Genomic DNA, 56,621 nt, shown 5'->3' with positions numbered 1-56,621 from the left:
GCCCCTGTACGGCCTGCGCTAGCGAACGGCCCCGAGCGAGCCGAGGCAAGCGCCGGAACGGCGGAGAGCGCGGGGTGCGGCGGAGAGCCGGGGAACGCCGGATGCGGCGGAGGAAGCCGGGCAACGCCGGAGAGCGCCGGGGAACGCCTGAGCGGGCCTGGGAGGACCTGGGAACGGCGGAGAGAGCCGGAGAGAACCGCCGGGGAACGGCGGAGGGACGGCGGGACCGGGTCCCACCGCCCCTCACGGTGTCACAGCGCCGGACGACCGCCCGGACTACCGGGACTGCTGCGCCGGAACGCCCCGGGAGATCGGCTCGTCGTCGGTCGACGTGCCGGCCGCGGCCACCGCGGCGCCGGTCAGCGTGGCGAGCATCTCGCGGACGTTCGTCAGCTGGGCGTTGATGCTGTCGCGGCGGTTGGTGAGCGCCGCCAGCTCCCGCTCGGATTCCGAGCGGATCCGGTCGGCCTTGGCGTTGGCGTCGGCCACGATGTCCTCGGCCTGGCGCTGGGCGGTCTCCACCGTCTGGCGGGCCCGGCGCTCGGCGTCGGTGCGCAGCTTCTCCGCCTCCAGGCGCAGCTGCTCGGCCCGGTGCTCGATCTCCGCGAGCCGCTTCTCGGCCTTCTGCTGACGCGAGGCCAGGTCGCGCTCGGACTGCTCGCGGCGCTTGGCCAGGTTGGTCTCGAAGTCGGCGGCGGCCTGCGCGGCCTTGGCGCGGGTCTCCTCGAAGAGGGCGTCCGCCTCCTCGCGCTTGGACTGCGCGTCCTTCTGCGCCTCGGCACGCAGCTGGGAGGCGTCGGACTTGGCCTTCTCGACGATCCGGACGCCCTCGTCCTCGGCCTTGGCCTTGCGTTCGGCCGCGTACGACTCGGCGTCGTTGCGGACCTGCTGGGCCGCCGACTCCGCGAGGTCACGGTGCTGCTCGGCCGCCCGCCGGGCCTCCTCACGCAGCTCCTTGGCCTCTTCCTCGGCCAGGCGCAGGATCTTCTCGACCCGAGCGCCGAGACCCGCGTACGACGGCTCGGCGTCCGTGATCTGAGCCTGGGCGTTCTGCGTTTCGAGGTGCAGCTCCTCGATGCGCTTCTCCAGGGCGGTGATGCGTGCGAGAGCGCTGTCACGGTCGGAGACGAGCTTGGAGATACGTTCGTCCACCTGAGCGCGGTCGTACCCACGCCGCACAAGCTCGAAGCCGTAGGGGGAAGTGTCGCTCATGGGGTTCCTGTCGAATGAGACCGGTGAGGTGATAGGGGAAATCCTAGGGGCCGAAGCGGTGTGTCATCGAGCGGATACGGTTTTGATCTGGAGAATGGCACCTCTTTTGGGTGGCTGACCGTCGGACGGCTTGCCAACGAGTCGGGCAAAGCCCCCAGAAGACACCGGAACGTACCCCGTCCGCTAGCTTTCTGACGACTTGCCACCCGATCGGGGGGCACCCACGGTCGCGCCCGCCTTGACTCCACCGTCCTTGCCGCCGGACGGCGCCTCGAAGGACTCCAACGCCTCCAGCACGTCCTGGACGCGCGAGATCTCGGCGTTGATGTCCTCGCGCCGGCGCACCAGGATCTCCAGCTCCCGCTTGCCCTCCTCGACCGTGCGCCGGGCCTCGCGGATCGCCTCCGCCTTCAGCTCCTCGGCCTCCTTGACGAGGCTGGCCTTCTTCTGCTCGGCCTCCTTGAGCAGCCCCTCCGCCTTCTTGACCGCGGCGATCCGCACCTTGCCCGCCTCGGAGTTCGCGTCCGAGACCAGCTCCTTGGCCTTCGCCTCCGCCTTCGCCAGCTGCTCCTCGGCGGCCTTGATGAGCGCGTCGCAGCGGTCGCCGGTGGACTTCATCGTCTCGGCCGCCTCGCGGCGGGCCCGCTCGTGCAGGTCCTCGATCTCGGTGGTGATGCGGTCGCGCAGCTCCTCCGCGCGCTCCCTTATCGCCGTGGCGTCCCGGCGCGCGCCGACCAGCAGCTCGTCCGCGTCCGTACGGGCCTTCTCCACCAGCGAGTTGCCCTCGATGGTCGACTCGGAGACGATCCGCTCCGCCTCGCTGCGGGCCGCGCCGACCATCGTGTCCGCCTGCGACTCGGCGTCCGCGGTGGTCTTCAGCGCCTGTGCCTGCGCCTCGGTGAGCAGCTTGTCGGCCTCGGCCGTGGTCTCCGTGATGAGCTTGTCGACCTGCTCGGCCGCCTCGGACCGCCGCTTGTTGGCGTCCTTGCGGGCCCCGTCCAGGGTCTGCTGGGCCTCCTCGCGGGCGGAGCTGACGAGCCGTTCGGCCTCGTTCTCCGCGTCCGTCCTGAGCCGCTCGGCCTCCGCCCGCAGCCGCTCGGCGTGCTGCTGGGCCGAGCCCACCGTCTCGGCGGCCTCGGCGCGCAGCCGCTCGGCGTCGCCGGTGGCCTCGCCGATGAGCTGCTCGGCGCCCGCCAGCGCCTCCGCACGGACCCGGTCCGCCTCGGTGAGCGCCTCGGTACGCACGCGCTCGGCCTCGGCGACGGTCTCCGCCTGCAGCCGCTCGGCCTCGGTGAGCGCCTCGGTGCGCACCCGGTCGGCCTCGGCGATGGTCTCCGTCTGGAGCCGCTCGGCCTCGTTGCGGGCCTCGGTGATGAGGGTGTCCGCCTGCGTCGCCGCGTCGGAGCGGATGCGGTTGGCGTCCTCGCGGGCGTCCGCCCGGGTACGGGCCGCCGCCTGATCCGCCTCGGCGAGCGCGTCCGACGCCTCGGTGCGCACCCGCTGGGCGTACTCGCCGGCGTCCGAGCGCAGCCGCTCGGCCTCCGCGATCGCCTCCGCCATCGTGCGCTCGGCCAGCGCCTTGGCGGCCTCCGACTCCTCGGTCGCCTCGCGCCGGACCCGGGAGGCGTCCTCGCTCGCCCGCTCCCGCTCGGCGTAGGCGTCGGCGCGGACCCGGTCCGCCTCCTCCTCGGCCTCGCGCCTCGTCCGGTCCGCCGCGTGCTCGGCGGCCGAGCGCAGCCCGGCGATCTCCTCCTGTGCCTGCTCGTGCAGCCCCGAGACGGAGTCCCGCACCTGCTGGGCGTGCTGCTCGGCGGCGGCGACCATCTCGGTGGCGCGCCGGTCGGCCTCCTCCACCAGCCGGGTCGCCTCGGCCTGCGCCTCCTCCACGCGCTTGCGGGCGGAGGCCAGCAGCTCCTCGCTCTGCTCGCGGGCCCGCTGCCGCTCCTGGTCGGCCTCCTCGCGGGCGGCACCGAGGAGTTCCTCGGCCTCGCGGCGGCGCCGGGCGGCCTCCTCCTGCGCGGCGGCCAGCGTCTCGGACGCCTCGGCACCCAGCCGCTCGGCGGCGGCCTGCGCCTCCGCGCGCACCCGGTCGGCGGTGTCCTGGGCCTCCGCCTTCAGCCGCTCGGCCTCGGCGGCGGCCTCGGAGCGCAGCCGTACGGCGACGGTCTCGGCCTCGGCCCGGGAGGCGGACGCGTCGGACGCGGCCTCGGTGCGCAGCCGGTCGGCCTCGGCCTCGGCCTGCTGCTGGAGCGTGCGGATCCGCTCGGCCGACTCGGCGCGCAGCCGCTCGGCCTCCTCGCCGGCCTCCCGGCGGATCCGGGCGGCCTCCGCACGGGCGTCGGTCAGCGCCTGCTCGGCCGACGCCAGCCGTTCCTGCGCGTCCGTCTGCAGCCGCGTCAGCTCCTCGGCGGCCTCGGCACGGCGGGCCTCGACGGCCTTCTCGGTCTCCTCGCGCAGTTCCCGCGCGGCCTTCTCGGCGTCCGCGCCGACCGTCTCGGCCTGCTCGGCGGCCTCGGCCCGCAGCCGCTCGGCCTCCTTGCGGCCGCGCTCCAGGGTCTCCTCGGCCTGCCGGCGCAGGCCGGTGGCCCGCTCGATCGCCTCGGTGCGGACCTTCTCGCTGTCGGCGGTCGCGCTCTGCCGCAGCTCGTCGGCGTCCGCCTTGGCCTTGGCCAGCAGCTCCTCGGCGGACCTGGCCGCCTCCTCGATCTGCGCGACGGCCTCGCGGCGGGCCTCGGCACGGATCGACTCGCCCTCGGCGACCGCGTCGGCGCGCAGCTGCTCGGCCTCGCCGCGCAGCCGGCGGGCCTCCTCCTGCAGCTCGACCGTCTTGGCGCGGTACTCCTTGGTGTCGTCCTTCGCCGCGCCCTTGAGCTGCTCGGCGATGTCGTGCGCCTCGGCGCGCAGCCGGTCCGCCTCGGCCTCCGCCTCCGTGCGGATCCGCTCGGCCTCCTCGGCGGCGGCCCTGGTGGTCTTCTGGGCGTCCTCGGACGCCTTGTTGAGCACGTCCTCGGCGGTCCTGGCCGCCTTGGACAGCTGGGTGGCGGTCTCCTCGGCGGTGATCGAGCGGGCCTTCTCGGCGGCCTCGGCGACGATCTTCTCCGCCTCGGCGCGGGCGTCCGCGACCAGCTGCTCGGCCTCGGACTTGGTGTTCTCGGCCTCCTTGGTGGCCTCCTCGACCAGCCGGGCGACCTGCTCCTTGGCGGTGCGCGTGCGCGTCTCGTTGGCGGCCTCGGCGCTCGCCAGGGCCTTGGCGGCGGACTCCTTCGCCTCCGTCTGCAGTTTCTCGGCCTCGGCCTGCGCCTTGCGCAGCGCCTCCTCGGCCGCCGCCATCCGCTCCTCGGCGGCCCGGCTCAGCTCGGCGGCCTGCCGGCGGGCGGTGTCCGACTCGGTGACCGTGGCCGTGCGCAGCTGCTCGGCGTGCTCGGTGGCCTCCTGCGCCTGCGTGGAGGCGGCGTTCAGCAGCCGCTCGGCGTCCGTGCGGGCCCGGCGCAGGAGCTGCTCGGCCTCCGCGCGGGCGGCCTCGGCGTCGCTCTGCAGCCGCTCCCGGGCCTCGCGGGTCAGCCGCTCGGCCTCCGCGCGGGCGGCGGCCATCGCCTGCTCGGCCTCCGCGCGGGACTCGTCCAGCAGCCTGCGGGCCTGCTGCTCGGTGCGCGCCCGCAGCTGCTCGGCCCAGGCCACGTTCTCGTTGACGTGAGACTCGACGGTGGCCCTGCGCTCGGCCAGCTCCTGATCGAGCTGCTGGCGCCGGTTCACCGCCTCCTGGTGCAGCTCCGCCTGGAGCCGGGCGGCCTGTTCGGCGTGCTCCTGGAGGATGCGCTGGGTCTGTGCGCGGGCCTGGCTCAGCTCCCGCTCGGCGTCCTGGCGCAGCTGCTCGGCCTGCATCTGGGCGTTACGGAGCAACTGCTCGGCCTGATAGCCGATGTCACCGCCGTCGTAGGCGGGCCGGGTCATCAGGGTGCGGCGCGCCTCGTGCAGCTTGGCGCGCAGCACCTCGACCTGGTAGCCGAGGTCCTCGGCGTGCTGGATCGCCTTTTCCCGCTCGGTCCTCAGCCGCTTCATCTCGGCCTCGAACCGAGAGAGGTGGTCGACGTCAGCCGCCGGCTCTCGCTCCTGGCTCTCGTAGCCCCGCACTGCGCGGTCCCATCCGTCCCCTGGTCAGCTTCTGCAACGAGCTCCGTCCATCCGCCGAACGGGGCCCCCGGGGAATGGTGTCAGATCAACGGCGGAGCACGGGCTGCTGCCCCGACGCTCGTCCCCCGAAACCCGGACCCCGGCATGCGGTCGCCCCGCGAAGAGGGACGACCGCCCCCAACCCTACCGGCCCTTATGTACGGGGGTCAGTGCTCAGGCGACTCAACAGGGGCCGAAGTGACCAGTTCTGTCAGAACGCCATGGCAGTCCTTGGGGTGCAGGAAGGTGATGCGCGACCCCATGGAGCCGATGCGTGGCTCCTGGTAGAGCACGCGTACGCCCTTGTCCCGGATCTCCTCGGAGTCGGCGTCCACGTCCGCCGTGCCGAAAGCGATGTGATGGACGCCCTCGCCGTTCTTCGCGAGCCACTTGCCGACCGCGGAGTCCTCGCGGGTCGGCTCCAGCAGCTGGAGGTAGGAGGCGCCGCCGTCCGAAGTCTCGTTGATCTTGAGCATGGCCTCGCGTACGCCCTGCTCCTCGTTGACCTCGGTGTGGAACACCTCGAAGCCGTACGTCGCCCGGTAGAACTCGACGGTCGCGTCGAGGTCCTGGCAGGCGATCCCGATGTGGTCGATTCGCGTCAGCATGGACTCAGTGCAGCGCTCCCGCGGTGGTTACGCAACGTGCGCGCGATCACACCGACAGGCCGATGACGGCGTGCTCCACCCGTCAGTACATTCGAAGTAAACCCTCGTTCACTCCTCGGCTGTGCGCAGCTGGAAGGGGATCGCACCTCATGTCTTCTGGAACGACCAGCTCGGTGATCGTCGCGGGCGCCCGGACGCCCATGGGGCGGCTGCTGGGCTCGCTGAAGTCCTTTTCGGGAGCCGACCTGGGCGGCTTCGCGATCAAGGCCGCCCTCGACCGTGCGGGGATCGGCGGCGACCAGGTGCAGTACGTGATCATGGGCCAGGTCCTGCAGGCCGGCGCGGGCCAGATCCCGGCCCGCCAGGCCGCCGTCAAGGCCGGCATCCCGATGAGCGTCCCGGCGCTCACCATCAACAAGGTGTGTCTGTCCGGCCTGGACGCCATCGCCCTCGCGGACCAGCTGATCCGCGCCGGCGAGTTCGACATCGTCGTGGCGGGCGGCCAGGAGTCCATGACCAACGCTCCGCACCTGCTGCCGAAGTCCCGCGAGGGCTTCAAGTACGGCGCGGTGCAGATGCTCGACGCGATGGCCCACGACGGCCTGACCGACGCCTTCGAGGGCATCGCCATGGGCGAGTCCACGGAGAAGCACAACACCCGCCTCGGCCTCGGCCGCGCCGAGCAGGACGAGATCGCCGCCCTGTCCCACCAGCGGGCCGCCGCCGCGCAGAAGAACGGCCTGTTCGAGGCCGAGATCACGCCGGTGGAGATCCCGCAGCGCAAGGGCGACCCGGTGCTGTTCAGCAAGGACGAGGGCATCCGCGGTGACACCACCGTGGAGTCCCTGGCCAAGCTGCGTCCGGCGTTCGCCAAGGACGGCACGATCACCGCCGGCTCCTCCTCGCAGATCTCCGACGGCGCCGCCGCGGTCGTCGTGATGAGCAAGGCCAAGGCCGAGGAGCTGGGCCTCACCTGGCTCGCCGAGATCGGCGCGCACGGCAATGTGGCGGGACCGGACAACAGCCTCCAGTCCCAGCCGTCCAACGCCATCGTGCACGCCCTGAAGAAGGAGGGCCTGGAGGTCTCCGACCTCGACCTCATCGAGATCAACGAGGCCTTCGCCGCGGTCGCCGCGCAGTCGATGAAGGACCTCGGCGTGTCCACCGAAAAGGTGAACGTGAACGGTGGTGCGATCGCCCTGGGTCACCCGATCGGCATGTCCGGTGCCCGGCTCGTGCTGCACTTGGCGCTGGAACTCAAGCGGCGGGGCGGCGGGGTCGGCGCGGCGGCGCTGTGCGGTGGCGGCGGTCAGGGTGACGCGCTGATCGTGCGGGTGCCGAAGCCCTGACTCCGCTGTACATAGCCCCAGTACGTTGCTGAAGTGAACGGAGCTGTTTGATGCAGGACGTCTCCTCTCTGGTGGCCCGGGCCAGGGAAGGCCGGCCGCGGGCCGTGGCTCGGCTGATCTCCCTTGTGGAGGGGGCGTCCCCGCAGCTCAGGGAGGTCATGGCGGCGCTGGCCCCGCTGACCGGCAATGCCTACGTGGTGGGCCTGACCGGCTCGCCCGGCGTCGGCAAGTCGACCTCCACCTCCGCGCTCGTCACTGCCTATCGCAAACAGGGAAAGCGGGTCGGCGTCCTGGCCGTCGACCCCTCGTCCCCGTTCTCGGGCGGCGCCCTGCTCGGCGACCGGGTCCGGATGTCGGACCACGCCTCCGATCCGGGCGTCTACATCCGCTCGATGGCCACCCGCGGCCACCTGGGCGGCCTGGCCTGGGCGGCCCCGCAGGCGATCCGGGTGCTGGACGCGGCGGGCTGCGACGTGGTCCTGGTCGAGACGGTGGGCGTGGGCCAGTCGGAAGTGGAGATCGCCTCCCAGGCGGACACCTCCGTCGTCCTGCTGGCCCCCGGTATGGGCGACGGCATCCAGGCGGCCAAGGCCGGCATCCTGGAGATCGGCGACGTCTACGTCGTCAACAAGGCCGACCGGGACGGTGCCGACGCCACCGCCCGCGAGCTGAACCACATGCTGAGCCTGGGCGAGGCCCGTGGTCCCGGCGACTGGCGCCCGCCGATCGTGAAGACGGTCGCGGCCCGCGCGGAGGGGGTCGACGAGGTCGTGGAGGCCCTGGAGAAGCACCGGGCCTGGATGGAGGAGCGGGGCGTCCTCGCGGAGCGCCGCAAGGCCCGCGCGGCCCGCGAGGTGGAGACCATCGCCGTCACCGCACTGCGGGAACGCATCGGCGACCTGCACGGCGACCGCCGCCTCAGTGCTCTCGCCGAGCGCATCGTCACCGGGGAGCTGGACCCTTACCGAGCGGCGGACGAACTGGTCGCGAGCCTGACGGCGTCCTGAGCACCACCACCGCCCCTTCGGCGGGACCGGTACCCCCGGCGCGGCCGGCCACGACCGTGCCGTGACCGCGCCCGGGGCCGCCTTGCTGACGGCTCCGCCGTACTGTCTCCGTGTCTTCCGCCGTCTCTTACGCCGTGCCTTCGCCGGCGCCCTGTCCGCCCATGCCCCGGCCCTGGGGCACGGCGTGCCCGGCGGCCGGCGTGGCGGCCCCGGGGGCGGCCGGGCCGGGCCGGGGCATGGGTGAACACGGCGGTTGTCGCGGAGGGGGCGGCGGGACGCCGCCGGTCAGGGACGGCCGCGCTGCCCCCGCAGATGCTCCGCGATCGGCTTGAGCGCCTTGTCCAGCTCCGTCAGGGCGTCCGGGGACAGCAGGTCGATGAAATGCCGACGCACCGACGCGACGTGGTGAGGAGCGACCTTTCTCATCGTCTCCATGCCGTGGTCCGTGAGCACGGCGTACAGCCCCCGCCGGTCCGTGTCACAGTTCTCGCGGCGCACCAGGTTGGCGTTCTCCATACGCGTGATCTGGTGCGAGAGCCGGCTCTTGGACTGCAGGGTGGCGGAGGCGAGGTCGCTCATCCGCATCCGCACGTCGTCCGACTCGGACAGGTTCACCAGGATCTCGTAGTCGTTCATCGTCAGGCCGAACGGCTGCAGATCTTTTTCGAGCTGATACGTCAACAGCCTGTTGACCTCCAGGTGGGTGCGCCAGGCGCACTGCTCCGCATCGGTCAGCCAGCGCGTGGCCGTCTCGGTCTCCATGAATGAAGTCTACCTAAGAAGTTGAATGGCGAACTACTTCGGGTGGTGTGACAGTGCGCACGCGTTCGACGTCACACTCCGCAGACTACCGCTCACAGCCCGAAGCGACGCTGGAGGTCTCCCAGCTGTCCGGGAAGGCGCGGTACGGCCGACGATTGCGGACCGTGTCCGCCCGGTGCCGTTCCGCCACCTCCGGGGACGCCCGGCTCGGGCGGAACCGCCCCCGTCGCCGGCTCCGTCATGAGCGTCTCCGTCGACTGCAGCAGGACCGTCCCGGCACCCGCGAACTCGAACTGGTGCTCCTCGCCGGAGACCCCGCCGAAGCCCGTCATCGCACGTAGACCGCCCAGTACGCCCGTGAGGTACCCGTGGTCGTAGTGATGACACGGGGACGGGCAGTCGGCCCACCCGACGAGCGCCTGGGGGTCGACCCGGATCGGAGGTTCCATGAACACCACCGGGCCGTTGGATGCGGCCACAAACGTGCCGGTTCCGATAAGGGTCAGAAAACCCGGCACGATCGATTGTTTCAACGCGAGACTTGGCTGAAAACCGAGCAGATTGCCCGCGCGAATGGTCAAGTTCCCGTCGTCCAGGTCGTAGGAGTTGACGTCGAAGGCCCGGTCGGCCAGCAGCATCTTGCCGGAGCCCTCCGCCACGACCCAGTCGCTCGCGTGCAGTGGCGAATGGAACGACGTGCGGACAAGTCGGTCGAGTCGGCCGTGCCCGATGCCGTTGAACTCGATCGCCCCGTAGTAGGCGATCATCTTCCCCTTCTGGAGGAACCACTGGCCGCTCTTGAGCTCGACGCAGAACGTGTACGCGTTCACGTTGTCGTCGACGGGCAGCGTCATCGGGTCGTACACCACGGGTCCGGCGCCCGGGGTTCCGTGGATGCTCACAGCTTCTCCTCCGAGGCCTGGACGTACACCGTGCCGTTGCCGCTCAGCTCCAGCTGGAAGGCCTCGCCGGAGCCGCGGCCCACCATGTCGCGCCAGCCGAGCGCGGTGGACAGCTTGTTGCGGACCTCGCCGTGATGGGCGACGTAGGCCTGGGGGTCGACGTGGACCGGGCGCTGCGGGGTGATCGGGATCTCGAAGACGCCGCCGTGCGCCATCACGGCCACCGCGCCCTGCCCCTGGAGGGTCGTCGTGAACAGGCCCTGTCCGCTGACCTGCCCCCGCACCATGCCCATGACCCCGCCCTGCGAGCCCATGAACATCGTGCCCTGCCGGAGCGTGCCCTCGAAGGCGAGCAGCCGGTCGGCCTCGACGTAGAGGGTGTCGCCGGAGAGGGAGATCACATGGACGTGGTGGCCGCCGTGCCCGAAGAAGACCGTGCCGCTGCCCTCCACGGTCATCAGCGGCGTCGCCTCGCCGGCCACCCGGCGCCCGAGCATGGACATGAGGCCGCCCTGGCCGCCCTGGACGCTGGGGGTGAAGGACACCTCTCCCTTGTAGGCGAGCATCGCCCCGCGCTGACTGAACAGCCGTTGCCCCGGCAGCACGGTCGCCTCGACCATCTTGGAGTTGATCTCTCGGAAGGTCATCTCACAGGTCCCCCGCGATCGTGTGCCGCTCGCTCGGCTGCACGTACACCAGCCCGTCACCCTCGAAGCGGATCTGGAAGGCCTCGCCGCCGCCCTCCCCGAGGAGCGTGCGGAACGTCACACCGGACTGGAAGGACTGCCGGACGTTGCCCTGGTGGGCGACGTAGGCGCCCGGGTCGACGATCAGCGGGTACTGCGGGCTGACGCGCAGGACGACCGCCGGGCCGTCGGAGACGATCGCCGCCTGCCCGTGTCCCTCCACGGTCGTCGTGAACAGGCCGTTGCCCTGCGAGGCCCCGCGCAGCCCCGTGAACGTCGTCCCCGTGCGCAGCGCCGCGTCGGTCGCCAGCAGGTTGCCCGCCTCGACGTACAGCTTGTCCCCCTGGAGCCCGACCAGGTTGATCTCGGCCGCCCGGTCCGCGAACCAGCAGGTCCCGTGCCCCTTCACCTCCATCACCGTCATCTGTTCGCCGGTGAGCCGCCGGGTGACCATCCCGCGCAGCCCCTCACCGCCACCGCTCAGCTTCTTGAAGGCCATCTGCCCGTCGTACGCGACCATCGAGCCGTTCTTCGCCTTCACGGCGTCCCCGGTCATGTCGACGGCGAGCACCTTGCTCCCTTGGAGTCGGAACATCGCCACGCAGCGAAAGTAGCGGCGCCCCGGGTGGGCGGAACAGGGCCCGTGGGTGGAAACCCACCCTGAGCGGACCCCTAGGGGCGCGGTTTGCCACAATGGGGGAACGCTTGTGCGTGCGTTCACAAACCGGCAGGCCGTTTCGGCAGGCCGCAACCGGCAGACCGTCGTCGAAACTCCCACCGAAGGTGACCTGTGGACATCAAGACCGCCACCGCCCTCCGCCGCCTCCGCCTGGTCTCGGCCCCGGAGGCCGTGTCCTTCCTGATCCTGCTCCTGTGCTCGGTACTGAAGCGGACCACCGACTTCGACGCGGTCCCCGTGATGGGCTCGATCCACGGCGTCCTGTTCGTCCTGTACGTGATCTTCTGGGCGGACGCCTGGAACCGCACCAAGTGGCCGCTGAAGACCGCCGCCCTCTACTTCGTCCTCTCGGTGCTGCCCACCGGAGGCTTCTTCGCCGAGCGCAAGCTGCGCCGCGAGGCCGAGGACGCGGTCATCGCCGCCCGTGCCCGCCGGGAAGGGGCCGTGAACGCATGATCGTCGCCTTCTCCGTGACGCCGCTCGGTGTCGGCGAGGACGTGGGGGAGTACGTCGCCGAGGCCGTCCGCGTGGTCCGCGCGTCGGGGCTGCCCCACCGCACCGACGCGATGTTCACCTCGATCGAGGGCGAGTGGGACGAGGTCATGGACGTCGTCAAGCGCGCCGTAGCCGTCGTGGAGGAGCGCGCCCCGCGTGTGTCGCTCGTCCTCAAGGCGGACATCCGGCCCGGCGTGACCGACGGCCTGACCAGCAAGGTGGAGACGGTCGAGCGTCACCTCGCCTCGTAGTCCCCGGCACTCGAGAACCCCGGTCCGTGCAGGGCCGGGGTTTTCCGTCGCCCCGTGATTGAGCGATCGCTCAAAACCAGGTACCTTCCCCTCCCAGAGAGTTTGAGCACTCGCTCAAAACATCAGGTGGGGGTTGAGGCGGCCATGGGGCTCTACATAGAGGCGCTCGTCCGCGCCGACCTCGACGAGCTGTGGGCACGCACCCAGGACCCGGCCCTGCACCAGCGCTGGGACCTGCGCTTCACCGAGATCGCCCACCTCCCGCGCGCGGACGGCGAGCCCCAGCGCTTCCGCTACGCCACGCGCGTGCTGCCGTTCCTCACGGTCGCGGGCACCGGGATCTCCGCGGGGGAGAGGGAGCGCCCCGACGGCACCCGCACCTCCGCCCTGCGCTTCGCCTCCCCGCACCCCCTCTCCCTGCTCGCCGAGGGCAGCGGCTACTGGCGTTACGTGCCGGTCGCCGACGGCGTCCGCTTCCTCACCGGTTACGACTACCGGCCCCGCTGGGGCGCCTTCGGCGCGCTCGCCGACCGGCTGCTGTTCCGCCCGTTGATGGGCTGGGCGACGGCCTGGTCCTTCGACCGGCTGCGGCTGTGGCTGGAGCGCGGGATCACCCCGGAGCGGGCGCTGCGCAACTGGCTGGCCGAGCTGGCGGTCCGCGGGCTCGTCCTCGCCCTGTGCCTGGCCGGGCTCGGCCGGGGCTCGCTCCCCGGACTGCCCGGTCCCTTCGCGGACGCCCTGGCCTATCTGTGCCCGCCGCTGCTGCTCGCCGGTGCCGCCCTCGCCCTGTGGAAGGCCCCGCTCGCCACCACCCCGGCCGCCCGCCGCTGCCTGCGCACCCCGCCCGGCCGGGCCCGCGCCCCCCGCATCCTGCAGACCCTGGAGAAGCAGTCATGACCTCGATGTTCCGCACCGTGCTGGGCTCCGACTTCGACCGTCTGCACCCGCAGCTCCAGCGCCGCTTCTCGGTGGGCCTGGCGAGCGGCGAGGGCTGCACCGGCCGGGGCGTGATGGAGCACGTCTGGCACGGGCCGGCGTTCGTGAAGCCGTTCCTGGCCCTCGGCACCACCCGCAACATCCTGGTGCCGCAGGCCGGCCGGAACATCCCCTTCGTGATCGAGAACGTGCCCTACGCCGACACCTACGGCCGTGAGACGGTGACCTTCGTGCGCACCTTCGACCTGCCCGGCCGGTCCCGCCGCTTCGACGCCCAGATGGTGCTCAGCCCCAAGGGCGACCGCATCCTCGACTACCTCGGCACCCACCAGCACCTCGCCAGCGAACTGCACTTCCACGCCGAGTCCGACGGCTCCCTGCTGATCCGCTCCGGCGAACACCGCTTCAGGGAGGGCCCGGTGGACGTCCGCGTCCCCGAACTCGTCGGCGCCACCGCCGAGGTGCGCGAGTCCTACGACGACACGGCCGGCTGCTTCCGGATCCGGGTCCGGGTGGTGAACCGTTACTTCGGCCCGCTCTTCGGCTACCAGGGCTCCTTCACGGCGTCGTACACCGACACCCGCCGCCGCGGGGTACGCCCCGGACTGCGCCCGGTCCGCGAGGAGGCGCGCGCGTGAGCCCGGAGACCGCCAAGTCCCTGGAGACGAAGCACAAGCTGCTGGAGGGCGCGCTGCGCACGCTCACCGAGCAGGGGATCGCCAAGACCTCCGCCCGCACCGTGGCCGCGGCCGCCGGGGTCAACCAGGCGCTCGTCTTCTACCACTTCGGCTCCGTGGACGAACTCCTCGCCGCGGCCTGCCGGTACGGCGCCGAGAAGGCCGTGTCCCGCTTCCGGCCCCGGCTGGCCGAGGTCGGCTCGCTCTCCGAGCTGCTCGCGGTGGGCCGGGAGATCCACGAGCAGGAGCGCTCGGGCGGCCATGTCGCCCTCCTCGGCCAGCTGCTGGCCGGCGCCCAGACGCACGAGGCCCTCGGGCCCGCCACGGCGGCCGGGCTCGATCTGTGGATCGCCGAGATAGAACGGGTCCTGGTCCGCGTCCTGGCCGCCACCCCCCTCGGCGAGTTCACCGACCCGGCGGGCCTCGCCCGTGCGGTCGCCGCCTCCTTCGTGGGCATCGAACTGTACGAGGGCGTCGACGCGGCCGGCGCCCAGGCGGCCCTGGGCGCGCTCGAACAGCTGGGTGCCCTCGTGGCGGCGCTGGAGGAGCTGGGGCCCGTGGCCCAGCGGGCGGTCCGGCACCGTCTGCGGCGCACCGGACGCCGCTGACCGCCGGCCCGGCGGCCTGCCTCCCACACCGCGGAGCCGCGGCCCGTCCCGGGGCAGGCGGGACCGCGCCTCCCCGCCGTACGCCCCCGGCGACCCGCCCCGCCGACTCCCTCAGCCCCCCGACGCCAGCGCCATCCCCAGCGGTGTCCGCTCGTACAGCACCTGGTGGCCGTACCGCCGCGCGGTCAGCAGGCCCGCGTCGCGCAACACCGTCAGATGGGCCGACACCGAGGACGGGGCCAGCCGCAGGCGGTGGGCGAGGGCGCTGGTGGTCGCCGGCTCGTCCAGCGCGGCCAGCACCGCCGCCCGGTTGCGGCCCAGCAGCCGTACCAGCGCCTCGGGCACCCGGGCCGCGGGCTCGGTCCACAGGCCGGCGAGGCCGCGGGCCGGGTAGACCAGCGCGGGCTGCCACGGCGGCTCGAAACCCGTGATCACATCGGGCCAGGAGAACACGCTCGGCATCAGCACCAGCCCCTGGCCGCCGAGGTCGCGCGCGTAGGCGCCGTGCAGTGCGAGGGTCAGCGTCCGGCCGTCCCAGGACAGCCGCGGGTCCAGCTCGGGCAGCAGCCGGCCGAGCCCCACCTCGGCCAGCCGCCGTGAATGGAAGGCCACGTCCGCCTCCAGCAGGGCCCGCAGCCGGAGCCAGTCCGGCTCGACCAGCACCCGCCAGGCCGCCTCCAGGGCGTCCGCCAGCTCCCGCACCATCCGCGCCGGATCCGCCAGCCAGGCCCGGCCGCGCGCCGACTCCGGCGCGCCCGGCGTGCACGCGAGCGCGCGGGCGGTGTCCGCGCGGGCCGCCTCCGGATCGGAGGCCCGGACCGCCGCGATCTCCTCCTCGAAGGTGGCGGCCGGCCCGATCGGCGGCGGACCGAGCCAGTCCGGCGAGTGTCCCCGCCGGGGCATCAGCAGCCACAGCGGGGCGAGGTCCAGCCCGGCCGCCGCCGTACGGATCCGGCGCAGCCACGGCGCGTGGTATCCGTGCCGGTCCGGACGCTTCAGCGTCCGCACCGCCTCCTGCGTCTCCCACAGTGGCGAGACCGCGAACCGGCAGCGCAGGAAGTCGTCCTCGCCGAAGCGGAGAAGCGAGGGCACGGCCACCTCCTCGACGGGCCGGGGCACCTTCTCGACGGGCCGGGGCGCACCTTCTCGACGGGCCGGTGCACATCCTCCACGAGCCGGGCCCACGGTGCCGGAACATTCGTGTCAGGGCGAAACTTTACGGGCCACCGCCTCCGCCCGGGCACGCTGCCCGGCATGTCCGCACCGTCCCAGGCGGCCCCGGCGCGTTCCGCCGGGTACGGCCGTGTCCTCGCCGTGCCCGAGTTCCGGGCCGTCTTCGCCGCGCACGTGCTGTCCATGCTCGGCGTGATCGTCAGCGAGGTCGCCCTCTCCGTCCTCGTCTACGACCGCACCGGCTCCCCCCTGCTCAGCGCGCTCACCTTCGCCCTGGGCTTCCTGCCCTACGCCGTCGGCGGCACCCTGCTCGCCCCGGTCGCCGACCGCTTCCCCGCCCGGCGGGTGCTGGTGACCTGCGACCTGGTGTGCGCGGCCGGTGTGGCCGTGATGGCGGCGCCCGGCACCGGCATCGGCGTCCTGCTCGCCCTGCGCTGCTGCCTCGCCGTCGTCTCGCCGGTGTTCGCCGGCACCCGTATGGCCACCCTCGCCGACGTGCTCGGCGACGGCGATCTGTTCGTCCTCGGCCGCTCCCTGCTGCGCATCGTCGCCCAGAGTGCCCTGCTCGTCGGCTACGGCCTCGGCGGCCTGCTCCTCGCGGCGGTCACCCCCCGGCACGCCCTCCTCGTCACGGTCGGCACCTTCCTCGCCTCCGCCGCCCTGCTCCGCCTCGGCACCCGGCACCGCCCCGCCCGCCACCCCGACCGCACGGAGACCCCGCCCGGCCTCCGTCCGCTCCTCGCCCGCCCCCGCGTCCGCCTGCTGCTCCTTCTCTTCTGGGTACCGGCCGCCTTCGCCGTCGTCCCCGAAGCCCTCGCCGCGCCGTACGCCGACGCGCTCGGCAGCGACTCCGCCGGTCTCGGCCTGCTCCTGTGCGCCCTGCCCGTCGGCACGGTGGCGGGTGAGCTGTTCGCCGGTGCCCGGCTGCGGCCCGCGGCGCGCGAGCGCGTCGCGCTCCCCCTCCTCTGCCTCGGCCTGCTGCCCTACCTCGGCTACGCCCTGCACCCCGGGCTCGCCGTGTCCCTGCTGCTCCTGCTGGTGTCCGGGGCCGGCTCGGCGTACACCCCGGGACTGGACCAGTGGTTCGTGCGGGCGGTGCCGGAGGAGCTGCGCGGGCGGGCGATGACCCTGCTGAGCGCCGGGCTGATGACCGTCCAGGGAGTGGGCATGGCACTGGCCGGGGTGGCGGCGCAGGCGGTGGGGGTGCGGGCGGCCGTGGCGGGCGCCGGTGCGCTCGGCGTCCTGTGCTGCTGCGCGCTGGCCCTGGCCGCCCGCGGAAGCGGGGAGGGAACGGGAAGGCGACCGAAACCCGAGACGGAGCTGACCGGCATATGACCGGCCGGTAGGGTCTGATGACGTGCCGAAGCCACTCAGCCTCCCGTTCGACCCCATCGCCCGCGCCGACGAACTCTGGAAGCAGCGCTGGGGGAGCGTGCCGTCCATGGCCGCCATCACCTCGATCATGCGGGCCCACCAGATCCTGCTCGCCGAGGTGGACGCGGTGGTCAAGCCGTACGGGCTCACGTTCGCCCGTTACGAGGCACTGGTGCTGCTCACCTTCTCCAAGGCCGGCGAGCTGCCGATGTCCAAGATCGGCGAGCGGCTGATGGTGCATCCCACGTCGGTGACGAACACCGTGGACCGGCTGGTGAAGTCGGGGCTCGTCGCCAAGCGGCCCAACCCCAACGACGGCCGCGGCACCCTCGCCGTCATCACCGAGAAGGGCCGCGAGGTGGTCGACGCGGCCACCCGCGCCCTGATGGCCATGGACTTCGGACTCGGGGTGTACGACGCGGAGGAGTGCGAGGAGATCTTCGCGATGCTCCGTCCGCTGCGCGTGGCGGCACACGACTTCGACGAGCAGTGACCCGGGGCAAGATCTCCCGGATCGGGTGGTTACGCTCGACTCCATGAAAAAGAGCGTGCTGACCCGCTACCGCGTCTTGGCCTACACCACCGGTGTCCTGCTGGTGCTGCTGTGCCTGAGCATGATCGCGAAGTACGGGCTGGACGTCGACGGTGCCGCCGACTTCACCCGGGTCGTCGCCATCGCCCACGGCTGGCTGTACGTCGTCTACCTGATCTTCGCCTTCGACCTGGGCTCCAAGGCGAAGTGGCCGGTCGGCAAGCAGCTCTGGGTGCTGCTCGCGGGCACCATCCCCACCGCCGCCTTCTTCGTGGAGCGGCAGATCAGCCGCGAGCTGGACGCACGGGCCGGCGACCAGGCCCCGGCCGTCGCCAAGGCGTAGCGCTCACCGCCGTACGGACACCGTACGGCGGTCTGCCATCGACATTTACTAGGACGTCCAAGTAAATTCGAGGGTATGGACGCTCACGCCATCGAGGAGGGCCGCCGCCGCTGGCAGGCCCGGTACGACGCCGCACGCAAGCGCGACGCGGACTTCACCACGCTCTCCGGCGACCCCGTGGAGCCGGTGTACGGGCCCCGGCCGGGTGACACGTACGAGGGATTCGAGCGGATCGGCTGGCCCGGGGAGTACCCCTTCACCCGCGGTCTCCATCCGACCGGCTACCGCGGGCGCACCTGGACGATCCGCCAGTTCGCCGGCTTCGGCAACGCCGAGCAGACCAACGAGCGGTACAAGATGATCCTCGCCGCCGGCGGCGGGGGCCTGTCCGTCGCCTTCGACATGCCGACGCTGATGGGCCGCGACTCCGACGACCCGCGTTCGCTCGGCGAGGTCGGGCACTGCGGGGTCGCCATCGACTCGGCCGCCGACATGGAGGTGCTGTTCAAGGACATCCCGCTGGGGGATGTGACCACCTCGATGACGATCAGCGGACCGGCCGTGCCCGTCTTCTGCATGTACCTGGTCGCCGCCGAGCGCCAGGGCGTCGATCCGGGCGTGCTCAACGGCACGCTCCAGACCGACATCTTCAAGGAGTACATCGCGCAGAAGGAGTGGCTCTTCCAGCCGGAGCCCCACCTGCGGCTGATCGGCGACCTGATGGAGTACTGCGCCGCGGGGATCCCCGCGTACAAGCCGCTGTCCGTCTCCGGGTACCACATCCGGGAGGCCGGGGCGACGGCCGCGCAGGAGCTGGCGTACACGCTGGCGGACGGGTTCGGGTACGTCGAGCTGGGGCTCAGCCGCGGGCTGGACGTCGACGTCTTCGCCCCCGGCCTCTCCTTCTTCTTCGACGCGCACCTCGACTTCTTCGAGGAGATCGCCAAGTTCCGCGCGGCCCGGCGCATCTGGGCGCGCTGGATGCGGGACGTGTACGGCGCGCGGAGCGAGAAGGCGCAGTGGCTGCGGTTCCACACCCAGACGGCCGGTGTGTCGCTGACCGCTCAGCAGCCGTACAACAACGTGGTCCGCACGGCCGTGGAGGCGCTGTCCGCCGTGCTCGGCGGGACCAACTCGCTGCACACCAACGCCCTGGACGAGACCCTCGCGCTGCCGAGCGAACAGGCCGCGGAGATCGCGCTGCGCACCCAGCAGGTGCTGATGGAGGAGACCGGGGTCGCCAATGTGGCCGATCCGCTCGGCGGCTCCTGGTACGTCGAGCAGCTGACGGACCGGATCGAGGCGGACGCGGAGAAGGTCTTCGAGCAGATCAAGGAGCGGGGCCTCAGGGCGCACCCGGACGGGCGGCACCCGATCGGGCCGATCACCTCCGGGATCCTGCGCGGGATCGAGGACGGCTGGTTCACCGGAGAGATCGCCGAGTCCGCCTTCCGCTACCAGCAGTCGCTGGAGAAGGGCGACAAGCGGGTGGTGGGCGTCAACGTCCACACCGGATCGGTGACCGGGGACCTGGAGATCCTGCGGGTCAGCCACGAGGTGGAGCGGGAGCAGGTGCGGGTGCTCGCCGAGCGCAAGGCGGCCCGGGACGAGAGCGCGGTGCGGGCCGCGCTGGACGCCATGCTGGCCGCCGCCCGGTCCGGCGCCAACATGATCGAGCCGATGCTGGACGCCGTACGCGCGGAGGCGACGCTGGGCGAGATCTGCGGGGTGCTGCGGGACGAGTGGGGCGTCTACACGGAGCCCGCGGGGTTCTGACCCCGCGGGCGTGCGGGCCGGCGGAGCCTCTCCGCCGGCCCGTCGCCGTGTCCGGCGGTGGGTGCGCCTCAGAATTCCTGTACGAAATACGGCTCCAGGGTCATCCAGCCGTTGCCCCGGGCGCCGTCGCGGGTGCCGTTGTCGCCGCGGGCCAGGGTGTACCAGGAGTCGACGTAGTCCGGGTCGTCGGTCCACCAGTCGTCGGGGATGGCGTCCAGGACGGCGTTCACCAGCGGGATGTAGGCGCCCTGGTCGGCGATGGTCAGCAGGGCGGTGGCGAGGGCCTTGGCGAGGTCGCGGTAGTTGGTGCTGCCGTCCTCCTCCATCATCACGGCGTCGGCCAGGTCGTACTTGTAGTTCGACCAGTTGACCAGGATCTGGTTCGGCCGGTACACGGTGCCGTCGTTGTCGAGGTACGGCATGTCGACCGGGTCGACGCGGACCTTGCCGTCCTGGCCGAAGCCGGTGACGAGGGTGTAGATCTCCGCGTCGCCCTTGACCCAGGGCTCCTCGTCGTCGGAGAGCTCGACGGCGGTGATCCGGGTGGTCCAGAAGCCGGACGCGGCCGTCGCGGCCCGCCCGGTGGCCTCCGGGGTGTGCCGCGCGGCGGTGGGCGCGGGGGCCTGGGTGGCGACGCCGAGCCGGCGCAGCTCCGTGCCGAGGACCCGCAGGCCGGCGGCGAGTGCCCGGTCCCCGTCGATGTCGACGACGTAGACCGGGTGCGCGGGTGCCGTGCGCGCGTCGACCGTGTGGGCGCGGCCGCGGCTGTCGTAGGCGGTGGCGGTGTCGTCGTCGGAGGTCGCCGCGGCGACCCAGGGTGTGCTGCCGGCGGTCAGCGCCGGACGCATGGAGTCGTCCCCGAGGCGCAGCCGGAGCAGGGAACCGACCCGGCCGTCCAGGCCCTTGGCGGCGGCGATGCGGTGGTCGGCCGCGGTGAGGGCATTCTTCAGGGCGCGGCCTGCCAGCCGGGTGACGGGCACCTCGTCGGAGCCGAGGGCCGCGGTACGGAGGCGGGCGCGGAAGGCGGGGTCGGAGAGCGAACCGGCGATGGCGCGGGCGGCCTGGTCCTGGGCCGTGGCCACGGCGGCGGAGGGGGCGGGGGGAGCCGCCGACGCGGCCGGGGCGCCGAGGGTCTGCCCGGCACCGAGGGCGGCCAGGGCGGCCGCGAGGGTGACGACGGCGCCGTGGCGGCGGGGGTGAGGGGGTCTCACGGGGATCGGTCCTCCTGGCGGGTGGGGTGACGCTGTCAGGTGGAGCGGCGCGGCGAGAGGAGAGGGATCTATGCGAGTAGATCCGTGGACCCAGAATGACGGTGACATGACAGTGTGACAAGGGGTGTGCGGTTGTCACGTCGATGAACTCCCGTGTGCCGAACGGGCGTCAGCCCCGGCGGTGTCCTTCCGGCGCCGGGGACGGGCGCGTGCCGGGTCAGCCGCCGGCCGCGGCCAGTCCGTCCAGCAGGACCGCGGTGAACCGCGCCGCCCAGCCGCCGTCGACCGGCTCGCAGGAGACCAGGGTGCGGTGCACCACCGCGCCGGCGATCATGTCGAAGATCAGGTCGATCTGCGGGCCGGGGTCGTTGGTGTCGGCGGGGATCTCGCCCCGGCTCTGGGCGCGTCGGCGGCCCTCGACCACCAGTCGCTTCTGCCGGGCGACGATCTTGTCGCGGAGCCGCTGCCGCAGGGCCTCGTCGTGCGTGGCCTCGGCGACCACCGCCATCAGTGCCGTCTTGGTGGCGGGCTGCTCCAGCAGCTCGGCGAACTGCAGCACCACACCCTCCACATCGGCCCGCAGGCTGCCGAGATCCGGCAGGACCAGCTCGTCGAAGAGGGTGGCCAGGGCGTCGATCACCAGCTCGTTCTTGCCCGCCCAGCGCCGGTACACCGTCGTCTTCGCAACCCCGGCCCGGGTCGCGACGTCTCCCAGGGTGAGCTTGGACCAGCCCAGTTCGACCAGAGCCTCCCGGGTCGCGGCCAGGATCGCGGTGTCCGCCGCGGCGCTGCGCGGGCGCCCGGTACGGCTGGCGGGGGTGCGGCTCTGCATTCCACGACCATAACCGGCGGGTCGTGTGGTGCCGTGAGGGAGATCACCGAGGCGTGGTGTCGCGAGGTGCCCTCATGGCATTACGCTACAGGTCGTAGCGAAAGCTCGCGAGGGACGTACGCGGGCGACGACCGTCAGGCGTGGGTGGGGACCCGGCGCCGCACATCGCTTTTTTCACTCAGGCGCGGGATCGGGGGAGGATAGACGCATGCAGCCACGGAACATGTCCATGAGCGGTGTCGTCGACCTCGCCGCGGTGAAGGCGGCCCAGGAGGCCAAGAGCAAGGCCGAGCAGGCGCGCGCCGAAGCCGCCCGGCAGGGCGGGGCGGGGGCCGTCTCCCCGGCCGATCTCGTCATCGATGTCGACGAAGCCGGTTTCGAGCGCGATGTCCTGCAGCGCTCCGCCGAAGTACCCGTCGTCATCGACTTCTGGGCCGAGTGGTGCCAGCCCTGCAAGCAGCTGAGCCCGGTCCTGGAGCGGCTGGCCGTCGAGTACGGCGGGCGCATCCTGCTCGCCAAGATCGACGTCGACGCCAACCAGATGCTGATGCAGCAGTTCGGGATCCAGGGCATCCCGGCCGTGTTCGCCGTCGTCGCGGGCCAGGCGCTGCCGCTCTTCCAGGGGGCGGCCGACGAGCCGCAGATCCGGCAGACCCTGGACCAGCTGGTGCAGGTGGCCGAGCAGCGCTTCGGGATCACCGGTCTCACCGTCGACCCGGACGCCGAGCCGGGCGGTGCCGCGACGGCCGCGGTGCACGAGGGCCCGTACGACGCGGCGCTGAACGCGGCCGCGCAGGCGCTGGACGCGGGTGACCTGGGCGGTGCCGTCCGGGCGTACCAGAGCGTGCTGGCCGACGACCCGGCCCACCCGGAGGCCAAGCTGGGGCTGGCGCAGGCCGAACTGCTCCAGCGGGTGCAGGATATGGACCCGCAGAAGGTCCGTCAGGAGGCCGCCGAGCGGCCGAAGGACGCCACGGCGCAGATCGCCGCCGCCGACCTGGACCTGGTGGGCGGTCATGTCGAGGACGCCTTCGGGCGGCTGATCGAGACCGTGCAGCGCACGGCGGGCGAGGACCGGGACGCCGTACGGGTCCGGTTGCTGGAGCTGTTCGAGGTCGTGGGTCCGGAGGATCCGCGGGTGGTCGGAGCACGCAGGGCGCTGGCGCGCGCCCTGTTCTGACCAGTCGCTAAACACCCCGGCATGTGATGCCGGGGTGAAAGGTTCGCCGACGAGGCGCCACGGTGGCCGCGCTTTACCAAATCTTGGTAATCGCTGCTCCTGTTACTCCGAGTAAATCGAGGCCGTTGGTCTGTCTGGTTTCGTCCAGGGATCAACGGCTTTGCTCTGACCATCGATGCCACCGAGCGTCGCACTCCGAGACCGGTCGGTCGTCCTCCGGTTATCCCGCCGTTACTAGCCAGTAACGAACCCCCTTGTGTCCAGGGCGAGAATGCACCACGATCGGCGACGCTCGGTCCATTCCCGTACCCCGGCATCCGGCCGGGTCACGGGAGACTCTGGGTCCCCACCGAGCAGAGCCGGCGGCAGTGGCGCCGGCTCTAGGACAGGGGGGTCTTCGCCGTCCGGTGAAGCCTGTCCAGCAGGGTTGTGCGTGATGCGTGTCAGGCGCGACCAGTGGTTGTCGCTCGGGGGTGATCGCCGGTGATTCGGGCGCGTTTCGCGCCACCGAGCGCGGGCGCTCTCCTTCCCGAGGACGTAGCACTTCTCCCATCCCTGCCCGGCTGAGCCGCCGACTGGGGCGAGTCCGGGCCAGGAGATGTACGTCCGAGAAGGAGGAAATATGGAGTCCCAGGTGCGTGGCGGGACCAGATGGAAGCGGTTCGCTGTGGTCATGGTGCCCAGCGTGGCCGCCACGGCGTGTATAGGTGTCGCCCTCGCGCAGGGCGCTCTCGCCGCCTCGTTCAGCGTGTCCGGCCAGTCGTTCAAGGTGTCCGCCGACCAGCTCGTCGGCACCGGGTTCGAGCAGTACGGGGCCATCGACAGCGGCTACACGCTGGACGGCAAGAAGACGGCACACCCGGTGGCCGTCTCCGCGTTCAAGCACGCCGAGATCACCAACCTGTGCCAGTCCGTGGTCACGCCGGACGTGCCGATCTTCGGCAACGTCAGCCTGATCCTGCGGGCCGGCGGCGAGGGCCACGACAAGGTCCAGGCCGAGAACATCTACATCGACGTTGCCGACCTGAACGCCGATGCGACCTTCGACAACATCGACATCGGTGTGGCCGCCAAGGACGCCTCCAAGGGTCCGGGCATGAAGGGCGGCGGCGAGCAGGCCAACCCCTTCGGCTTCGCGCAGCAGGCCGACAAGGCCACGCTGGTCGGCGTGAAGCAGACGGCGTGGGCGACCACGGCCGGCACCTTCAAGCTCAGCGGCCTGAAGATGTCGCTGTCGACGGGTGTCAAGGAGTGCTACTAAGCACTCGATGACGGGCGGGGGAGCCGGTGGCGCCCCCGCCCGTCCACTCTCCGGCCGCGTCCTCACACGCGGCACACATCACCACCACAGCAACGCCGCACCAGGGAGCTGTTTTCCATGAGCGCCGAGACTCCTGCCGCCGCACCCGGCCAGTTCACCCGCCGGAGGCTGCAGTTCCGCGCCTGGCGGGGCACGCGTCCGTTCTGGGCCGGTCTGTTCGTCATGCTCGGCGGCCTTCCGATCATGTACTTCCCGTACGCCCATCTTCAGTTCGGACACCTGACGCTGGCGATGTCGACCACCGCGGGAGCAGGATCCCTGATCATCGGTGTGCTGCTCATCGTCCTGGGCGTCAGCCTCTGGTTCCAGAAGCACGTACGGGTCTTCGCGGGCGTCGCCGCGATCCTGCTGGCGCTGGTGTCCATCCCCGTGGCCAACTTCGGCGGCTTCGTCCTGGGCTTCCTGCTCTCCCTGGTCGGTGGAGCGATGGCCGTGGCCTGGGGGCCGGGCGCGCCTCCGCAGCTGCAGCCGCCCGGTGAGGCCGCCCCGGGCGAGGGCGGTGCCCCCGAGACGGCCCCGGTGCCGCACCAGGGCGCGGACCCGGTGGGCGACGTGCGACCCGCCGGGCCCTACAAGGCGCCGTGGGAGAACGACCTGTCAGGAACGAGCCCGGCCAACGGGGCGAACGGGAGGCACAGTGCCGGCTGACGAGGTGACCCGCGGGACCGACGTGGACGGGTCCCGCGCGAGAACCGGGCCCCGCCACGCGGCCCCCAGAAAGCCGCTGTTCACCAGGTTCCACATGCCGGCCGGCAAGGCCATAGCCTCCGTGGCGATGCCCACGGCGGTGCTCATGGGCATGGGCTTCACGTCGTCGCTGGCCCTGGCCGACAACAACGGCAGCCCGTCCCCGTCCTCGACGGCCAAGAGCCTGACGGCCGACGAGTACAAGGACTGCGTCAAGGCGCTGGACGACACCGAGGACCCCTCGGCCTCGCCGTCGCCCTCCGCCTCCGAGAGCGACGCGGACACCGCCACGCCGGCCCCCTCGGCGAGCGACGACGGCAAGGACGCGCAGGACACCGGGGGCACGAAGGGCACGGGCGGCACCTCTTCGCCGGATTCAGGTTCCGGCGACAAGGCCACGCCCGAGCCGACCGCGACCTCCGGATCCTCCGACTCCGGCTCGGGCACCGGCACCGGCACCGGCACCGGCACCGGCACCGGCACCGGCTCGTCGGGCTCGGACTCGGGCTCCGCCGGCGACACGGCAGCGCCGGAGCCGTCCCGGACCGAGGGCGGCGGCGGGAACGTCCTCGACACCATCGGCGACACGATCGGTGACATCCTCACCGGCGGCCACGCGGACTCCGGCACGCCGTCCGCGACCCCGACGCCGTCCGCGTCCTCGTCCCCCACGGGCACCCCCGCGGGCGACGGCAAGGACACGGCCGACGGCAAGGACTCGGGCGGCAGCGTCTCCGACACCGTCGAGGACACCGCGAAGAAGGCCGAGGACACGGTCGAGGACACGGTCAAGGACACGACCGAGGACACCACCGGCACCGCCTCCAGGACGGCGGAGGACGCCACCGGGACGGCCGGGGACGCGACCGCGGCGGCCACCCCGAGCCCGTCGGCGAGCGAGTCCGCCTCCGCCGAGGACTGCCCGGTGGCCACGGACGACGAGAGCGGCGTCGACAACAAGGTGCCGGTGGCGGACGACCCCTGGTACCTGAACGCCAGCTCCCTGCTCCTCAAGGGCGCCGACTACCAGGGCATCGTCGAGGTGAAGACGGCCAACGGCACCACGAAGAAGGTGCTGAAGTACGTCATCTCCGGCGGTACCGACATCGGCGACCTGCACCAGACGGTGGACGACAAGCAGGCGAAGAAGACGTACCACGTCCAGGCGTCCAAGGGCTCGACGTCCACCATCACCGGCGGCGACACGGTGATGTACACCGAGAGCATCTCGGGCAACCTGTTCGGGCTGATCCCGGTGACGTTCAGCCCCGACAGCCCGCCCCCGCTGAACATCCCGCTGATCTACTTCACCCACGTCAAGGTGGTCCAGGCGGCGCAGTTCGGCGGCAACCTGCACGTGCCCGGCATGCACGTGTACACGACCGACTGAGCGGTCGCACAAGCCGGTTCGGGAGCCGCAACAACACCGAGGGCGCCCCCTGTCCAGGGGGCGCCCTCGGTGCCGTACAAGGCCCTTACGGCACGGTTCAGTTGCTCTGGCCGCCCAGGTGGTGGACGCGGAGCATGTTGGTGGTGCCGGGGACCCCGGGGGGCGAGCCGGCGGTGATGATGAGGGTGTCGCCCGCGTCGAAGCGGCCCAGCCGGGCGATCTCCTGGTCCACCAGGTCGACCATCTCGTCCGTGGTGTTCACGAACGGCACGACGTGCGACTCGACGCCCCAGCTGAGGGTCAGCTGGTTGCGGGTGCCCTCGTCCGTGGTGAAGGCGATGATCGGCTGCGTCGCGCGGTAGCGGGACAGCCGGCGCGCGGTGTCACCGGACTGCGTGAAGGCGATCAGGCCCTTGCCGCCGAGGAAGTCGGCGATCTCGGCCGCCGCACGGGCCACCGAGCCGCCCTGCGTACGCGGCTTCTTGCCCGGCACCAGCGGCTGCAGCCCCTTGGAGAGCAGCTCCTGCTCGGCCGCGGAGACGATCTTCGACATGGTCTTGACCGTCTCGACCGGGTAGGCGCCCACGCTCGACTCGGCCGACAGCATGACCGCGTCGGCGCCGTCCAGGATCGCGTTGGCGACGTCGGAGGCCTCGGCGCGGGTCGGGCGGGAGTTGGTGATCATCGACTCCATCATCTGGGTCGCCACGATCACCGGCTTCGCGTTGCGCCGGCACATCTCCACGAGGCGCTTCTGCACCATCGGGACCTTCTCCAGCGGGTACTCGACGGCGAGGTCGCCACGGGCCACCATCACGGCGTCGAACGCCGCGACGACGTCCTCCATGTTCTGCACCGCCTGCGGCTTCTCCACCTTGGCGATCACCGGGACCCGGCGGCCCTCCTCGTCCATCACGCGGTGGACGTCCTGCACGTCCTTGGCGTCCCGGACGAAGGACAGCGCGACCATGTCGCAGCCCATGCGGAGGGCGAAGCGCAGGTCCTCGACGTCCTTCTCGCTCAGCGCGGGCACGTTGACGGCCGCGCCGGGCAGGTTGATGCCCTTGTGGTCGGAGACGACACCGCCCTCGATGACGATCGTCTTCACCCGCGGGCCCTCGACGTCCAGGACCTTCAGCTCGACGTTGCCGTCGTTGATCAGGACCTGGTCGCCGCGCGAGACGTCGCCCGGCAGTCCCTTGTACGTCGTACCGCAGATGTGCTTGTCGCCCGGCACGTCCTCGGTCGTGATGACGAACTCGTCACCGCGCTCCAGCTCGACCGGACCCTCGGCGAAGGTCTCCAGGCGGATCTTCGGGCCCTGCAGGTCGGCGAGGACGCCGATGGGACGGCCGGTCTCCTTGGAGGCGGCCCGGACGCGGTCGTACCGCGCCTGGTGCTCGGCGTGGGTGCCGTGGCTGAAGTTGAACCGGGCCACGTTCATGCCCGCCTCGATCATGGCGACGAGCATCTCGTGGGAGTCGACCGCGGGGCCGAGAGTACAGACGATTTTCGAACGGCGCATGGGGCGATCCTATCGGTTTGTTTCGCTACGGAATATTCCGTCTGGCGGAAGATACAAATGAGTGCCACACCGCTCAGGTGCTATTCAGTTGTTCTTTCCGACCAGTGCGTAGGTCTGCGTCGCGATCTCCAGTTCTTCATCCGTCGGCACCACCGCGACCGCCACCCGGGCGGAGTCGGGCGAAATCAGCCGCGACTCGCCCGCGCGCACGGCGTTCCGCTCCGGATCGACCGCCGGACCCAGACCCTCCAGGCCCGCGATCGCCGCCTCCCGCACCGGTGCCGCGTTCTCGCCGACCCCGGCGGTGAAGGCGACCGCGTCCACCGAGCCGAGGACCGCGAAATAGGCGCCGATGTACTTCTTGAGCCGGTGAATGTAAATGTCGAAGGCGAGCGCGGCCTCTTCGTCCCCCTCGTCGATCCGGCGCCGGATCTCCCGCATGTCGTTGTCCCCGCACAGACCGAAGAGGCCGCTCCTCTTGTTGAGAAGAGTGTCGATCTCGTCCATGGACATTCCGCCGACTCGCGCCAAATGGAAGATGACGGCCGGGTCCAGATCACCGGAGCGCGTACCCATCACGAGCCCCTCCAAAGGCGTCAGCCCCATGGAGGTGTCCACGCACCGGCCCTTCCGCACCGCGGAGGCGGAGGCGCCGTTGCCCAGGTGCAGCACGATCACGTTGACCTCGGACGGGTCCTTGCCCAGCAGCCGCGCCGTCTCCCGGGCGACGTACGCGTGCGAGGTGCCGTGGAAGCCGTAGCGGCGGATCCGGTGGCGGTCGGCGATCTTCGGGTCGATCGCGTAGCGCGCCGCCGACTCCGGCATCGTCGTGTGGAACGCCGTGTCGAAGACGGCGACCTGGGGCAGGTCGGGGCGGAGCGCCCGCGCGGTGCGGATGCCGGTGAGGTTGGCCGGGTTGTGCAGCGGGGCGACCGGGATCAGCCGCTCGATCTCGGCGAGCACCTCGTCGTCGATCACCGTGGGCTCGGTGAAGAACATGCCGCCGTGCACCACCCGGTGCCCGATCGCGGCCAGCTCGGGGGAGTCCAGGCCGAGGCCGTCCCGGCTCAGCTCCCCCGCGACCGCCTTGAGAGCGGCGTCGTGGTCGGCGATCGGCCCGGTGTGCTCACGGGTGTCGCCGGAGGCGAGGCAGGTGTGCTTGAGCCGGGAGGTCTGCTCGCCGATGCGCTCGACCAGGCCCACCGCCAGCCGGCTGCTGTCCCGCATGTCCAGCAGCTGGTACTTCAGGGACGAGGAGCCGGAGTTGAGGACGAGGACACGGGTGGGGATGCTCACTGCTGGGACGCCTTCTCGCTGGGGTTCTGGGCCTGTATCGCCGTGATGGCGACGGTGTTGACGATGTCCTGGACGAGCGCGCCCCGGGACAGGTCGTTGACCGGCTTGCGCAGACCCTGCAGGACCGGGCCGACGGCGATCGCGCCGGCCGAGCGCTGCACGGCCTTGTAGGTGTTGTTGCCGGTGTTGAGGTCGGGGAAGATCAGCACGCTGGCCTGTCCGGCGACCTCGGAACCGGGCAGCTTGGTGGCGGCGACGGACGGCTCCACGGCCGCGTCGTACTGGATCGGGCCCTCGATCTTCAGGTCGGGCCGGCGCGAGCGCGCCAGTTCGGTCGCCTCGCGCACCTTGTCCACGTCGGCGCCCGAACCGGACGTACCGGTCGAGTACGACAGCATCGCGATCCGCGGCTCCACGCCGAACTGCGCGGCCGTGCCGGCCGACTGGATGGCGATGTCCGCCAGCTGCTCGGCGTTCGGGTCCGGGTTGACCGCGCAGTCGCCGTAGACCAGCACCTTGTCGGCCAGGCACATGAAGAACACGGACGACACGATCGAGGAGTCCGGCCGGGTCTTGATGATCTCGAAGGCGGGCCGGATGGTGGCGGCCGTGGAGTGCACCGAGCCGGACACCATGCCGTCGGCCAGGCCCTCCTGGACCATCAGGGTGCCGAAGTAGTTGACGTCCGACACGACGTCGTAGGCCAGTTCCACGGTCACGCCCCGGTGGGCGCGCAGGGCCGCGTACTTCTCGGCGAAGGAGTCCCGCAGCTCGGAGGTGCCCGGGTCGATCAACTGGGTGTCGCCGAGGTCGATGCCGAGATCGGCGGCCTTCTTGCGGATCCGGTCCTCGGGACCGAGCAGGGTCAGGTCGCACACGCCCCGGCGCAGCAGCACCTCGGCCGCGCGCAGCACCCGCTCCTCGGTGCCCTCCGGGAGCACGACCCGCCGCCGGTCCGAGCGGGCCTGTTCCAGGAGCTTGTGCTCGAACATCATCGGGGTGACCCGGCCGCTGCTCGGCGCCGAGACCCGGCGGGCCAGGTCGGCGGTGTCGGCGTACCGCTCGAACAGTCCGAGCGCGGTCTCCGCCTTGCGCGGGGTGGCCGCGGTCATCTTCCCCTCCATCGAGAACAGCTGCTCGGCGGTGGGGAAGCTGTTGCCGGACACCGAGAGCACCGGAGTGCCCGGGGCGAGACGGGCGGACAGGGTGAGGATCTCCTCGCTCGGCACCTCGTTCAGCGTGAGCAGCACGCCGGCTATCGGCGGGGTGCCGGCGCTGTGCGCGGCGAGCGCGCCGACGACCAGGTCGGCGCGGTCCCCGGGGGTGACGACCAGGCAGCCGGGGGTCAGGGCGCCCAGGAAGTTCGGCAGCATCGCACCGCCGAAGACGAAGCCCAGTGCGTCGCGGGCCAGCCCGGAGTCGTCGCCGAGCAGCACCCTGGCGTCGAGCGACTGGGCGATCTGCGCGACGGTCGGCGCGGACAGGGCGGGCTCGTCGGGCAGCACGTACGGGGGGACCGGCAGGCGGTCGGCGAGCCGCTCGGCGATCTCGTCGCGGTCCTCGCGGGCCACCCGGTTGGCGACCATGGCGAGGACGTCGCAGCCCAGGCCGTCGTAGGCGCGGTAGGCGTTGCGGGTCTCGGCGAGCACGGACTCGGCGGCCTGCTTGCGCCCGCCCACCACCGGGATCACCGAGGCGCCGAACTCGTTGGCGAGCCGGGCGTTCAGGGACAGCTCGTCCGGCAGCTGGGTGTCGGCGAAGTCGGTGCCGAGGACCAGGACGACGTCGTAGTCCCGGGCCACCAGGTGGAAGCGGTCGACGAGCGTGGATACCAGTTCGTCGGTACCCTGCTCGGCCTGGAGCGCGGACGCCTCGTGGTAGTCCATGCCGTAGACGGTCGCCGGGTCCTGGGAGAGGCGGTACCGGGAGCGCAACAGCTCGAACATCCGGTCGGGCCGATCGTGGACGAGGGGACGGAAGACCCCCACCCGGTCGACCTGCCGGGTCAGGAGTTCCATGACTCCCAGCTCCACGACCTGGCGGCCGTCACCGCGGTCGATCCCGGTCACGTACACGCTGCGCGTCACGTGTCCACTCCGTTCCTCATAGCGCTCTGTCGCGTCTGTCGCGTCTTCGGCATAAAAATCGCTCACCGAGGTGAGCAGAACCCTCTTGACAGTACCCCTGCTGCCGGATAAGGCGCCCGTCAAGACTTCACCTGTCCGGCGGACGTGAAACAATCGTCACTGGCTCACCGGTACACGACAGCGAGCAGGAGACACAGCACGATGCGCATCGGAGTTCTCACCGCAGGCGGCGACTGCCCCGGCCTGAACGCCGTGATCCGGTCGGTCGTGCACCGCGCGGTGGCGCAGTACGGCGACGAGGTCATCGGCTTCGAGGACGGTTACCGCGGCCTGCTGGACCGGCACTACCGCACGCTCGACCTGGACGCGGTCAGCGGCATCCTGGCCCGCGGCGGCACCATCCTCGGCTCCTCGCGCCTGCAGCGCGACCGGCTGCGGGAGGCCTGCGAGGGGGCCGCAGACATGGTCGAGGAGTTCGGCATCGACGCCCTGATCCCGATCGGCGGCGAGGGCACGCTCACCGCGGCCCGGATGCTCTCCGACGCCGGTCTCCCGGTCGTCGGCGTGCCCAAGACCATCGACAACGACATCTCCTCCACCGACCGCACCTTCGGCTTCGACACGGCCGTCGGCGTGGCCTCCGAGGCGATGGACCGCCTGAAGACCACCGCCGAGTCCCACCAGCGCGTGATGGTCGTCGAGGTCATGGGCCGGCACGCGGGCTGGATCGCCCTGGAGTCCGGCATGGCCGCCGGCGCCCACGGCATCTGCCTGCCCGAGCGGGCCTTCGACCCCGCGGACCTGGTGAAGATGGTCGAGGAGCGCTTCTCCCGCGGCAAGAAGTTCGCCGTCATCTGCGTCGCCGAGGGCGCCCACCCCGCCGAGGGCTCCATGGACTACGGCAAGGGCGAGATCGACCAGTACGGCCACGAGCGCTTCCAGGGCATCGGCACCGCGCTGGCGTACGAGCTGGAGCGACGCCTCGGCAAGGAGGCCAAGCCGGTCATCCTCGGCCATGTCCAGCGCGGCGGTGTGCCCACCCCCTACGACCGCGTCCTCGCCACCCGCTTCGGCTGGCACGCCGTCGAGGCAGCGCACCGCGGCGAGTTCGGCCGGATGACCGCGCTGCGCGGCACCGACATCGTGATGGTGCCGCTCGCCGAGGCGGTCACCGAGCTGAAGACGGTGCCGAAGGACCGGATGGACGAGGCCGAGTCGGTCTTCTAGCCCCACGGCTCACCGGCCGGCCGGTGAAGAGGCGGCGGAGCGGCGGTCAGCCGGTGCCGTCCGCCACGGCCGACCAGAAGTTCTCGACGATCCCGTCCAGGAACCTCTGCCCCGACTCGCTCGCGCCCTTGCCGCCGCCGCCCCAGCTGAGGGTGGCGGCCATGTGCCCCTGGTAGTCCTGGTGCAGTGCCTGGAGCACCCGCTCCAGCACGGCCTTGTCCAGGGGGACGAGCTTCGTGACCGGCCGCACATAGGCCTGCCAGCGGGTGGTCACCGCGCTGTGCAGCAGCTCGGCGAGCTTCTCCTCGCGGCCGGTGACGGCGACGAAGTCGGGCAGGGCGAGGTCCAGGATCCCGGCGAGCGCGGCCGACTGGCGCTCGTTGCCCCGCCACTGCCCGCTCTCCTCCGCCCGCAGATACGTGCGCAGGTCCATGCCGACGGCACGGGCGACGTCCTCGGGCGCGACGGCACGGGCGACGCGGTGCTCGCGCAGCGTCCGCGGGCGGCCGATCAGCTCACCCGGGGAGCACCACAACACACCGGCCAGCGCGGTGATTTCGGGGTTTCCGGGGGCGACGGTGCCGCGTTCCCAGGCGATCACGAGATCAGGGGTGACGTACGGCAGCCCGTACGAGGCACGCATCCCGTAGGCGACGTGCTCGGGCCCCATGCCGAGGGCGGCGCGGAGCCTGCGGGCGGCCGGGGCGTTGAACGGGGGAGCCAGGGGGTTCGGTTGGGCTGAGGGAGGGCGCACCCGGCACAAGGTAGGGGCACGCCGGTGCGCTGACTACGGTCGGTTCCGCCGAGATCACGGATCGTGCGAACGTACGGCTTGATCGCGCAACGTGAGCTGACACTCGGTGTCACCCCTCGTGACCTGGTGTTACCTCGCGTCACCCCTTGACGGCGCCACCCAGCGCGAACCCTCCGCCCAGCCTCCGTGCCACCAGAACGTACAAAAGGATCACCGGCGTCGAGTAGATCACGGAGAACGCGGCGAGCTGACCGTAGGCCACCATGCCCCGGTTGCCGAAGAAGTCGTTGATGCTGACCGAGGCCGGCAACCGGTCCGGGGTGAGCAGCAGCATGAACGGGACGAAGAAGTTCCCCCACATCATCACGAACGAGAACACGGTGACGACCGCGATGCCCGGCCCCATCAGCGGCAGCACGACCCGGACCAGGGACTGCGCCGCCGAGGCCCCGTCCGTCCAGGCCGCCTCCTCCAGCTCCCTCGGCACGCCGTCCATGAAGTTCTTCATCAGCCAGATGGCGAAGGGCAGCTGGGAGGCGGCGAAGAAGAACATCGTGCCCTGGAGGGTGTCGATCAGATTCACCCGCACGAACAGCGCGTACACCGGCACCATGATCGCCGTGATGGGCAGGCTCGTCGCGAACAGGATCGTCAGCAGGAACGGCCGGTTCAGCCGGGACCGGAACCGGGACAGCGGATAGGCGGCGAGGGCGGCGCAGACGACGGTCAGCGCGGTGCCGCCCCCGCACAGGACCAGGCTGTTGAGCAGCGGGGTGTAGGTGATGTCCGCGGTCAGGATCGCCCGGAAGCCGTCCAGGGTGAGCCCGTCGGGGACCTTGACCCGCAGACCGGCGTGCGGGTCCACCGCGGACAGCAGCACCCAGACCAGGGGCAGCGCGAAGGCCACGGCCACGGCGAGCAGCGAGACGTCGGCGGCCAGCCGCCGGGAGGCACGCGTGCGGGGCATCAGACCTCCGTCCGCAGCAGACGCAGATAGACGACGGAGAACAGGGAGCCGACCAGCAGCAGGAGCAGGGCGACCGCGGTGCCGTACCCGATCATGCTGTTCTGGAAGGCCTGCTCGTACATGAACAGCGGCAGGGTCTGGCTGCGGTCCCCGGGCCCGCCCCGGGTCATCACCCAGATCAGCCCGAAGACGGAGAGCGTCTGCAAGGTGTTGAGCATGAGGTTGGTGCCGATGGAGCGGCGGATCATCGGCAGCGTGATGTGCCACAGCCGCCGCCACCCGCCGGCGCCGTCCACCTCCGCCGCCTCCGTGATCTCGGCCGGGATCTCGTCCAGTGCCGCGGAGTAGACGAGCATCGAGAACGCCGTGCCGCGCCAGACGTTGGCGAAGGACACGGCGAGGATCGGCAGCGTGAACAGCCAGTTCTGCCGGGGCAGCTGGAGCCAGTCCAGGATCGCGTTCAGGGTGCCCTCGCGCCGGAAGAACGCGTAGAGCAGGAACCCGGCGACGACCTCCGGCAGCACCCACGCGGTGACGACGACCGCGCCGACGAGGGTGCGGACGGGTTTCGACGCGCGCTTCATCAGCGCGGCCAGGGCGAGCCCCAGGGTGTTCTGCCCGACGAGCGAGGACAGCACGGTGAACACCAGGGTCAGCCATACGGCGTTGAGGAACGCCTCGTCGCGGAAGGCCCGGCGGAAGTTGGCGAGACCGACGAACGAGGAGTGGGCCTGACCGGTCAGCTGGAGGTCGGTGAAGGCGATGGAGACGCAGTAGGCGATCGGCCCGGCGAGGAAGAGGAGCAGCAGGACCAGTGCGGGGGCCAGCGGGAGGACCCGGATGACCAGGCGCTGCCGCTTCACCTCTCGGTCACTTGGCCGTCGGTGACGTCTTCGAGCGTGGCGTCGTAGCCGCTCGCGGCCTTCTCCACCGACAGATCACCCGTCGTGACGCCCTCCATGGCCTCCTGCACGGCGGTCGACACCCTCGGGTACGCCGGGTACGCGGGCCGGTAGTGGGTGGCCGCCACCAGATCGGTGAAGAACTTGATGCCGGGCTGGGCGGTGGCGTACGCCGGGTCGGCGGCGACGTCGCTGCGGACGGCGATGCCGGAGTTGGCGATGTACCACGTGCGGGCGTTGTCCTTCGTCTGCATCGTCCTGATGAAGTCGAAGGCGAGGTCGGGGTTGGCCGCCTTGGCCGGGACGGACCAGGTCCAGCCGCCGGACATGCTCACCTTGCCCGGTGCCTGCCCGTGCTGGGTCGGCATGGGGGCCAGGCCCAGCCGCTCGGACCACTCGGGCCACTCGTGCCCGCTGCCCGGCAGCCAGTCCTGCGGCAGCCAGGAGCCGTCGAGGTCGATGCCGAGCCTGCCCTCGGGGAGGAGTTCACCGCGGACGGCGGTGGAGAAGTTGGGGTCGAGGGCGTCGGAGACGTCCGGGCCGAGCTTCTCCCGGTAGACGGTCTCGACGAACTCCAGCGCGTCCTTGAAGGCCCGCGACCCGGTGACCCACTTCCTGCTCGCGCTGTCGTACAGCGGATCGCGCTTCCCGTCGCCGGTGCCGTACAGCAGCATCTCGAAGCCCTGCATGGTGGCGGCCTCGCCGGCGGGTTTGCCGGTGTAGACGTTGAGCGGAGTGACACCGGGGACCTTCCGCTTGATGGTCCGCGCGGCGGCGAGCACGTCGTCCCAGTTCTTCGGCTGCCAGTCCGCGGGCAGCCCGGCCTTCGCGAACACCCGCTTGTCGAACCAGAGCCCGCGCGTGTCGGTCCCGTCCGGAACGCCGTAGGTCTTGCCGTCCCGGCCCTTCGCGGCCGCCTTCGCGCTGTCGACGAACCGGTCCCAGTCCGGCCACCGGGCGAGGTACGGGTCGAGCGGCTTCAGGTACCCGCTGGTGATGTCGGAGTTGATGAGGAAGGTGTCCTCGTAGACGAGGTCCGGGGCGGTCCGCGGGGACCGGAGCATCTGCTGGAGCTTGGTGTAGTACTCCGAGTCCGGTGCCTTGATCGGCACGAACTCCACCTTCTTGCCGGGGTGCTCGCTCTCGAACTGCTTCTTCATGCCGGCGAGATAGGTGTCCATCACCTTGACGGAGTTGTCGGTGGACTGCTTGTACGACACCTTGATCGTGTCCGGGCTGCTGCCGGAGCCGCTGCCGCAGGCGGTGAGCGCGGTGGCGGCGAGGGCGGTGGTGAGGAGGGCGGAGAGGGCGGCGGTGGGACGCACGGGCATGACCTCCTGAGCACACGTGGGGGTGGCGCGGAGATGACTGCCGTGTGAAGGTAAGAGGAGTGGTCTAGTCAGGTCAATGCGTCTGCGCGGGATTGGCACGCGGCGTCGGCGCGTCCGTCCGCGCGTGCCCCTACCGCGGCTCCCCTCCGACCTGCTTCCCCACGACGGGGCCGAAGAAGGTCCCGCCCCGGAACTCGATGTGGTCGCCCCCCTGGCGGGCTCGGTGTCCGTCCCCGGCGTCGCCCGAACCGCCGCCCCGGGGCCGGTACGTGCGCAGCACCGCCGCGGCCACCGCCGCCGCCTGCGCCGCCGCCCGTTCCTGCGAGCCGCCGGCGTCCGCCGCGGCCTTCGCGGCGTTCGCGTGGTCGCTGATGCCGCGGACGACGAGGGCCTGCCGGCCCTCCAGATGGGCCGCGTGGGCGGCTCCCGCGCCCTCCATCTCGAACGCGGCGGCGTCGTTGTAGTGCTCGCGGACGTGCCGGGCGATCTCGGACCCGGCGTCGGCGAGCAGCACGTCCGCCGTGGCGATCGGCTTGAAGTGCGCCCGCACGCCGGCCAGGTCGCGTACGGCGGTACGCGCCGCGGAGAGCAGCGCGTGGGAGCCGGACCACGCCTCGGGGCGGAGCAGCAGTCCCTCGGGTGTCTGCTTGCCGCCGTGGATGCCGTACACCTTCGTGCCCACGACGACATCGCCGAGCGCGATGTCCTCCTTGAGGCTGCCGGCCACGCCGACGAACAGGACGGCCTCGGGGCGCAGCCAGCCGATGAGCGAGGCGGTGAGCGCGGCGGTGTTCTTGGCACCCTCGCCCAGTTCGGCGCTCGCCACCTGCCAGGGGGTGCCGGGCAGGTGGCCCACCTCCACGAAGGTTCCGTTGTCGGGATGGGTCCGGTCCTCCCGTCCCGCGATGTGCGCACGGACCGCCGCGTACTCCAGCGCGAGGGCGGTCAGGACCAGAACAGTGGGCTTCGTCTCCGGCACACGCATAAGGTACTGCGGGGGGAAGGGGTTGGAGTGCCGGAACGAGACGTCACCATCGGGCAGTTGCTGCTCACCGAGTACCAGACCGTCAAGGACGAGCAGAAGACCCGGATCGGCTTCCGGGACAACCTGCTGTACGTCACCCTGACCGTCGTGGCGGCCGTGATCGCCGCCGCGGCCCAGTCCGGACAGCCGGCGATGCTGCTGGCGCTGCCGCCGGTGTGCGTGGTCCTCGGCTGGACGTACCTCGTCAACGACCAGAAGATCTCGGCGATCGGGGCCTATGTGCGGGCGGAGCTGGCGCCCCGCCTCGCCGCCATGGCCCGGGCGGAGGGCGGCGAGGTCTTCCGGTGGGAGACCGCGCACCGGGGCGATGCCCGGCGCGTGTCCCGGAAGGCCGTGCAGTGCGTGGTGGATCTGCTGGCCTTCTGCGTCGTACCGCTGAGCGCGCTGGTCGTGTACTGGGCGGGGGGTGACGTCTCGGCGGGCCTGCTGATCGTGTCCGTGCTGGAGGCGGCCGCGGTCGCCGGGCTGGGGGTGTGCATCGTCCAGTACGCCGTGCCGTTCGGGTCGGGGGGCGGGGCCGGGTGAGCGATCGCGTCGAGTTCCTGGGCGGCGACTACCGCGGGACGGTCATCGGCAAGGCGGAGTACCGGCAGCAGGCGCCGGCACCGACGGCCCTGGACGCGCTGCCGCCGAGGACGGCCGGGTTCGCGGGCCGGGACGAGGAGCTGCGGCGGCTGCGGGCCGCGCTGGACCCCGCCGGCCCCGGTGGGGAGCAGGCCGTCCTGGTGACCGCCGTGTCCGGGCTCGGCGGCATCGGCAAGACGGCGCTGGCCGTGCAGGCGGCGTACGCGGCGCGGGAGGAGGGGTGGTTCCCGGGCGGGGTGCTCTTCGTGGACCTGCACGGGTACGACGACGCGCCCGTCAACGCCGACCAGGCGCTCCAGTCCCTGCTGCGGGCACTGGGCGTGGATCCGGAGCACATCCCGGCGGCGGCGGACGAGCGGGCCGGGCTGTACCGGTCGGTGCTGGCCGACCGGGAGGCGGTGCTGATCCTCGCCGACAACGCGTCGTCACCGGACCAGGTGCGGCCGTTGTCGCCGGGCGGCGGGCGGCGGCACCGGGTGCTGGTCACGTCACGGGACCGGCTGGCCCAACTGGGCGCCCGGCTGGTGCCGTTGGACCAGCTCACGCCCGGGGCGGCGTACGAACTCCTCGACCGGGCGCTGCGGATCGCCGATCCGGACGACGGCCGGGTCGGGGAGGAAGCGGAGGCGGCGGCGCGACTGGCCGGGCTGTGCGGATATCTGCCGCTGGCGCTGCAGATCGCGGTGGCGCTGCTGGCGGAGGACCCCGGCAAGTCGGTCGCGGAACTCGCCGAGGAGCTGGCGACGTCGTACGACCGGCTCGCCGCGCTCGACGACGGTGACCGCAGTGTGCGTGCCGCGTTCGACCTGTCGTACCGTCGCCTGCCCGCCGAGCAGGCCCGTCTGCTGCGCCTGCTCGCGCTCGCGCCGGGGCCGGAGGTGAGCGAGGAGGTCGTGGCCGCGCTGGCCGGAGCCGAGGAGGCGCCGCTGCGGGAGCTGAGGGCCTTGGCGCGAGCGCATCTCGTGGAGCGGGGGAGCGGGCGCGGGCGGTGGCGGCTGCACGATCTGGTGCGTGCCTTCGGGGCGGGGGTCGTGGCCCGGGACGAGGGGTTCCGGGAGGAGGGCGAACAGGCGCGGGAGCGGGTGCTGGCCTGCTACCTGCGATGGGCGGGGGCGGCCGACGACCGCCTGCGGTGGCTGCCGGGGAAGGCGGAGCCGTCGCGGTTCGGTGACCAGCGACAGGCCCTGGCGTGGCTCGACGGGGAGCGGGCCGGGCTGGTGGCGGCCGCCCTTTGGGTGCGGGAGGAGCGCTACGCGGAGACGGCGTCACACCTGGTCATGGCACTCGGGACGTACCTCGACCTGCGGCGGCACTTCGACGACAAGGTCGCCGTCACCGTCGCCGCCCGGAGCGCCGCCCTCCGCATCGGTGATCGCCGCTCGGCGGCCGTCGCGTGGAACAACCTCGGCAACGCCCTGCGGGGGCTGGGCCGCGCGGAAGAGGCGATCGAGGCGTTCGAGCAGGCCCGCGACCTGTTCCGGGAACTCGGGGAACACCTCGTCGAGGCCATGACATCGGGCAACATCGGCAACGCCCTGCTGGTGCTGGGCCGCGTGGAGGAGGGGATCGAGGCCTACGAGCGGTCCCGCGACCGGTTCCGGGAACTCGGCAGGCATCACGATGAGGCCATGACGTGGGGCAATCTCGCCGCGGCCCTCGCGGTGCTGGGCCGCGTGGAGGAAGCGCTCGAGGCCAACGAGCGGGCCCGCGGTCTCTTCCGGCTCCTGGGCGACCTGCAGGGGGAGGCCGGGGCGTGGCAGAACTTCGGCATCACCTTCTGGAACGCGGGCCGGCTGGAGGAGGCGATCGAGGCGTTCCACACGGCCCGCAAGGTCCGCCGGCAGTTCGAGGACTGGTACAGCGAGGGCCATACCCTGCACGGCCTGGCCGGCGTCCACAGAGACGCCCGCCGCCCGGCCGAGGCGCGCGCCTACTACCTCGAGGCCGCCGACGCCTACACCCGTGCCAACGCCCCGAAGGAGGCCGCCGAGGCGCGCGCCGCAGCCGACGCCCTCAGCGCCCCTGCGACACCCACCGATACACCAGCTCCGGCCGCCCCACCTGCCCGTACAGCGGACTCCGCCCCGCCCGGCCCGCGTCGACCAGATGCTCCAGATACCGGCGGGCGGTGATCCGTGAGATGCCCACCGCCTCCGCCACCCCGGCCGCGGTGAGTCCCTCCGGTGCCTCGCGCAGCGTGCCCGTCACCCGTTCCAGGGTCGGCCCGCTCAACCCCTTCGGCAGGGCCGCGGGCGACGGGGCCCGCAGGACCGCCAGGGCCCGGTCCACCTCGTCCTGCCCGCTCGCCTCGCCCACCGCCGCGTGAAACTCGGCGTACCGGACCAGCCGGTCCCGCAAAGTGGCGAACGTGAACGGCTTCAGGACGTACTGGACGACGCCCAACGAGACCCCTTCGCGCACCACCGCCAGATCCCGCGCCGAGGTCACCGCTATCACGTCCGCGTGATGCCCGGCCGCCCGCAGGGAACGGGCGAACTGGAGACCGTGGACGTCGGGGAGGTGCAGGTCCAGCAGGAGGAGATCCACGGGGGTGCGGTCCAGGATCCGCCGCGCCTCCGCCCCCGTGTGCGCCTTCCCGACCGCGACGAACCCGGGCACCCGGCCGACGTAGAGCACATGCGCGTCGGCGGCCACCGGGTCGTCCTCGACGACGAGGACCCGGATCGGCTGCTGCTCGTTCGTCATCCGCCGCCGCCCAGGGCCGTGCGCAACGGCAACCGCACCTCGAACACCGCTCCGCCCTCGCCGTCCTCGCCCGACTCCACCACCGTCAACGTGCCCTCGTGGCGGGTCACCGCCTGCCGGACCAGGGCCAGCCCGAGCCCCCGCCCGCCGGGCCCGGCCGGCTTCGTGGAGAACCCCCGCTGGAATACCAGGTCCGCGTGGTCGGGGTCGACCCCGGGGCCGGTGTCGGACACACGGAGCACCAGTTCGGCGGAGGAGGCGTACGCCGTCACCGTCACCCGGGCCCCCACGGTCCCCTGGGCCGCGTCCACCGCGTTGTCGATCAGGTTGCCGAGGATCGTGACCAGGTCCCGCGACGGCAGTTCGGCCGGGAGCAGGCCGTCGTCGAGCCGGCTGTCCGGTGAGACCACCAGCTCCACGCCCCGCTCGTTCGCCTGGGCGGTCTTGCCCAGCAGCAGCGCGGCCAGCACCGGTTCGCTCACCGCCGCCACCACCTGGTCGGTGAGGGCCTGGGCCAGCTCCAGCTCGGCCGTGGCGAACTCCACCGCCTCCTCGGCCCGGCCCAGCTCGATCAGGGAGACGACGGTGTGGAGGCGGTTGGCCGCCTCGTGCGCCTGGGAGCGCAGGGCCTGGGTGAAGCCGCGCTCCGAGTCCAGCTCGCCCATCAGGGACTGCAGCTCGGTCACGTCGCGCAGCGTCACGACCGTGCCCCGCTGCTCTCCCCCCGACACCGGGGAGGTGTTCACCACCAGCACCCGGGACGCCGTCAGATGCACCTCGTCGACGCGGGGCTCGGAGGACAGCAGGGCGCCCGTCAGCGGAGCCGGCAGCCCCAGACCCGCCACCGAGCGGCCGATCACGTCGGCGTCCGAGGCGCCGCCCACGCCCAGCAGCTCCCGGCCGCCGTCGTTGATCAGCGCCACCCGGTACCGGCCGTCCAGCATCAGCAGCCCCTCCCGTACCGCGTGCAGCGCCGCCTGGTGGTAGTCGTGCATCCGGCTCAGCTCGGTGGCGTTCATGCCGTGGGTGTGGCGGCGCAGCCGGGCGTTGATCACGTACGTGCCGACCGCGCCCAGCAGCAGGGCCCCGCCGGCCACGCCGAGCAGGGCCGTGACCTGGTCCTGGACCCGGGCACTGATCGTCTCGACCTTGATGCCGGCGCTCACCAGGCCGACGATCCGGCCGTTGTCGTCGATGGGGGTCACCGCGCGGACGGACGGGCCGAGCGTGCCGGTGTAGGTCTCGGTGAGGGTGTGGCCGTGCTGGGCGGCGCCGATGTTGCCGAGGAAGCGTCTGCCGATCTGCTTCCGGTCGGGATGGGTCCAGCGGATGCCGGACGGGTTCATGATCGTGACGAAGTCGACGTTCGCGTCCCGGGTGACCTGGAGGGCGTACGGCTCCAGCCGGGCCGTGGGGTCCGGGGTGCGGATCGCCGAGCGGACCGAGGGGGAGTCGGCGATCGACCGGGCCACCGCCGTGGCCTGGCGGGCCGCCGCGTCCTCGGCCTGGCGCCGGTCGCTGACGTAGGTGAACAGCGCGTACCCGGCCACGACCACCGCGATCAGCACCGCCTGCATGGCGAACAGCTGGCCGGCCAGGCTGCGCGGTCGCGGGAGGGTGGGGAGGCGCATGTCAGCAGTGTGCCTCTCCGGTTAAGTGTGAACTAAATGAACGGAAGGGTGACCGCCCTCACAGGCCGGGAGATAGTCACGGCATTCCCCAACAACGCCCGGACGTGAGCCGCACGCCGGTTGTTCGCCGACGAAGACGTCAAGGAGGGCAGTCGTGGCCGCCAGCACTTCCGATACGGCACCTGCCGCACCCCGTGTGAAGCGGGACCGGACTCATTACCTGTACATCGCCGTCATCGTGGCGGTCGCGCTCGGCATCGCCGTGGGGCTGATCTGGCCCGATGCCGCGGTGGAACTGAAACCGCTGGGCACCGGGTTCGTGAACCTGATCAAGATGATGATCTCGCCGATCATCTTCTGCACGATCGTGCTCGGGATCGGTTCCGTACGGAAGGCCGCCAAGGTGGGCGCCGTCGGCGGTATCGCCCTCGGCTACTTCCTCGTGATGTCGCTCGTCGCGCTCGCCATCGGCCTCGTGGTGGGCAACGTGCTGCACCCCGGCGACGGGCTGCACCTGACCGACGCGCTCAAGCAGACCGGGCACGACCAGGTGGCGAGCGACGCGCTGCCGCCCGTCGACTTCGTGCTGTCGATCATCCCGATGACGTTCGTGTCCGCGTTCACCCAGGGCCAGGTGCTCCAGACGCTGCTGGTGGCGCTGCTCGCCGGATTCGCGCTGCAGGCCATGGGAGCGGCGGGGCAGCCGGTGCTGCGCGGTGTCGAGCACATCCAGCGGCTCGTCTTCCGCATCCTGTCCATGGTCATGTGGGCCGCGCCGGTCGGCGCGTTCGGGGCGATCGCGGCCGTGGTCGGCTCCGCGGGCGTCGACGCGCTCAAGAGCCTCGCCGTGCTGATGCTCGGCTTCTACGTCACCTGCTTCCTCTTCGTCTTCGTCGTGCTCGGCGCGCTGCTCCGGATCATCGCGGGTCTGAACGTCTTCTCCCTGTTCAAGTACCTCGCCCGGGAGTTCCTGCTGATCCTGTCCACCTCCTCGTCGGAGTCCGCGCTGCCGCGGCTGATCGCGAAGATGGAGCACCTGGGCGTCAGCCGGCCGGTCGTCGGCATCACCGTGCCGACCGGCTACTCGTTCAACCTCGACGGCACGATGATCTACATGACCATGGCATCGCTGTACATCGCGGACGCGCTGGGCACGCCGATGTCGATCGGTGAGCAGATCCCGCTGCTGCTGTTCCTGCTGCTGGCGTCCAAGGGCGCGGCCGGGGTCAGCGGCGCCGGGCTCGCCACCCTGGCGGGGGGTCTCCAGTCGCACAAGCCGGCGCTGGTGGACGGGGTCGGGCTGATCGTCGGCATCGACCGGTTCATGAGCGAGGCGCGGGCGCTGACGAACTTCGCGGGCAACGCGGTCGCCACCGTGCTGGTGGGTACGTGGACCAAGGAGATCGACAAGGTCCGGGTGCGGCGGGTGCTGGCCGGTGAGCTGCCGTTCGACGAGACGACGCTGCTGGACGAGGGCCACTCCTCGGTGAGCGGCCTTCCCGAGCCGCGCGAGGACGACGAGAAGGAACTGGCCAAGGCCTGATCCACCGGAAGAGCCCCGGACGTCCGGCCCCGCCTGAACCGGGGCCGGGCGTCCGGTGACCGCCGCCGGGCGGCCGAGGTACTCCCCCGTACCCCGGCCGCCCGGCTTCGTCACGTGCGCCGCGACACCTCGGCCACCAGCTCGGTGGCCCGCGCGGCGGGCACGCCCGCCGCGGTCAGGACGGTGACCGTGGCGGCGTCGCCCGCCTCCGCCACGGCCACGAGCCCGTCGTTCACCGCCTCCATCACCGCGAACAGCATCTGCTCGTGCACGTACGCCAGGGCCGCCGCGGGCAGGGGGGAGGCGAACACGCCCTCGTCCAGTCCGCGCTGCAGGAGGCGGACCTTGTTCTCGCGCAGCGGGGCGAGGCGTTCGCGGATGCCCTGCACGGTGACCGTGCGCTGGGCCAGGGCGATCAGCAGCCGGTAGCGGTCGGCGACGGGCCACAGCGCGAGCACCGAGCGGGCCACCGCCTCGGCCGGGTCCGCCACGCCGGCGCGGGCCTGCGCGTCGGCGTCCGCCAGGGCCGCGACGGCCTCGTCCACCAGGGTGCTGATCAGCGCCTCCCGGCTGGGGAAATGGCCGTAGACCGTCCGTCGTACGACCCCCGCGGCGCGCGCGATCTGGTCCATGGAGGCGTCGGGATCGCGCAGCAGTTCGGCGAGGGCGACGTCGAGGATGCGGCGCCGGTTGGCATCCGCCCGGCTGGTGTTACCCGTGGTCATGGCGGTCATTCTGCCTCCCCGCGGCCTTCCCGGAGCGACTTGCACACTGCTGTGCAAGGACGTACATTGCACATGGTTGTGCAATTGCACGCCATTGTGCAAGTCCCGTCGCGATCCGAGGAAGGCCACCCCTGCCATGCGACTCGTCATGACCGAACCGGTCGAAAGGATGGAGCGCCCCTACGCCCGGCGCTGGTGGGCGCTGCTGGTGCTCTGTCTCAGCCTGCTGATCATCGTGATGGCGAACACGGCCCTCACGGTCGCGGCGCCCGACATGACGAAGGACCTCGGGCTCTCCAGCGCCGACCTGCAATGGGTGATCGACGGCTACACCGTCCCCTACGCGGCGCTGATGCTGCTGCTCGGCGCGATCGGCGACAAGTACAGCCGGCGCGGGGCACTCGTCCTCGGCCTCGTCGTCTTCGGCGGCGGTGCCGTCTTCGGCTACCTCGCCGACAGCGCGGCCACCGTCATCGCGGCCCGTGCCGTGATGGGCGTCGGCGCGGCCCTGATCATGCCGGCCACGCTCTCCCTGCTGGCCGCCACCTTCCCGCGCGCCGAGCGGGCCAAGGCGATCACCCTGTGGACCGCCACCGCCGGGCTCGCCATCGCCGCCGGCCCGGTCGTCGCCGGCGCCCTGCTGCGCGACCACGGCTGGTCCTCGACGTTCCTGATCAACGTGCCCATCGCGGCCGTGGCGCTCGTCGCCGCCTTCGTGCTCGTCCCGCCGTCCCGGGCCGGCCATCACGACCGCATCGACTACGTCGGCGGCCTGCTCTCCGTCGTCTGGACCGGCGCGCTCATCTACATGATCATCGAGGGGCCGCACTTCGGCTGGGGCGCCAAGGCCGTCGGCGCGGCCGTGACCGCCGGCGTCGGCCTCATCGCCTTCGTCCTGTGGGAGCTGCGCCATCCGCGCCCGATCCTGGACGTGCGCCGCTTCGCCGGCCGCCGGTTCGCGGGCTCCAACCTCGCCGTCGCCCTGTTCTTCCTCGCCGTCTTCGGCGCCTTCTACTACCTCACCCAGCACCTCCAGTTCGTCCTCGGCTACGACGCCCTGCAGACCGGTGTGCGCATGCTGCCGCTCGCCGGTGCCGTCTTCGTCGGCTCGGCCCTGACCGGCTGGCTCACCCCGCGCGTCGGCATGAAGTGGACGGTCAGCGCGGGCATGGTCGGCGGTACGACCGCCCTCGCCCTGCTCACCCGGGTGGACGCGGGCTCCGCCTACGGCGACCTCGTGGCGCCCCTGATCATCCTGGGCCTCGCCATCGGCCTCGCCCTGTCGCCCTGCACCGACGCCATCATGGGCGCGTTCCCGGAGTCCGAGCTGGGCGTCGGCGGCGCCGTCAACGACACCTCGCTGGAGCTGGGCGGCTCGCTCGGCATCGCCATCCTCGGTTCGCTGCTCGCCACCTCGTACGGCAACCACCTCGGTGACGCCACCGCCGGCAGCAAGCTCCCGGCCGACGCCCTGGACACCGCGCAGGACTCGGTCGGCGCCGGGTACGCCGTCGCCCAGGGCATCGGCGAGAAGGCGCACCAGGCCGCCGCCCGGGCCCAGCAGGCGACCGACCCGCAGCAGGCCGCGCAGCTCAAGCAGCAGGCCGCCGAACTGGCCGCCGGCGCCCGGCAGATGTCCGACGCGGTGGGCTCCGCCTTCTCCGACGCGGTCGCCCACACCAGCCTGGTCGGCGCGGTCATCCTGGGCATCGGCACGGTCCTGGTCGCCGTCCTGCTGCCGCGCCACGCGTCCGCCGCGCCGGAGCCGGAGTCCGGGAAGCAGGAACTGGTGGACACCACGGCCGGCTGACGCCGCCGCCCCCGCGCCCTCGGGCCGCGGTCCGCCCGACTCACCGAGCCCGGCCCGAAGCCGGTGCGGGACGACGGGGAGTACGGGACGACGGAGAGTACGGTCACCCCGCCGCAGTAACCTGCCGTGGCGATCAACGCAACGGCACGTCCGGCACCGGCGTCAGTACGGGTGTCGGCATCTGTACGGAGGCACGGGGGATGAAGATCGACTGGGACCGGCGGACCTGCGCGCGCAAGGGGCATGTGACCTACGCGCCCGACGATCCCCGGCTGCGGATCCGGCTGCACGCCCGGACGGCGCTCGGGGACGTCTGGCGGTGCCTGCGCTGCGGTGACTTCGTGCTCGGCGAGCCGCGCGGCTCGGGACCGGCCGCGGACGCGCCGCTGGTGCCGCGCGGCAAGGTGCTCCGGGACCTGTTCGTGCTGCGCTTCCTGGCCGTCGAGCGGGCCGTGCGCGGGGTGTTCATCGTGCTGGTCGCGGCCGCGGTGTGGAAGTTCAGCAACAGCCAGGACGCGGTCCGCCGGCTCTTCGACGAGTACCTCGACGTCTTCCGCCCGGTCTTCCGGCACTTCCACTACGACCTCGACCACTCGCCGGTCGTCGGCTCCGTCCAGAAGGCCTTCGGCTACCGGCACTCCACGCTCCTGCTGGTGGCCGCGCTGCTGCTGGCCTACGCGCTGATCGAGATCGTCGAGGCGGTCGGCCTCTGGTACGCCAAGCGCTGGGCGGAGTACCTGACGGTGGTGGCGACGGCCGCCTTCCTCCCGCTGGAGATCTACGAACTCACCGAGCACGTCAGCTGGCTGAAGATCGCGACCCTGGTCCTCAACATCCTCGCGGTCCTCTACATCGCCCTGACCAAGCGGCTGTTCGGGCTGCGCGGCGGGCGCCGGAAGTTCGAGGAGGAGCGGCACAGCGCCTCGCTGCTGGAGGTGGAGGAGTCGGCCGGCGTGGTGCACGCGTAGCGGCCCGGCGGTCTTGCCTTGACGCCCACGTCAACCCGTACCGTTTCCCGCATGCGCATCGGCGAGCTGGCCGCGCGGGCCGGGACCACGACACGCACCCTGCGGTACTACGAGACCCGGGGGCTGCTGCCGGCCCGGCGTGACGGCAACGGACACCGGACGTACGACGAGAGCGACCTCAGGCTGCTGCGGCAGATCCGCACGCTCCAGGACTTCGGTTTCGACCTGGAGGAGACACGGCCGTTCGTGGAGTGCCTGCGGGCCGGCCATCCGGAGGGGGACTCCTGTCCGGCGTCGCTGCTGGTCTACCGGCGCAAACTGGCCGAGCTGGACGCGCTCATCGGACAGCTGACGGCGGTGCGCGAGACGGTCGCGGGTCAGCTCTCGCGAGCCGAGCGGGCCCGCGACGGCCTGGCCGCCGACGCGCTGGTTCCGGGGGGCCCGGAACCCGCATGCGAACTGGGAGGGCTGACGCGGTGAGCTTGGTGAGCGGACTGACCGAGGTGACCGACGCCGATTTCGAGGCGGAGGTGATCGGCTCCGATCTTCCGGTGCTGGTGCAGTTCACGGCCGAGTGGTGCGGGCCGTGCCGGCAGCTCGCGCCGGTGCTGAAGGAGATCGCGTTCGAGGAGGGGGACCGGCTGAAGGTCGTACAGATCGACGTGGACCGCAATCCGCAGACGACGATCTCCTACGGTGTGATGGCCACGCCCACGCTGCTGCTCTTCCGGGACGGCGAACCGGTCCGGTCGATCGTGGGCGCCCGGCCCAAGCGCCGGCTGCTGGCCGACCTGGCGGACGTGCTGTAAAGCGGCACCCACCCACGAAAAAATCCCCTGAGCAATTGCGCTCGGGGGATTTCTGTGCGTATATTCAGTGATTCGCGACTTCATTGGAGAGAGGTCGCGGAGAAGTTCACTGAGCAGAGTATATCCGGGCGGGAGCGGAATTGTCAAACACCGAATTTCCGGACGATGAATTGCGGCACGAACAGGAATTCATCGACGGACTGTACGCGCGCGTGGACGTGCTGCGCGGCGAGGCCGAGACCTCCGTCACGGACGCGCTCGCCCAGGGCGACAAGCCCATGCAGGCCCGGCTGGAACGGGACATCCTGGTCGCCGAGCGCTCGGGGCTGCTCGCCGCGCTGAACGCCGTGGACGGCTCGCTCTGCTTCGGCCGGATCGACCTGGCCGACGGCATCAAGCACCACATCGGCCGGATCGGGCTGCGCGAGGACGACACCGAGCGGACCCCGGTCCTCGTCGACTGGCGGGCCGACGTCGCCCGCCCCTTCTACCTGGCCACCGGCCACACCCCGATGGGCCTGCGCCGCCGCCGGCACATCACCACCGAGGGCCGGACCGTCACCTCCCTGCACGACGAGATCCTCGACCTCGGTGACGCCACCCGCACCGGCCACGAGGACCACAACGGCGACGCCGTCCTGCTGGCCGCGCTGAACTCGGCGCGCACCGGTCGGATGAACGACATCGTGCAGACCATCCAGGCCGAGCAGGACGAGATCATCCGGGCGCCCCACCGCGGCGTGCTCGTCGTGGAGGGCGGCCCCGGCACCGGCAAGACCGCGGTGGCCCTGCACCGCGCGGCCTTCCTGCTGTACGAGCACCGGGAACTGCTGGCCCGCCGGGCCGTCCTCATCGTCGGCCCGAACCCCGCCTTCCTCGGCTACATCGGCGAGGTGCTGCCCTCCCTCGGCGAGACCGGGGTGCTGCTGGCCACCGTCGGCGAGCTGTACCCGGGTGTGAAGGCCACCGGCGCCGACACCCCCGAGGCCGCCGCCGTCAAGGGCCGCGCCGCCATGGCCGACGTCCTCGCCGCCGCCGTCCGCGACCGGCAGGCCCTGCCCGACCCGGTCATCGCGATCGAGCACGACCGCGAGGTGCTCATGCTGGACGACGGTCTGGTGAGCGTCGCCCGCGAGCGCACCCGCGCCGCCAAGCTGCCCCACAACGCGGCCCGCGAGTACTTCGAGGGACACATCCTCAACACGCTCACCGAGCTGTACGCCGAGCGCGTGGGCACCGACCCCTACGACGGCAGCAGCCTGCTCGACGCCTCCGACGTCACCCAGATCCGCGACGAACTCGCCGAGAACCCCGAGGTCTGGGACGCCATCGACCAGCTGTGGCCCCGGGTCACCCCGCAGCGGCTGGTGGCCGATCTCCTCGCGGAACCCGACGGGTACCTGCCCGAGCGGGACGCCGACGCGATCCGCCGCCCGGTGACCCGCGCCTGGACCGTCGCCGACGTCCCGCTGCTGGACGAGGCGGCCGAACTCCTCGGCGAGGACGACCGGGTGGCGCGGGCCCGCGCCGAACGCGAACGCGAGACCCAGGTGGCCTACGCGCAGGGCGTGCTGGACGTCTCGTACGCCTCCCGCACCTACGAGTTCGAGGACAAGGAGGACGGCGACCCGGAGGCCTCCGAGGTGCTCTCGGCGCACGACATCATCGACGCCGAACGGTTCGCCGAGCGGCAGGAGGAGACCGACCACCGCAGCGCCGCCGAGCGCGCCGCCGCCGACCGCACCTGGGCGTTCGGGCACATCATCGTGGACGAGGCGCAGGAACTGTCGCCGATGGCCTGGCGGCTGCTGATGCGGCGCAGCCCGACCCGCTCGATGACCCTGGTCGGCGACCCCGCCCAGACGGCGGAGGCGGCCGGCGTCGGATCCTGGGAGGACATCCTCGCCCCCTACGTCGAGGACCGCTGGGAGCACACCCGTCTGGGCGTCAACTACCGGACCCCCTCCGAGATCATGGACCTGGCCGCGGCCGTGGTGCGCGCCGAGAACCCGGACTTCGACCCGCCCGCCTCCGTCCGCTCGACGGGGGACCGGCCCTGGGTGCGGCAGGTCCGCGACGACCTGCCCGGCGCGGTGGCGAAGGCGGTCGCCGAACTCACCCCCGTCGAGGGCCGGCTGGCGGTCATCGCCCCGCGCGAGCTGCACCGGACGCTGGCCGCCCGGCTCGACGGCGTCACGGCCGGCGCCGAACCCGACCTGACGCGGACCGTCGTGCTCCTCGACCCCCGCCAGGCCAAGGGCCTCGAATTCGACTCCGTCCTGGTGGTGGAGCCGGGCGCCTACGGCACGAGCGACCTGTACGTCGCCCTGACCCGCGCCACCCAGCGGCTCGGGGTGCTGCACTGCGGCGACCTGCCGAAGGGGATGGCCCGGGCCCGCGGATAGGACCTGGCGACGGGGGGCGCGGGCCCGCGGGCAGGAGCCGCCGAAGGGGCGGCGCGGGCCCGCGAGCCCGGCATGATCCAAACGAGAGGCCCTAGGCCGGGCGCAGCCACACCGTGGCCAGTGGTGGCAGTGTCAGCCGGATGCTCGCGGGGCGGCCGTGCCGGCCCTGAGCCTCCGGCTTGACGACGTCGGGGTGGACGACGTCGCCGCCGCCGTACCGGGCCGCGTCCGTGTTCAGGACCTCCAGCCAGGCGGGGACGTCGTCGGGGACCCCGATCCGGTAGTCGTGCCGGACCACCGGGGCCATGTGGGAGACCGCGAGCAGCGGGGTGCCGTCGGCGTCCAGGCGCAGGAACGCGAAGACGTTGTCGTCCGTCGCGTCCCCGGTGATCCACTGGAAGCCCGCCGGGTCGGTGTCCCGCTGCCACAGGGCCGGCGTCGCCCGGTACACCGCGTTCAGGTCCCCGACGAGGTCCCGCACGCCCCGGTGGTCCGCCTCGGCGCCGTACGACGGGTCGAGCAGCCACCAGTCGGGGCCGTGCGCCTCGGACCACTCGGCGCCCTGGGCGAACTCCTGCCCCATGAAGAGCAGTTGCTTGCCGGGATGGGCCCACATGTAGCCCAGGTAGGCGCGCTGGTTCGCACGCTGCTGCCACCAGTCGCCCGGCATCTTCGACACCAGGGACCGCTTGCCGTGCACCACCTCGTCGTGGGAGATCGGCAGGACGTAGTTCTCGCTGTAGGCGTACACCATCGAGAACGTCATCTCGTGGTGGTGGTAGGCGCGGTGCACCGGCTCGTGGCTCATGTACTGGAGCGAGTCGTGCATCCAGCCCATGTTCCACTTCAGGCCGAAGCCGAGGCCGCCGAAGCCGCTCGGCCCCTTGTGATGGGTGGGCCGGGTCACGCCGTCCCAGGCCGTCGACTCCTCGGCGATGGTCACCACGCCGGGGCAGCGCCGGTACACGGTGGCGTTCATCTCCTGGAGGAAGGCCACCGCGTCCAGGTTCTCCCGGCCGCCGTGCTCGTTCGGCGTCCACCGGCCCGGTTCGCGCGAGTAGTCCAGGTAGAGCATCGAGGCGACCGCGTCCACCCGCAGCCCGTCGATGTGGAACTCCTCGCACCAGTACACCGCGTTCGCCACCAGGAAGTTGCGCACCTCGCGGCGGCCGAAGTCGAATTCCAGCGTGCCCCAGTCGGGGTGGGCGGCCCGCAGCGGGTCGTGGTGCTCGTACAGCGGACGCCCGTCGAAGGCGGCCAGCGCCCACTCGTCCCGCGGGAAGTGCGCCGGCACCCAGTCCATCAGCACCCCGATGCCGGCCTGGTGCAGCCGGTCCACCAGGTACTTGAAGTCGTCGGGCGTGCCGAGGCGGGCCGTCGGGGCGTAGAACCCGGTGACCTGGTAGCCCCAGGAACCGCCGAACGGATGCTCGGCCACCGGCATCAGCTCGACGTGCGTGAAGCCCAGCTCGCGCACGTACGCGGGCAGCTGCTCGGCGAGCCGGCGGTACGACAGCCCCGGCCGCCAGGAGGGCAGGTGCACCTCGTAGACGGAGAAGGGGGCCGCGTGGACCGGGGTGTCGCCGCGGTGGGCCATCCACTCCGCGTCACCCCACTCGTGGTGCGAGGCGTGCACGATCGAGGAGGTGGCGGGCGGGACCTCGGTACGGCGGGCCAGCGGGTCGGCGCGCTGGGTGCGCGAGCCGTCCGGGCGGGTGATCTCGAACTTGTACGGCTCGCCCTCGCCGATCCCCGGCACGAACAGCTCCCAGACCCCGGTGGCACCGAGCGAGCGCATCGGGGAACCGGTGCCGTCCCAGAAGTTGAAACCGCCGGTGACCCGGACGCCCCGCGCGTTCGGCGCCCACACCGCGAACCGGGTGCCGGCCACGCCCTGGTGGGTGGTGACGTGCGCGCCGAGCGCCTGCCACAGCTGCTCGTGCCGGCCCTCGCCGATCAGATGCAGGTCCAGCTCGCCGAGCGTGGGCAGGAAACGGTAGGCGTCCTCGGTCTCGTGGACCGTGCCGTCGTACGTCACGAGCAGCCGGTAGGCGGGGACCTCGGCGAGCGGGAGCAGGCCGGAGAAGAAGCCGTCGCCGTCGTCGTGCAGCTCCGAGCGCAGCTCGCCGGAGACCACCGTGACCGCCTGCGCGGAGGGGCGGAACGCGCGGAAGGCGACGCCGCCCGGGACCCGGTGCGCGCCCAGCACGGCGTGCGGATCGTGGTGGGTGCCGTGCAGCAGCCGCGCACGGTCACCGGCGTCGACGGCGGGGGAGACGGCGATCTCCGGTACGGGCGGTGCCGGCTGCGGGGGTACCCGCGTGGCCTGCGGCTCCTTGGCCTTCCGTGCGGCCTTGGCCTTGCCGGACTTGTTCTGGGCGGCTGACTTCTTGGACGTCACGAGCGAGTCTCCCGGGCGAGGGGCGGGTCAGGTCGGGTCGGACGTGGCGAGGCGACGGATCGCCGAGAGCGGCACGGGGAGCCACTCGGGGCGGTGCCGGGCCTCGTAGACGACTTCGTAGACCGCCTTGTCGGTCTCGTAGGCCCGTAGCAGCACCGGGTCGGTGCGCGGGTCGCGGCCGGACGCCTCCGCGTACCCGGAGCAGTACGCGGCCCGGCAGGCGTGCGCCCAGTCCGGGGCCGGCGGGGTCGTCGAGTGGGCCGCGTAGTCGAAGGAGCGGAGCATCCCCGCGATGTCCCGCACCGGCGGCTGCGGCATCCGCCGCTCGGCCAGCGGCCGGGCCGGCTCGCCCTCGAAGTCGATCAGCGCCCAGTCCCCGGACGGCGAGCGCAGGCACTGCCCCAGGTGCAGATCGCCGTGGACGCGCTGGGCGGTCCAGGTGCGGCCCTCGGAGGCCAGGTCGGCGAGGGCGGTGTAGGCCGAGCGCAGCCCGCGTTCGTACGGCCGCAGCGCCGGCACCGCCTGCGTGGCCGCGGCGAGCCGCTCGGTCATGCCGTCGACCAGCAGCTCCAGCTGGGTGTGGCCGAGAGTGGCGGTCGGCAGGGCGCGGGCGAGGGCGGTGTGCACCTCCGCGGTGGCCCGGCCGAGCGCGCGGGCCTCGGCGGCGAAGTCCTCGCCCTTGGCCAGCTCGCGCAGCGCCAGCTCCCAGCCGTCGCTCGCCCCGCTGACGTACGGCTGGAGGACGGCGAGCACATACGGCTCCCCGCCCGGCTCCGCGTGCAGCCAGCCGGTCGGCGCGAGCACCCGGGGGCAGCCCTCGCGGGCCAGGGCGAGGGGCAGCTCCAGGTCGGGGTTGACGCCGGGCACGACCCGGCGCAACAGCTTGAGGATGAACGTATCTCCATAGACCACCGACGAGTTGGACTGTTCGGCGGTCATCAGCCGGGCCACGAGGCCCGCGCGTATCTCCTGCCCCGGGTCCCGCTCGAAACGCAGCGCGCCGACGCGGGCCCGGGTGCGCAGGGCCTCCAGGAGCACCTCGGCCGGCCGGGGGTCGTACAGGGCCTCGTACACCGTGCGTCCGGCGAGCGGGCCCTCGGTCACATGGCCGATCAGCGCGGGCGCCAGCCTGGGCGGCAGCGCCTCGCGCACTCCCACGAGGAGCTGGTAGCAGTCGCCGGGATGCGGCGGCGCGCCGGGCGCGGCGGGCTGGTGGACCCGCAGGAGCAGGTGGTAGAGGCCGAGTCGGCCCTCGGGAGGCAGCAGCTCGGTGACGGTCACCGGGGTGAAGCCGGTGACCGGACGTCCCTTGCCCGCGAACCAGCGCTGTCGGGGGAGCCAGGCCCGCAACAGGGGGTCGAGCGAGGTGAGGAGTGAACCGGAGGTGCCGGAGGGGGTGACCGTTTGCGCCATGGAGTCACGTCCTTTCCCCGTGTGTCGTCGGGGTGTTACTGATGCGTGCCCCGGGTGGGGCGGTGGAAACGCGGGCCCGCCCCACCCGGCCGGACGGTGGCCGGACTACGCGGGGTCGCGGCGCAGCCGGAACCAGTAGAAGCCGTGCCCCGCGAGGGTGAGCAGGTACGGCAGCTCGCCGATCGCCGGGAACCGGACCCCGCCGAACAGCTCGACGGGGTGCCGTCCGCCGAACCGGCTCAGGTCCAGTTCGGTCGGCTGGGCGAAGCGGGAGAAGTTGTGGACGCACAGCACGAGGTCGTCCCCGCCGTCCTTGGACAGGGGGGCCTCGCGCAGGAAGGCGAGCACCGCCGGGTTCGACGACGGCAGCTCGGTGTAGGACCCCAGTCCGAAGGCAGGATTCTGCTTGCGGATCTCGATCATGCGGCGGGTCCAGTGCAGCAGCGACGAGGGCGAGGACATCGACGCCTCGACGTTGGTGACCTGGTAGCCGTGGACCGGGTCCATGATGGTGGGCAGGAACAGCCGTCCCGGGTCGCAGGACGAGAAGCCGGCGTTGCGGTCGGGGGTCCACTGCATGGGGGTGCGGACGGCGTCGCGGTCACCGAGCCAGATGTTGTCGCCCATGCCGATCTCGTCGCCGTAGTAGAGGATCGGCGAGCCGGGCAGGGACAGCAGCAGGGCGGTGAACAGCTCGATCTGGTTGCGGTCGTTGTCGAGCAGGGGCGCGAGGCGGCGGCGGATGCCGATGTTGGCGCGCATCCGCGGGTCCTTGGCGTACTCGGCCCACATGTAGTCGCGTTCCTCGTCGGTGACCATTTCGAGGGTCAGCTCGTCGTGGTTGCGCAGGAAGATGCCCCACTGGCAGTGCGAGGGGATGGCGGGCGTCTTGGCGAGGATCTCGGAGACCGGGTAGCGCGACTCGCGGCGCACGGCCATGAAGATGCGCGGCATCACCGGGAAGTGGAACGCCATGTGGCACTCGTCGCCGCCGGTGGAATAGTCGCCGAAGTAGTCGACGACGTCCTCGGGCCACTGGTTCGCCTCGGCCAGGAGCACCGTGTCCGGGTACTGGGCGTCGATCTCCTTGCGCACCCGCTTCAGGAACTGGTGGGTCTCGGGCAGGTTCTCGCAGTTGGTGCCCTCCCGCTGGTACAGGTACGGCACCGCGTCCAGCCGGAACCCGTCGATGCCGAGATCCAGCCAGAACTTCAGAGCGGAGATCATCTCCTCCTGGACGGCCGGGTTCTCGTAGTTCAGATCCGGCTGGTGCGAGAAGAAGCGGTGCCAGTAGTACTGCTTGCGTACCGGGTCGTACGTCCAGTTGGAGACCTCGGTGTCGACGAAGATGATGCGGGCGTCCTGGAACTGCTTGTCGTCGTCGGCCCAGACGTAGTAGTCGCCGTACGGGCCGTCCGGATCCCGCCTCGACTCCTGGAACCACGGGTGCTGGTCGCTGGTGTGGTTCATGACGAAGTCGATGATCACGCGCATGCCGCGCTGGTGGGCGGCGTCCACGAACTCCACGAAGTCGGCGAGGTCACCGAACTCCGACAGGACGGCGGTGTAGTCCGAGACGTCGTAACCCCCGTCCCGCAGCGGCGACTTGAAGAACGGCGGCAACCACAGGCAGTCCACGCCGAGCCACTGGAGATAGTCGAGTTTCGCGGTGAGGCCCTTCAGGTCGCCGACGCCGTCACCGTTGCTGTCCTGGAAGGAGCGGACCAGCACCTCGTAGAAGACGGCGCGCTTGAACCACTCCGGGTCCCGGTCCTTGGCGGGAGTGTCCTCGAAGGTGTCCGGAACGGGCTCGTTGACGATCATATTGTGGGTGACCCTCCGGTCTGCGGGGTGGACGGTCGCAGGACGGTGAACACGTGCGCGGGCCTGTGACCCGGCTCGAGGCGCACATAGTTGGCCCTGCCCCAGTAGTAGGTCTCGCCGGTGAGCTCGTCGCGCACCGGCACGGACTCGTGCCATTCCAGGCCGAGTTGTGGCATGTCCAACGAGACCGTCGCCTCCTGGGTGTGGTGGGGGTCGAGGTTGGCGACCACCAGAACCGTGTTCGATCCGCTCCGCTTCGAGTAGGCGATCACCGCGTCCTTGTCGGTGTGATGGAAGTGCAGATCGCGCAGCCGGCGCAGGGCCGGACTGCGGCGCCTCACCTCGTTGAGCCGGGTGATGAGGGGCGCCAGGGTGCGGCCCTCCCGTGCGGCGGCTTCCCAGTCGCGGGGCTTGAGCTGGTACTTCTCCGAGTCCAGGTACTCCTCGCCGCCCTCCCGGAGCGGGGTGTTCTCACACAGTTCGTAACCGCTGTAGATCCCCCAGGC

At 71.8% G+C, this 56,621-nt stretch carries 49 protein-coding genes and 1 pseudogene (1 of these 50 running past the window's edge); 25 read left to right on the top strand and 25 right to left on the bottom strand.

Features of this window, described 5'->3' with window-relative positions; all coding sequences use genetic code 11:
* Window positions 1-22 carry the 3' end of an outer membrane protein assembly factor BamB family protein gene (locus ACZ7KF_RS29455; RefSeq protein WP_471081457.1) on the top strand. Its footprint begins 1,487 nt before the window's first position, so the window shows 22 of its 1,509 coding nt (coding positions 1,488-1,509); the start codon falls outside the window, past its left edge; it ends in the stop codon at window positions 20-22.
* A gap of 254 nt (window positions 23-276) precedes the next feature.
* Here the strand turns inward: ACZ7KF_RS29455 and ACZ7KF_RS29450 are convergent, their stop codons facing one another.
* From ACZ7KF_RS29450 to mce, 3 genes are all read right to left on the bottom strand, one after another.
* On the bottom strand, window positions 277-1,212 hold the full coding sequence (locus tag ACZ7KF_RS29450) for a coiled-coil domain-containing protein (RefSeq protein ID WP_189819504.1): 936 nt from the start codon (window positions 1,210-1,212) through the stop codon (window positions 277-279).
* Between the two features lie 183 nt (window positions 1,213-1,395).
* Window positions 1,396-5,343, bottom strand: coding sequence for a polarized growth protein Scy (gene scy / locus ACZ7KF_RS29445; RefSeq protein ID WP_471081453.1), 3,948 nt, complete (start codon window positions 5,341-5,343; stop codon window positions 1,396-1,398).
* A 206-nt stretch (window positions 5,344-5,549) separates the two neighbouring features.
* Entirely contained in the window at window positions 5,550-5,990 is a 441-nt protein-coding gene (mce, locus tag ACZ7KF_RS29440; protein ID WP_471081450.1) for a methylmalonyl-CoA epimerase, read from the bottom strand.
* A gap of 149 nt (window positions 5,991-6,139) precedes the next feature.
* On the opposite strand from mce, the gene ACZ7KF_RS29435 reads away from it, so the two are divergent.
* Together ACZ7KF_RS29435 and meaB are read left to right on the top strand one after the other, a co-directional pair.
* Window positions 6,140-7,339: an acetyl-CoA C-acetyltransferase gene (locus ACZ7KF_RS29435; protein ID WP_471081447.1), complete on the top strand. Its 1,200-nt coding sequence runs from the start codon at window positions 6,140-6,142 to the stop codon at window positions 7,337-7,339.
* A gap of 50 nt (window positions 7,340-7,389) precedes the next feature.
* A complete protein-coding gene (meaB, locus tag ACZ7KF_RS29430; RefSeq protein WP_471081444.1) occupies window positions 7,390-8,346 on the top strand; it encodes a methylmalonyl Co-A mutase-associated GTPase MeaB in 957 nt (318 codons plus the stop codon).
* 285 nt (window positions 8,347-8,631) lie between these two features.
* On the opposite strand, the gene ACZ7KF_RS29425 is transcribed toward meaB, so the two are convergent.
* The 4 genes from ACZ7KF_RS29425 to ACZ7KF_RS29410 form a co-directional block, all read right to left on the bottom strand.
* Window positions 8,632-9,108, bottom strand: coding sequence for a MarR family winged helix-turn-helix transcriptional regulator (locus ACZ7KF_RS29425; RefSeq protein WP_471081441.1), 477 nt, complete (start codon window positions 9,106-9,108; stop codon window positions 8,632-8,634).
* A gap of 92 nt (window positions 9,109-9,200) precedes the next feature.
* Window positions 9,201-10,010 (bottom strand): AIM24 family protein, encoded by an 810-nt coding sequence (locus ACZ7KF_RS29420; RefSeq protein WP_471081438.1) that lies wholly within the window; start codon window positions 10,008-10,010, stop codon window positions 9,201-9,203.
* Window positions 10,007-10,657, bottom strand: coding sequence for an AIM24 family protein (locus ACZ7KF_RS29415; protein WP_471081435.1), 651 nt, complete (start codon window positions 10,655-10,657; stop codon window positions 10,007-10,009). Before ACZ7KF_RS29415 ends, ACZ7KF_RS29420 begins: the two co-directional genes overlap by 4 nt.
* Before the next feature lies 1 nt (window position 10,658).
* Entirely contained in the window at window positions 10,659-11,291 is a 633-nt protein-coding gene (locus ACZ7KF_RS29410; RefSeq protein WP_471081836.1) for an AIM24 family protein, read from the bottom strand.
* Between the two features lie 195 nt (window positions 11,292-11,486).
* Here ACZ7KF_RS29410 and ACZ7KF_RS29405 point away from each other — a divergent pair, with 195 nt between their 5' ends.
* The 5 genes from ACZ7KF_RS29405 to ACZ7KF_RS29385 all read left to right on the top strand — a co-directional run bounded on the left by ACZ7KF_RS29405 (window position 11,487) and on the right by ACZ7KF_RS29385 (window position 14,342).
* Window positions 11,487-11,831, top strand: coding sequence for a DUF3817 domain-containing protein (locus ACZ7KF_RS29405; protein WP_471081433.1), 345 nt, complete (start codon window positions 11,487-11,489; stop codon window positions 11,829-11,831).
* Entirely contained in the window at window positions 11,828-12,121 is a 294-nt protein-coding gene (locus tag ACZ7KF_RS29400) for an MTH1187 family thiamine-binding protein (protein WP_471081429.1), read from the top strand. Before ACZ7KF_RS29405 ends, ACZ7KF_RS29400 begins: the two co-directional genes overlap by 4 nt.
* 144 nt (window positions 12,122-12,265) lie before the next feature.
* Window positions 12,266-13,018 (top strand): hypothetical protein, encoded by a 753-nt coding sequence (locus ACZ7KF_RS29395; protein WP_471081426.1) that lies wholly within the window; start codon window positions 12,266-12,268, stop codon window positions 13,016-13,018.
* Window positions 13,015-13,695 carry a DUF4166 domain-containing protein gene (locus ACZ7KF_RS29390; RefSeq protein WP_471081423.1) on the top strand — a complete coding sequence of 227 codons (681 nt, stop codon included), beginning with the start codon at window positions 13,015-13,017 and terminating at the stop codon, window positions 13,693-13,695. Before ACZ7KF_RS29395 ends, ACZ7KF_RS29390 begins: the two co-directional genes overlap by 4 nt.
* Window positions 13,692-14,342, top strand: a complete 651-nt coding sequence (locus ACZ7KF_RS29385) for a TetR/AcrR family transcriptional regulator (RefSeq protein WP_471081420.1) — start codon at window positions 13,692-13,694, stop codon at window positions 14,340-14,342. The genes ACZ7KF_RS29390 and ACZ7KF_RS29385 overlap by 4 nt, the downstream gene beginning before the upstream one ends.
* Before the next feature lie 111 nt (window positions 14,343-14,453).
* Here the strand turns inward: ACZ7KF_RS29385 and ACZ7KF_RS29380 are convergent, their stop codons facing one another.
* Window positions 14,454-15,434 (bottom strand): ArsR/SmtB family transcription factor, encoded by a 981-nt coding sequence (locus tag ACZ7KF_RS29380; RefSeq protein ID WP_471081417.1) that lies wholly within the window; start codon window positions 15,432-15,434, stop codon window positions 14,454-14,456.
* Between the two features lie 162 nt (window positions 15,435-15,596).
* On the opposite strand from ACZ7KF_RS29380, the gene ACZ7KF_RS29375 reads away from it, so the two are divergent.
* The 4 genes from ACZ7KF_RS29375 to ACZ7KF_RS29360 all read left to right on the top strand — a co-directional run bounded on the left by ACZ7KF_RS29375 (window position 15,597) and on the right by ACZ7KF_RS29360 (window position 19,540).
* Window positions 15,597-16,850 carry an MFS transporter gene (locus ACZ7KF_RS29375; protein ID WP_471081414.1) on the top strand — a complete coding sequence of 418 codons (1,254 nt, stop codon included), beginning with the start codon at window positions 15,597-15,599 and terminating at the stop codon, window positions 16,848-16,850.
* A gap of 22 nt (window positions 16,851-16,872) precedes the next feature.
* Window positions 16,873-17,382 carry a MarR family winged helix-turn-helix transcriptional regulator gene (locus ACZ7KF_RS29370; protein ID WP_471081412.1) on the top strand — a complete coding sequence of 170 codons (510 nt, stop codon included), beginning with the start codon at window positions 16,873-16,875 and terminating at the stop codon, window positions 17,380-17,382.
* 43 nt (window positions 17,383-17,425) lie between these two features.
* Window positions 17,426-17,764, top strand: coding sequence for a DUF3817 domain-containing protein (locus ACZ7KF_RS29365; RefSeq protein WP_471081409.1), 339 nt, complete (start codon window positions 17,426-17,428; stop codon window positions 17,762-17,764).
* Between the two features lie 75 nt (window positions 17,765-17,839).
* Complete coding sequence (locus ACZ7KF_RS29360; RefSeq protein ID WP_471081407.1) at window positions 17,840-19,540, top strand: acyl-CoA mutase large subunit family protein; 1,701 nt, start codon at window positions 17,840-17,842, stop codon at window positions 19,538-19,540.
* Window positions 19,541-19,608: 68 nt separating this feature from the next.
* On the opposite strand, the gene ACZ7KF_RS29355 is transcribed toward ACZ7KF_RS29360, so the two are convergent.
* Together ACZ7KF_RS29355 and ACZ7KF_RS29350 are read right to left on the bottom strand one after the other, a co-directional pair.
* Complete coding sequence (locus tag ACZ7KF_RS29355; protein ID WP_471081405.1) at window positions 19,609-20,751, bottom strand: DUF3103 family protein; 1,143 nt, start codon at window positions 20,749-20,751, stop codon at window positions 19,609-19,611.
* Between the two features lie 217 nt (window positions 20,752-20,968).
* Window positions 20,969-21,583 carry a TetR/AcrR family transcriptional regulator gene (locus ACZ7KF_RS29350; RefSeq protein ID WP_471081402.1) on the bottom strand — a complete coding sequence of 205 codons (615 nt, stop codon included), beginning with the start codon at window positions 21,581-21,583 and terminating at the stop codon, window positions 20,969-20,971.
* Window positions 21,584-21,791: 208 nt separating this feature from the next.
* Between ACZ7KF_RS29350 and ACZ7KF_RS29345 the strand changes: the two genes are divergently transcribed.
* The 4 genes from ACZ7KF_RS29345 to ACZ7KF_RS29330 all read left to right on the top strand — a co-directional run bounded on the left by ACZ7KF_RS29345 (window position 21,792) and on the right by ACZ7KF_RS29330 (window position 26,161).
* Complete coding sequence (locus ACZ7KF_RS29345) at window positions 21,792-22,763, top strand: tetratricopeptide repeat protein (RefSeq protein ID WP_471081399.1); 972 nt, start codon at window positions 21,792-21,794, stop codon at window positions 22,761-22,763.
* 622 nt (window positions 22,764-23,385) lie between these two features.
* The gene (locus tag ACZ7KF_RS29340; protein WP_471081396.1) at window positions 23,386-24,024 is read left to right on the top strand and encodes a DUF6230 family protein; all 639 of its coding nucleotides are present in this window, start codon (window positions 23,386-23,388) and stop codon (window positions 24,022-24,024) included.
* A 117-nt stretch (window positions 24,025-24,141) separates the two neighbouring features.
* Entirely contained in the window at window positions 24,142-24,732 is a 591-nt protein-coding gene (locus ACZ7KF_RS29335) for a DUF6114 domain-containing protein (RefSeq protein WP_471081393.1), read from the top strand.
* Complete coding sequence (locus tag ACZ7KF_RS29330; RefSeq protein ID WP_471081391.1) at window positions 24,722-26,161, top strand: hypothetical protein; 1,440 nt, start codon at window positions 24,722-24,724, stop codon at window positions 26,159-26,161. Before ACZ7KF_RS29335 ends, ACZ7KF_RS29330 begins: the two co-directional genes overlap by 11 nt.
* Before the next feature lie 97 nt (window positions 26,162-26,258).
* Here ACZ7KF_RS29330 and pyk read toward each other — a convergent pair whose 3' ends face one another.
* From pyk to pta, 3 genes are all read right to left on the bottom strand, one after another.
* Window positions 26,259-27,686, bottom strand: a complete 1,428-nt coding sequence (gene pyk / locus ACZ7KF_RS29325) for a pyruvate kinase (protein WP_471081388.1) — start codon at window positions 27,684-27,686, stop codon at window positions 26,259-26,261.
* An 84-nt stretch (window positions 27,687-27,770) separates the two neighbouring features.
* Complete coding sequence (locus ACZ7KF_RS29320) at window positions 27,771-28,982, bottom strand: acetate kinase (RefSeq protein ID WP_471081385.1); 1,212 nt, start codon at window positions 28,980-28,982, stop codon at window positions 27,771-27,773.
* Window positions 28,979-31,069, bottom strand: a complete 2,091-nt coding sequence (gene pta / locus ACZ7KF_RS29315) for a phosphate acetyltransferase (protein ID WP_471081382.1) — start codon at window positions 31,067-31,069, stop codon at window positions 28,979-28,981. The genes ACZ7KF_RS29320 and pta overlap by 4 nt, the downstream gene beginning before the upstream one ends.
* Before the next feature lie 201 nt (window positions 31,070-31,270).
* On the opposite strand from pta, the gene ACZ7KF_RS29310 reads away from it, so the two are divergent.
* Window positions 31,271-32,296 (top strand): ATP-dependent 6-phosphofructokinase, encoded by a 1,026-nt coding sequence (locus ACZ7KF_RS29310; protein ID WP_471081379.1) that lies wholly within the window; start codon window positions 31,271-31,273, stop codon window positions 32,294-32,296.
* Between the two features lie 46 nt (window positions 32,297-32,342).
* Here ACZ7KF_RS29310 and ACZ7KF_RS29305 read toward each other — a convergent pair whose 3' ends face one another.
* The 5 genes from ACZ7KF_RS29305 to ACZ7KF_RS29285 form a co-directional block, all read right to left on the bottom strand.
* A complete protein-coding gene (locus ACZ7KF_RS29305; RefSeq protein ID WP_471081377.1) occupies window positions 32,343-33,059 on the bottom strand; it encodes a helix-turn-helix domain-containing protein in 717 nt (238 codons plus the stop codon).
* Between the two features lie 130 nt (window positions 33,060-33,189).
* A complete protein-coding gene (locus tag ACZ7KF_RS29300; protein ID WP_471081374.1) occupies window positions 33,190-34,017 on the bottom strand; it encodes a carbohydrate ABC transporter permease in 828 nt (275 codons plus the stop codon).
* The gene (locus ACZ7KF_RS29295; protein ID WP_471081371.1) at window positions 34,017-34,880 is read right to left on the bottom strand and encodes a carbohydrate ABC transporter permease; all 864 of its coding nucleotides are present in this window, start codon (window positions 34,878-34,880) and stop codon (window positions 34,017-34,019) included. The genes ACZ7KF_RS29300 and ACZ7KF_RS29295 overlap by 1 nt, the downstream gene beginning before the upstream one ends.
* Window positions 34,877-36,250, bottom strand: a complete 1,374-nt coding sequence (locus ACZ7KF_RS29290) for an extracellular solute-binding protein (protein ID WP_471081368.1) — start codon at window positions 36,248-36,250, stop codon at window positions 34,877-34,879. The genes ACZ7KF_RS29295 and ACZ7KF_RS29290 overlap by 4 nt, the downstream gene beginning before the upstream one ends.
* 130 nt (window positions 36,251-36,380) lie before the next feature.
* Window positions 36,381-37,235, bottom strand: coding sequence for a 5'-methylthioadenosine/S-adenosylhomocysteine nucleosidase family protein (locus ACZ7KF_RS29285; protein WP_471081364.1), 855 nt, complete (start codon window positions 37,233-37,235; stop codon window positions 36,381-36,383).
* Window positions 37,236-37,262: 27 nt separating this feature from the next.
* Here ACZ7KF_RS29285 and ACZ7KF_RS29280 point away from each other — a divergent pair, with 27 nt between their 5' ends.
* The gene (locus tag ACZ7KF_RS29280; protein WP_471081361.1) at window positions 37,263-37,820 is read left to right on the top strand and encodes a hypothetical protein; all 558 of its coding nucleotides are present in this window, start codon (window positions 37,263-37,265) and stop codon (window positions 37,818-37,820) included.
* Window positions 37,817-40,012 (top strand): tetratricopeptide repeat protein, encoded by a 2,196-nt coding sequence (locus ACZ7KF_RS29275; protein ID WP_471081359.1) that lies wholly within the window; start codon window positions 37,817-37,819, stop codon window positions 40,010-40,012. The genes ACZ7KF_RS29280 and ACZ7KF_RS29275 overlap by 4 nt, the downstream gene beginning before the upstream one ends.
* Here the strand turns inward: ACZ7KF_RS29275 and ACZ7KF_RS29270 are convergent.
* Together ACZ7KF_RS29270 and ACZ7KF_RS29265 are read right to left on the bottom strand one after the other, a co-directional pair.
* Entirely contained in the window at window positions 39,894-40,586 is a 693-nt protein-coding gene (locus tag ACZ7KF_RS29270; RefSeq protein WP_471081356.1) for a response regulator, read from the bottom strand. The genes ACZ7KF_RS29275 and ACZ7KF_RS29270 overlap by 119 nt on opposite strands.
* Window positions 40,583-42,217 (bottom strand): sensor histidine kinase, encoded by a 1,635-nt coding sequence (locus ACZ7KF_RS29265; RefSeq protein WP_471081353.1) that lies wholly within the window; start codon window positions 42,215-42,217, stop codon window positions 40,583-40,585. Before ACZ7KF_RS29265 ends, ACZ7KF_RS29270 begins: the two co-directional genes overlap by 4 nt.
* Before the next feature lie 154 nt (window positions 42,218-42,371).
* On the opposite strand from ACZ7KF_RS29265, the gene ACZ7KF_RS29260 reads away from it, so the two are divergent.
* Window positions 42,372-43,760, top strand: a complete 1,389-nt coding sequence (locus ACZ7KF_RS29260) for a cation:dicarboxylate symporter family transporter (protein WP_471081350.1) — start codon at window positions 42,372-42,374, stop codon at window positions 43,758-43,760.
* Window positions 43,761-43,870: 110 nt separating this feature from the next.
* Here ACZ7KF_RS29260 and ACZ7KF_RS29255 read toward each other — a convergent pair whose 3' ends face one another.
* The gene (locus tag ACZ7KF_RS29255) at window positions 43,871-44,494 is read right to left on the bottom strand and encodes a TetR/AcrR family transcriptional regulator (RefSeq protein ID WP_471081347.1); all 624 of its coding nucleotides are present in this window, start codon (window positions 44,492-44,494) and stop codon (window positions 43,871-43,873) included.
* Window positions 44,495-44,621: 127 nt separating this feature from the next.
* Between ACZ7KF_RS29255 and ACZ7KF_RS29250 the strand changes: the two genes are divergently transcribed.
* The 5 genes from ACZ7KF_RS29250 (at window position 44,622) to ACZ7KF_RS29230 (ending at window position 50,477) form a co-directional block, all read left to right on the top strand.
* Window positions 44,622-46,295 (top strand): MFS transporter, encoded by a 1,674-nt coding sequence (locus ACZ7KF_RS29250; RefSeq protein ID WP_471081345.1) that lies wholly within the window; start codon window positions 44,622-44,624, stop codon window positions 46,293-46,295.
* A gap of 200 nt (window positions 46,296-46,495) precedes the next feature.
* Window positions 46,496-47,263, top strand: coding sequence for a DUF2127 domain-containing protein (locus ACZ7KF_RS29245; RefSeq protein WP_471081343.1), 768 nt, complete (start codon window positions 46,496-46,498; stop codon window positions 47,261-47,263).
* A 51-nt stretch (window positions 47,264-47,314) separates the two neighbouring features.
* Window positions 47,315-47,743, top strand: coding sequence for a MerR family transcriptional regulator (locus tag ACZ7KF_RS29240; RefSeq protein WP_471081340.1), 429 nt, complete (start codon window positions 47,315-47,317; stop codon window positions 47,741-47,743).
* A complete protein-coding gene (trxA, locus tag ACZ7KF_RS29235) occupies window positions 47,716-48,072 on the top strand; it encodes a thioredoxin (protein ID WP_471081337.1) in 357 nt (118 codons plus the stop codon). The genes ACZ7KF_RS29240 and trxA overlap by 28 nt, the downstream gene beginning before the upstream one ends.
* A 122-nt stretch (window positions 48,073-48,194) precedes the next feature.
* Window positions 48,195-50,477, top strand: a complete 2,283-nt coding sequence (locus tag ACZ7KF_RS29230; RefSeq protein WP_471081833.1) for a HelD family protein — start codon at window positions 48,195-48,197, stop codon at window positions 50,475-50,477.
* Window positions 50,478-50,568: 91 nt separating this feature from the next.
* Here ACZ7KF_RS29230 and glgB read toward each other — a convergent pair whose 3' ends face one another.
* The 4 genes and pseudogenes from glgB to ACZ7KF_RS29210 all read right to left on the bottom strand — a co-directional run.
* A complete protein-coding gene (glgB, locus tag ACZ7KF_RS29225) occupies window positions 50,569-52,878 on the bottom strand; it encodes a 1,4-alpha-glucan branching enzyme (RefSeq protein WP_471081334.1) in 2,310 nt (769 codons plus the stop codon).
* A 27-nt stretch (window positions 52,879-52,905) separates the two neighbouring features.
* Complete coding sequence (locus ACZ7KF_RS29220) at window positions 52,906-54,291, bottom strand: maltokinase N-terminal cap-like domain-containing protein (RefSeq protein ID WP_471081331.1); 1,386 nt, start codon at window positions 54,289-54,291, stop codon at window positions 52,906-52,908.
* Window positions 54,292-54,396: 105 nt separating this feature from the next.
* Entirely contained in the window at window positions 54,397-56,115 is a 1,719-nt protein-coding gene (gene treS / locus ACZ7KF_RS29215) for a maltose alpha-D-glucosyltransferase (RefSeq protein WP_471081328.1), read from the bottom strand.
* Window positions 56,112-56,621 (bottom strand): annotated as a pseudogene (locus tag ACZ7KF_RS29210) (alpha-1,4-glucan--maltose-1-phosphate maltosyltransferase); the annotation flags it as partial. The gene treS and the pseudogene ACZ7KF_RS29210, both read right to left, overlap by 4 nt.

It is taken from the genome of Streptomyces sp. NPDC038200, from assembly GCF_055600785.1.
This window is presented reverse-complemented; position numbering and strand designations above follow the sequence as displayed.

Coding starts and splice junctions, on each gene's coding strand:
- ACZ7KF_RS29450 (WP_189819504.1), bottom strand. CDS start 1,212: ATGAGCGACACTTCCCCCTACGGCTTCGAGCTTGTGCGGCGTGGGTAC.
- mce (WP_471081450.1), bottom strand. CDS start 5,990: ATGCTGACGCGAATCGACCACATCGGGATCGCCTGCCAGGACCTCGAC.
- ACZ7KF_RS29435 (WP_471081447.1), top strand. CDS start 6,140: ATGTCTTCTGGAACGACCAGCTCGGTGATCGTCGCGGGCGCCCGGACG.
- meaB (WP_471081444.1), top strand. CDS start 7,390: ATGCAGGACGTCTCCTCTCTGGTGGCCCGGGCCAGGGAAGGCCGGCCG.
- ACZ7KF_RS29425 (WP_471081441.1), bottom strand. CDS start 9,108: ATGGAGACCGAGACGGCCACGCGCTGGCTGACCGATGCGGAGCAGTGC.
- ACZ7KF_RS29415 (WP_471081435.1), bottom strand. CDS start 10,657: ATGACCTTCCGAGAGATCAACTCCAAGATGGTCGAGGCGACCGTGCTG.
- ACZ7KF_RS29410 (WP_471081836.1), bottom strand. CDS start 11,291: ATGTTCCGACTCCAAGGGAGCAAGGTGCTCGCCGTCGACATGACCGGG.
- ACZ7KF_RS29400 (WP_471081429.1), top strand. CDS start 11,828: ATGATCGTCGCCTTCTCCGTGACGCCGCTCGGTGTCGGCGAGGACGTG.
- ACZ7KF_RS29395 (WP_471081426.1), top strand. CDS start 12,266: ATGGGGCTCTACATAGAGGCGCTCGTCCGCGCCGACCTCGACGAGCTG.
- ACZ7KF_RS29390 (WP_471081423.1), top strand. CDS start 13,015: ATGACCTCGATGTTCCGCACCGTGCTGGGCTCCGACTTCGACCGTCTG.
- ACZ7KF_RS29375 (WP_471081414.1), top strand. CDS start 15,597: ATGTCCGCACCGTCCCAGGCGGCCCCGGCGCGTTCCGCCGGGTACGGC.
- ACZ7KF_RS29365 (WP_471081409.1), top strand. CDS start 17,426: ATGAAAAAGAGCGTGCTGACCCGCTACCGCGTCTTGGCCTACACCACC.
- ACZ7KF_RS29360 (WP_471081407.1), top strand. CDS start 17,840: ATGGACGCTCACGCCATCGAGGAGGGCCGCCGCCGCTGGCAGGCCCGG.
- ACZ7KF_RS29350 (WP_471081402.1), bottom strand. CDS start 21,583: ATGCAGAGCCGCACCCCCGCCAGCCGTACCGGGCGCCCGCGCAGCGCC.
- ACZ7KF_RS29345 (WP_471081399.1), top strand. CDS start 21,792: ATGCAGCCACGGAACATGTCCATGAGCGGTGTCGTCGACCTCGCCGCG.
- ACZ7KF_RS29340 (WP_471081396.1), top strand. CDS start 23,386: ATGGAGTCCCAGGTGCGTGGCGGGACCAGATGGAAGCGGTTCGCTGTG.
- ACZ7KF_RS29335 (WP_471081393.1), top strand. CDS start 24,142: ATGAGCGCCGAGACTCCTGCCGCCGCACCCGGCCAGTTCACCCGCCGG.
- pyk (WP_471081388.1), bottom strand. CDS start 27,686: ATGCGCCGTTCGAAAATCGTCTGTACTCTCGGCCCCGCGGTCGACTCC.
- ACZ7KF_RS29310 (WP_471081379.1), top strand. CDS start 31,271: ATGCGCATCGGAGTTCTCACCGCAGGCGGCGACTGCCCCGGCCTGAAC.
- ACZ7KF_RS29300 (WP_471081374.1), bottom strand. CDS start 34,017: ATGCCCCGCACGCGTGCCTCCCGGCGGCTGGCCGCCGACGTCTCGCTG.
- ACZ7KF_RS29290 (WP_471081368.1), bottom strand. CDS start 36,250: ATGCCCGTGCGTCCCACCGCCGCCCTCTCCGCCCTCCTCACCACCGCC.
- ACZ7KF_RS29285 (WP_471081364.1), bottom strand. CDS start 37,235: ATGCGTGTGCCGGAGACGAAGCCCACTGTTCTGGTCCTGACCGCCCTC.
- ACZ7KF_RS29270 (WP_471081356.1), bottom strand. CDS start 40,586: ATGACGAACGAGCAGCAGCCGATCCGGGTCCTCGTCGTCGAGGACGAC.
- ACZ7KF_RS29265 (WP_471081353.1), bottom strand. CDS start 42,217: ATGCGCCTCCCCACCCTCCCGCGACCGCGCAGCCTGGCCGGCCAGCTG.
- ACZ7KF_RS29255 (WP_471081347.1), bottom strand. CDS start 44,494: ATGACCGCCATGACCACGGGTAACACCAGCCGGGCGGATGCCAACCGG.
- ACZ7KF_RS29250 (WP_471081345.1), top strand. CDS start 44,622: ATGCGACTCGTCATGACCGAACCGGTCGAAAGGATGGAGCGCCCCTAC.
- ACZ7KF_RS29245 (WP_471081343.1), top strand. CDS start 46,496: ATGAAGATCGACTGGGACCGGCGGACCTGCGCGCGCAAGGGGCATGTG.
- ACZ7KF_RS29240 (WP_471081340.1), top strand. CDS start 47,315: ATGCGCATCGGCGAGCTGGCCGCGCGGGCCGGGACCACGACACGCACC.
- trxA (WP_471081337.1), top strand. CDS start 47,716: ATGCGAACTGGGAGGGCTGACGCGGTGAGCTTGGTGAGCGGACTGACC.
- ACZ7KF_RS29220 (WP_471081331.1), bottom strand. CDS start 54,291: ATGGCGCAAACGGTCACCCCCTCCGGCACCTCCGGTTCACTCCTCACC.
- treS (WP_471081328.1), bottom strand. CDS start 56,115: ATGATCGTCAACGAGCCCGTTCCGGACACCTTCGAGGACACTCCCGCC.